Source organism: Ruminiclostridium cellobioparum DSM 1351 = ATCC 15832 (genome assembly GCF_000621505.1).
Lineage (GTDB): Bacteria > Bacillota > Clostridia > Acetivibrionales > DSM-1351 > Ruminiclostridium > Ruminiclostridium cellobioparum.
This window is the reverse complement of sequence record NZ_JHYD01000046.1, coordinates 1-54675: the sequence shown is the minus strand read 5'-3', so window position 1 is coordinate 54675 and position 54675 is coordinate 1. Positions and strand designations below refer to the sequence as shown.

Genomic DNA, 54675 nt, shown 5'->3' with positions numbered 1-54675 from the left:
AGGTTTTTGTTCTGTGCCGCTGCCGATTTATCAGGTGCTCTGGTGTACATCCTGTTCAACTCCTAAAATTTATTCCTATATTGAATAGTAAATTTTGAAGTTGATTTAACACCCGGATTTTTAAATATTTTCCGACTGCCCGTGCCGTGCGCAGAAAAAACCCTGGGAAGATTAGTTTTCCCAGGGTTTCAGCTGGTTAGAGTGAACAGCTGCAGTATAAATCCATTGCATAAACTTATGCATAAACTTATTTTTTAAAGCATTGCCTTATACTTGATTATCCCTTAAAAGCAAATTTTTCAAACCGTTTATAATCACTTACCCTACATTCCACAGTAAGCAATGTTCCGTCCCTCTCATAACTTACCGCCTTAACATCTGCATTTTCATTAAAATACGCCACTATATTTCCCCGGTCATATGGGACCAGCATTTTATACTCCATATACTGTGTAAATATTTCTTTACCAATGAGCCCGACCAATTCTTCCATTCCTGAATTCTTTTTAGCTGAAATATATACTTTTCCATCCTCAATACAGGGGATTGTCACATCGGTCAGATCAGCTTTATTGAATACAAGTATGGTTGGTATCTTATCGGCACCTATCTGCTTTAATGTTTCATTAGTCACATTGATCTGCTGAACAAAATTTGGGTTCGAACTGTCCACCACATGCAGGAGCAGATCTGCAGTCCTTACTTCTTCCAATGTTGAGCGGAAGGCCTTGACCAGTTCATGAGGCAATTTACTGATAAATCCCACGGTGTCGGATAACAGAAAGGCTTTCTTATCCGGCAGAGTAATATTTCTGACTGAAGTTTCCAAGGTAGCAAAGAGCATATCCTTTTCAAATACTTTTTTATCAGCATTCTTTTGATAAACCTCAACCAGCGCATTCATCAGCGTTGATTTGCCTGCATTCGTATAACCTACCAATGCAACCGAAGGCAGTCCGGCTTTGTTTCTTTTGCTGCGCTGGGTATTCCTCTCATTTACAAGCAGCTCCAACTCTTTACTCAGCTCAGCTATTTTAGACTCTATCCTTCTCTTGTCGAGTTCCAGTTTTGTTTCTCCGGAGCCTCTATTTCTGAGACCAGAACCGCCTCCCTGCCTGCTCAGATTATCATTCAGGCCCTCCAGTCTGGGAAGCATAAATTTAAGCCGTGCCACTTCCACCTGAAGTTTTGCTTCCCGCGTTTTCGCTCTTTTTGCGAAGATTTCAATTATGAGCATAGTTCTGTCAATTATCTCCCTCTCAAGCGAATCCTCCAAATTCCGCAGCTGGGACGGGGTGAGTTCATTGCTAAAAACAACAACATCCGCTTTTACTTCATCAATCAGCAGCCTTACCTCTTTCACCTTGCCTGAGCCGATATGGTAAGCGGTATTAACTGCTTTCAAATTCTGCTCGACCACCCCTGCAATTTCCAGCTCACATGCAGCCGCTAAATTCTTAAGTTCTTCCATTGAGTCCTTAAAAAATGTTTGGTTATTTATATTTATACCTACTAAAAGTGCTCTTTGTTTTTGTATCATAATCAATCGCTCCTTCGATATGCTAAAATAAATACTTTATAGCACGGAGTCATGATTTCACTTGTTCCATTGATATTGGAGGCTACGTCACAAACCGTACTTTTCAGCCCTTGAAACATAGTTAACTGTCTGTTGGATTCCTGTATTCGAACAACGGAATAAATATGAAAAGGCCGCAAATGAACAAAATTCACCTGCAGCCCTATTTTTTCATCACCAAAATCGAAAAATGTACCGAAAAAGACATGAATGATGTATTAATTACACTTACATCTGACGAATCTCGGAATGGTAATATTAAAAGCAAGTATGATGTTCTTTACAAGAATCCATAAAATAAGGTACACAAACAGACCTGCTGAAAGGTCGATTACCTTATTTTTATTTAGTTTTGATTAAACTAAATTGCGTATTCTGATAAAGAAAATCCTCACTCTTAACACCTCAATTTCTTTTTATTTTATTTAATTATAACATGAGATTGGCCGGTTATCAATTTATAAAATCCATTAGTAAAAACAATTCTACATGTTGTCTTGGACGATGAAAACTAAAAATCAAATACTCATTTTCATATGTTCATCCAAATATCTGAGTAGCATAATCTATAGACATAGGTATAATCACATTGGACTTGTTCTCCTTCACTGGAATATAATAACCCTCATTTTTCCTTCTTAATTCAGGCAGTTGTAATGACCTCTATAAGATAATACCATATTTTCCTGCAATAGAGTATGAGGAAACGATTAGTCCCGTCCTCTCACAACTAAAAAGCATTATAGCGAAGCTACAATATCGTGTCATTTCCATCTGGATTTTTAATATTGAGAAGTCAATACCTTCAAGGCAAATCTTTCGAAGGTTCTTTAACCTCAATGCCTAATCCCATATCCGTTGTACTCTGCGTCAGCATCCGTAACTCTGAACTCGAAGCCTTGATATGCATTTAATGTCTGCAGCATAAACCCTTCATCGTAACTCCCGACGATACAGTTAGTGGTTTCATCTCTTTTTCCGAACAAGATTTTCAATGCAGTGCGTCTCACTGTGATCCACGTTGACATCTGCGCCAAAAACATCTCAATACAAATCAGCGAGTTGGTTCGGGGTAGACGATACAATGTTGATGCAAACCCATATTCAAGTACTAATTTTTTGGTATTTTAGAGACCTAACTCTTTGATTACCTTCTATTAGAGTAATTTTATGTATGCAACCCTTTCCAAAACCCCGGATGTATTTGGATTTTTAGATCTCTATTAAAAGTTGATCTATCGTTTCTAATGACAGAAAAATATTCCGTATAACCCTTTTTATATCTATTTTTATAATCGTATGTATTATTAGTTGTATAGTTAACATTGTGAATTATAGCCATACTGTAAAGGTATTTTAATAGTTCTTCTGCTTCCATCTCAATTTTATCCTCGAAGTTTTTAAATTGGCTTTTGAAAGCTGTTAATGGGAATGACTGAGACCCCATTAATCTCAAAAACTCATAAAGTGTATCAATTCTTTTAACCTTTACGCCTATTTCATTTTCTACTTCAGAAAGCAGCCATAAGGAATATTCTTTCTCAGCATTATTAACTGTCCTATGGTAGAGGTTACCAGTGCTTTTAACTTCATCTTGAATTTTAATACAGAATTGAACAAGATCCCTAGGTCTATGAAAAGTCCTATGGATTAAATATTTAAAAATATTTATGGGTCTTCCATTATCCTCCATACGTATAACTTTACTGTCAAAAATAGTTGAGAATGCATTCCTTTCATCAATAGAACGAATTGAAGAACTTATTCTCTTATTAATCACTTGTATTAGCCTTGGGTTTTGCCAATCATCTTTATTCACGATAGACCAATTTAGATTTAATTTGTATCTATCCCATCTGGCACTTTCCGAATCAAATGCATTTATTGAATAAAATATATCTGATCTTAAATATGCAATTACTTTCGAATCTTTAATATTTTTAGAACGAAAAGTTTGGTTAATATCATAAATAACTTTAAACAAACTAATAATTGCTTGATGATAATTATTAAAGTCCTGCAATTGGTTGTAATTATCATCCAATTGGTCAAACTGTATGATAAATCTATTGCTACCCGAATACTTAATTAAATAATTAATAATTAAATTTTCCAATCGCCTATTTATTTTAGTTATGTTATCAAGTTCATCATTTAAAGTTTTATTACATGATTTTTCCGTTTGTCCAGTAATATACTTAATCGATATACCTGTTGAGCTTTTATCAGCAATTGTAGTAATTTGTTTATGCAAATCAACTAAATCCTCGCCAAAAACATAATCAACGTATGATTTCATTTCTTTAAACTCGTCATTTATCGTAGCAAGTTCATCTCTAACGATTAAAGATGCAAATTCAGATAATATTATGTTATTCCATATACTCTGGTACTGGTTTGGTTTTGAGAAATTATCATCACTCAGTTTTAAAAGTTTTTCAAATGGAAAAGTTTTAAATGATAAATTTGAAATTAAACATCCATGTATTACCGATTGGGTTTGAATCCATTTATATATTGCTGATTTACCAGTACCTTTTCTGCCAATAATGTAAAATGTATTTTCTTCAATTATCTTCTGCCAATAGTTATCATCAAGAAAGTATTTTTCCAAATTAGCATCATATAAACCATCTATATCGCCAAAATCAACCTTTTGTATATTTTCTACTAGGTATTTTTCTATTCCTCTCATTCATTTTATCCTCCATTAGCATCATAATCTTAATAAAATAATTCTATGTACAATTACAAAATCCTCTATTTTTTACTAGTAAATATGTGATCTAAAGTACGTCTGTTTATAAATAGTTAAAGCTTCATTTCCAGACCCGTAATGGAGACAATACCACTATCTGCCCGATGGTTATCTATTAACAAAAGTATGAATCTATAAAAATGGTAGCACCCGTTACCAAAACCGTTCAGCTTGTAGAAAATATACCGTTCGCTATACTTCAGTAAAAATTTCAAGATCTTTAGCCGACCACCAAGTACGTTCTCTTTTTAAGGTATAACTCATCCTTTCGCTCTTTACAATTTATTCTGTAGCAGTAACACCTTACAATGCCTTAGTCCTGCTAAATAACAGACCAAAAAGAAAGTAATTTTGCATAGCCGCGACAGCATCAGCGTTAATTTGCCTGTATTCGTATAATCTACCAATGCAACAGAAGGCAGTCTGGCTTTGTTTCTTTTGCTGCGCTGGATATTTCTCTCATTTACAAGCAGTTCCAACTCTTTACTCAGCTCAGCTATTTTAGACTCTATCCTCCTCTTGTCGAGTTCCAGCTTTATTTCTCCGGAGCCTTTATTTCTGAGACCAGAACCACCTGTCTGCTTAGATTATCATTCAGGCCTTCCAGTCTGAGAAGCATAAATTTAAGCCGTGCCACTTCCACCTGAAGTTTTGCTTCCCGCGTTTTCGCTCTTTTTGTTAAGATTTCAAGTATGAGCATAGTTTTGTCAATTATCTCCCTCTCAAGCGAATCCTCCAAATTCCGCAGCTGGGACGGGGTAAGTTCATTGCCGAGCCTTAGGTCCTGATTATTATATAAAAAACGGTACTCCAAATTCTCATTTTAAACGCCTTCCTCCACAGAGTTTCCGGATACTTTTCAGCCCTTGAAACATAGTTAACTGTCCGTTGGATTCCTGTATTTAAATAGCGGAAAAAACATGTTGCCATGAACAAGCTACTTTGGGGTACAAAAAACCCTCGACAGAAAACCTGTCAAGGGTTAACCAGAATTAGTAGTAATTTTGAATATTTTGGCTGCCTTCACCTTTATACTCCCGAATTGGAATTCCTTCAATATAGCCACGTGCTCCTATTGGAGCAAGCTGAAATCTCGGACCGTCGTTTGGTGCCCAATCCCATCCGAAATGTTTTGGATTGTAGCGTTTAACAGCATTCCATACAGTGCTTATTACTTCACCGAACTTTTCATCCTCAAACGGTTCACTTTGAAAAACCATATATTTGCAGGCGGGTAAATCTATAATATCAAAACCGTCGGGAATTTCCCCGGAAAAATCAACAGGAACTTCGACCCCCTGGCAATATTCCGATGTGCCCGGCACACGCATATTTTCGGGTAGCCAGACACCAATTGATTCCTGCAAAGCGCCCTTAATGCTTTCAAGAATCCCCCACACATCGCAGCCCACCTCTTCACAATAGGCAAAGTATTCCGCAGCCCTTATTCCCCGTTTTAATATGAGCTTTCGTTTCGGCCTTTCGATAACCTGCGTAAAAACAACCATATCAGACATAACTTCCTTTCCTCCTTCAAATAACTTATAGTAATCACGGATGGGGTAGTAGGAAAATAATCGCAGCGGGGGCGCCCTTTTGCGGTATTCTTGCGGAGTTATGGCGAACTCGCGGGAAAAAGCTTTGGTGAAGCCCTCGTGGGAGCCAAATGCAGATTCCAACGCAATGTCGAGTATGCTTGTACTGGTATTCCGTAATTTTCTGGCTGCCGCTGACAGTCTGACCATTCGGAGATACTCAAAGGGTGTTTTCCCCATCAGCTCTGAAAAAGCACGCAAAGAATGCCAGGGCGAGTACATCGCAGCTTTAGCCAGGTCCTGTAAAGTTATTTCCTCACGGTAATGCGCCATGATATATTCCTGCATTCTCTGTACAGCATTTATTTTTTCCCAATTGCTTAACATTCCTACCACCTGAAGAAAGTCTAACATATCCGGGGCAATCATCTCTTGACCTAAATTGCTTTCTTACCTTGGATGATTATATCACACTTCGTGCCTTCCCAGGTTCAACCAAAATCAAAGGATGAATATGCGATTTCTCGTTAAATTAAACAAAAAATGGGGGTTCTGCATTGTATGGATTCGACAATATGATGTATTGAATTGCTTCTGGCGGGCCTCTATAATTAAATCATAATAAGTGACGACGAATCGTTAACCCGACAATGGGGTGGGAGTTCAACCGTGAAGATATGCTTCACGTGCGGACACCACCCCATTGTTTATTTATATAGGTTAAAAGAAGTTTCGTTCATCATGATAAGGAGGTAAATTTATGAGACAGGTAGCTATTTACGGAAAAGGCGGCATCGGCAAATCCACAACCACTCAGAACCTCACGGCAGGGTTGGGAGAGATGGGCAAGAAAATTATGATTGTAGGTTGTGATCCAAAGGCCGACTCTACCCGTCTGGTGTTGGGCGGTCTGGCGCAAAAGACGGTTTTGGACACCCTCCGCGAGGAAGGCGAAGACATTGAGCTGGATACGGTTCTGAAGGTAGGATACGCCGGAATCAAGGGTGTGGAATCGGGAGGACCGGAGCCGGGCGTCGGCTGCGCGGGACGCGGCATTATCACCTCAATTGGCCTGCTGGAGCGTTTAGGTGCATATGAGGCTGATTTGGATTATGTATTCTACGACGTTCTTGGGGATGTTGTGTGCGGCGGGTTCGCGATGCCCATTCGTGAGGGCAAGGCCCAGGAGATTTATATCGTGTGTTCCGGCGAGATGATGGCGCTGTATGCGGCAAACAATATCGCAAAGGGGATTTCAAAATATGCCAACACCGGCGGCGTGCGTCTGGGAGGACTGATCTGCAACTCCCGTAAGGTAGACGGCGAAGCGGATTTGGTCAGCGCGGTAGCGAAGGAGATCGGAACCCAGATGATTCACTTTGTCCCCCGCGACAATGCGGTGCAGAAGGCGGAAATCAATAAAAAGACAGTTATCGACTTTTCGCCCGATGAGCCGCAGGCCGACGAATACCGGACATTGGCGCGCAAGATTGACGGCAATGACATGTTTGTGGTTCCCAGACCTATGTCCATCGACAGGCTGGAAGCAATTTTGATGGAACACGGAATTTTAGATTAAGAGGAGGAGAAGACTACTATGCTATTAGTAAGAGCGATTGTAAGACCGGAGAAATCGGGAGCGGTTATGAGCGAGCTGGCGGCGGCGGGCTTCCCCGCCATTACCAAAATGGACGTGTTCGGGCGTGGAAAGCAAAAGGGTATTACCGTGGGTGAGGTCACTTATGATGAAATCCCAAAAGATATGCTGCTGGTGGTATGCAACGATGAGGATAAGGACGATTTGGTAAAAATCATTATACGCACCGCCAGAACCGGTCAGGGAACCTTTGGAGACGGGCGTATCTTCGTATCGGCTGTGGAATCCGCTTACACCATCAGCACCGGCGCATCCGGGCTGTAAGGGAGGTGCTTTGTATTGCGAGAAATCATGTGTTTTATTCGTACCAATAAGGTCAACCTCACAAAAAGAGCGTTGGCAGACAACGGGTTCCCCGCCTTTACCTGCCGGAAATGTCTTGGGCGCGGAAAAAAGAGCATTGATCCGGATTTGTTAAGGACTGTCTTGGCGGAGGGAGAACTTCCGCTGAACACAATCGGGGAGAACCTGACTGAGGCCACGAGGTTGATTGCCAAACGTTTCTTCACGCTGATTGTGGATGATAAGGATGTACAAAAAGTGGTTGATACCATTATCGCCGCCAATCAAACCGGTAACCCGGGTGACGGCAGGATTTTTGTATTACCCATTCTGGAAGCCTATACGGTCAGAAGCGGAGAGCCGACCGTGGAGGCATATTAAGGGGGTGGTTGACAATGACCTATAGAGAAAAATTACTGGAAAAATATTCGGCAAAGGTTTATAAAAACCGTAAAGATCATATTTTACAGATGGATGGAGCAGAGGAATCCAATTCCATAACCGCCAACACCCGTGCCCTTCCCGGTGTTATGACGGCCCGGGGCTGCTGTTACGCCGGGTGCAAGGGTGTTGTGGTAGGTCCGCTCAAGGATGTGTGTGTCATTACTCACGGACCTGTCGGATGTGGCTTCTACAGCTGGGCTACCCGGCGCAATAAGGCAAAACCGGACGAACATACCGATAAAAACTTCGTGCCCTACTGTTTTTCCACCGATATGCAGGAGGCAGACATTGTGTTCGGAGGCGAAAAGAAGCTGGAAAAGGCAATTGACGAAGCCATGGAGCTGTTTGATCCTAAGTGTATCATGATATGCTCCACTTGTCCCATCGGTCTTATCGGTGATGATGTGCAGGCGGTTGCCCGCCGTGCCGAAGCGAAGTACGGCATAACGGCAATTGGCTTTTCCTGTGAAGGCTATAAAGGTGTTTCCCAGTCGGGCGGACACCATATCGCCAACAACGGGCTGATGCGGTATGTAATCGGCACCGGCGACAAACCGCCCAGGACGAGTTTTTCAGTCAATATTTTGGGCGAGTACAACATTGGCGGCGATGGCTGGGAGGAAGAGCGCATCCTGAAGCGGTGCGGCATTGAGGTGATAAACATGTTCACCGGCGACGCTTCTTATGAATCCTTAAAAAGCGCCCATCAGGCGCATCTGAATCTGGTTATGTGCCACCGCTCCATCAATTATATCGCAGAAATGATGAAAACCAAATATGGCATGGACTGGCTGAAAGTTAATTTTATCGGCGTAGGCGCTACCTGCAAATCCCTGCGGGAAATCGCGAAATACTTTAACAACCCGGAATTAACGGCGCGTGTTGAGGAGGTCATCGCCGATGAGCTGGCGGCCATCTATGACGACATGGAGTACTATAAATCCCGGCTGACCGGCAAGACGGCAGGCATCTTTTCGGGCGGCTCCCGTTCGCATCACTATCAGGTGCTGCTGGAGGATCTGGGTATAAAGACGGTGATCGCAGGCTATGAGTTTGCCCACCGTGACGATTATGAAGGGCGGGACATTATCCCTCAAATCAAGAATGACGCCGACAACAAAAACATTGAGAGCATAACGGTATCACCGGATGAGAGGTTCTACCGCGAAATCTATACCGAAGACGAAATCGCAGCGCTCAAATCCGGTAAGGACGGCATAGAGCTGGACACCTACGATGGCATGATTCCTTTTATGAAAGCAGGAGACGTGGTGGTGGATGACTATAACCATTTTGAAACCGACGAGTTGATCAAGCGTATGAAGCCGGACATCTTTCTTTCAGGAATCAAGGATAAATACTCCATCCAGAAGGCGGGCGTATCTTCAAGACAGATTCACTCCTATGACTATTCCGGACCGTATTCGGGCTTTAGGGGCTCAGTAAACTTCGGACGGGATATTACAATGGCGCTTTATACCAACGCCTGGAGTCTGGTTACGCCGCCGTGGAAGCATGAGCCCATGCTGGTCGGCACAATAGGAGGTGAAAAATAATGCTGGATTTAACACCAAAAGAAGTAAAGGAACGCAGTGCTCTTCGGATAAACCCTTGTAAAACATGTCAGCCGGTGGGCGCGATGTATGCAGCGCTGGGAGTGAAGCGGTGTATGCCGCACAGTCACGGTTCACAGGGATGCTGTTCCTATCACAGAACTGTTTTGTCCCGCCATTTCAAGGAACCCGCTATCGCGTCGTCTTCCTCATTTACCGAGGGTGCGTCGGTATTCGGCGGCAGGAGTAATATTAATACGTCGGTAAAGAACATATTCGACATATACAACCCGGACATTATTGCCATACACAGCACATGTCTATCGGAAACCATCGGTGACGACCTGGGCTCCTACATCATGGATATGGACGTTCCCGAGGGCAAGACAGTGGTTCATACCAACACTCCCAGCTACGTAGGTTCCCATATCAACGGATATTTTAATATGATGATGGGCTTTATGAATTACCTGACACAAAGTACCGGCTCATCCAACGGCAAAACCGCCGTATTCCCCGGCTGGGTAAACCCCGGCGATATTCGTGAGATGAAACGTATCGCCCGGCTTATGAACGTGCCCGCCACCTTCTTCCCCGACCAAAGCGGTGTGCTGGACGCACCTATGACGGGCAAGTATGAGTATTACCCCGAAGGCGGTACGACGATAGAGGAAATCCGGGGATTGGGTGACAGCAAGGGGCTTATCGCGCTGGGTGAGATTATCGGCGTTGAACCCGCCGAACTGCTCAAAAAGAAGTGGAAGGTACCCTCTACCCTCCTCCCGATGCCTGTAGGCGTATCCTATACCGATGCGTACGTGTCGGCACTGCAAAAGCTGTCCAAAGCGGAGGTGCCCGCTGAATTGGAGGCCGAACGCGGACAGTTGGTGGACCTGATGCTGGATTCACACCAGTATACTTATCAGATGAAGGTTGCGATTTTCGGCGACCCGGACGTGGTAATCGGGCTGACCTCATTGGCACTGGAAATCGGTATGATTCCAAAGTATGTCATCACCGGAACCCCAAAAGAGGAATTTACTCGCAAAATTGATGCGCTGTTCGCCAAATATGGCGTAACCGGCTGCATTGCCAAAGCCAACTCCGACTTATTTGAGCTGCACCAGTGGATTAAAAATGAGCCGGTAGATTTGATGATAGGCTCCACCTACGGCAAGCAGATTGCCCGGGCAGAGGATATTCCCTTTGTCCGCGCGGGCTTCCCGGTGCTTGACCGTTACGGCGGTACACTTCTGCCCATAGTCGGCTATAATGGCGGGATACGTTTGGTGGAAAAAATCACAGGCGCGCTGATGGACAGATTTGACCGTGACTGTGCGGATGAGGATTTTGAGATTGTGATGTAATTATAGAGTTTTTGGTGTCAGGAGGTGCGGTTACTGTGCATATGAGTGTATTGGAAGAACGTAAGGCGTCTATTTCAGATATGAACGAACATGGACGTGGGATATGCTGTGAGCGGGAAAGCGTATCCGGCGCGGTGAGCCAGCGGGCATGTGTGTACTGCGGCGCACGCGTAGTGCTGAATCCCATCACCGACGCATATCATATCGTCCACGGACCCATCGGGTGCGCCAGCTACACCTGGGATATCCGCGGAAGCCTCACTTCCGGAGCGTCAACCTACCGCAACAGTTTTTCCACTGACCTCCGGGAAACCGATATCGTATTCGGCGGGGAAAAAAAGCTGTCGGCAGCCATTGACGAGCTGATGGAAAAGGCGGAACCAGCGCCTAAACTGATATTTGTTTACGCCACCTGCATTGCAGGTGTAATCGGTGACGACATAGAAGCGGTTTGCCGTGCGGCCGCAAAGAAATACGGCATACGGGTAATTCCCGTAAAAGCTCCCGGCTTCTCCGGCACTAAGCCGCAAGGTTATAAGCTGGCATGTGACGCCATTATGGCGCTGATTTTGCCCGGCATAAACCAATCGAAGCGCTTTGGTGTGAATATTTTGGGAGATTACAATCTTGCGGGTGAAACATGGATTATCAGAAGTTATTTGGAGGAAATCGGCATTCCGGTTATATCCACAATAACAGGCGACGCGTCATACGAAAAGCTCATGCGGGCACCCACGGCTGTGCTGAACCTTGTACAATGTGCCGGTTCGTCCACATACCTCGCCGAGCGTATGTACTCCGAAATGGATATTCCTTATATAAAGGTGAGTTTTTTCGGCATTGAGGACACAACAGCTTCGCTGTTTCGCGTCGCGGACGCCCTCGGGAAGCCCGAAATCTCGGCAAAGGCACGTGAGTTAGCAAAGCGCAGGACATCGGAGGTTGTACCCGTTATCGAAAAATACAAGCCATCTTTGGAAGGCAAACGCGCAGCCATCTTTGTGGGCGGCGGATTCAAGGCAATATCTCTGATTCGCCAGTTCAACGAACTGGGTATGAAAACGGTGGTTGCGGGAACCCAGACCGGCAAAAAGGATGAATATGAAATCATCAGCGCCCTGGCAGACGGTGAGGCGGTGATACTGGACGATGCGAATCCTGCCGAACTGGAGCGGTTCATGCTTGAGAAACAGGCCGACATTTTAGTGGGCGGCGTGAAGGAACGTCCGCTGGCTTATAAACTGGGAATTGCCTTCTGCGATCACAACCATGAGCGAAAACATCCGCTGGCGGGCTTTGAGGGAATTGAGAATTTTGTCCGGGAAGTGCATACAACTATTAACAGTCCCGTATGGAAATATGTGAAGGAGGGACCGGCATGGGCGCAAATCTAGTTAATTTAAACGTAAACCCCTGCAAAATGTGCATGCCAATGGGTGCGGTCAGTGCGCTCTGCGGGATAAAGGGCTGCATGTCCATCCTGCATGGCTCGCAGGGGTGCGCGACTTATATCCGGCGGCATATGGCGACACACTATAACGAGCCGGTGGATATCGCATCCTCCTCCCTTACCGAAGAAGGCACTGTGTTCGGCGGGGAAGCAAACCTGCTCAAAGGTTTGCGCAATCTCATTGACTTGTACGCCCCGGAGGCAATCGGGGTGTGCACCACCTGTTTGGCCGAAACCATCGGCGAGGATGTGGGTGCGATTGTAAAAAAATTTTATGAACAAAATCCCGGTACAGGGGTAAAAATCATCCATGTGGCGGCTCCGGGATACGGCGGTACACAAAACGAAGGCTGGTTCGCCGCAATTCGCGCGGTGCTGGAGCAGACCGAACAAAGCACAGCACCCAACGGTAAAATCAATGTCATAACGCCCATGATTTCACCCGCGGATACCCGCTGGCTGAAAGACCTTCTAAACGGGGCGGGTATGGATTTTATCCTGCTGCCCGACCTTTCGGACAATTTGGACGGTGTGACCGAAAAGCGGTACAACCGCCTGAAAACGGGTGGAACCTCCTTATCCGACATTGCAAAAATGGCGGGAGCCCGGCTGACAGTTGAGTTTTCGGAGTTTACAGACGAGAAAGCTTCTCCCGCCGCATATCTTTATGAGACCTACCGGGTACCCTATGTGAAACTGCCGCTTCCCGTGGGCGTACGGGGCATGGATCAGCTGCTGACCACATTGGAAGACGCGGGCGGTGCTGTCACCGTTGATATGATAAAAGCGCGGGGACGGTATCTGGACGCGATGGTAGATTCCCACAAATACTGCGCGAAAGCGCGGGCGGCTGTATTCGGCGAGCCCGACTTTGTAACTGCGGTTATACGGCTGTGCTGTGAAAACGGGATACTGCCGTTACTGGCGGCGACGGGCTCGGTATCTCCCCGATTGAAAGAGCTGCTTGACGCAGAGTTTGAAGATTATAAGGACTTTTATCCGGCAGAGGAAATGGCCATATTGGACGACAGCGACTTTGACGAAATTGAAAGATATTGCCGGCAGCTTGGCGTAAATTTGCTCATCGGCAGTTCCGACGGACGCCGTATCGCCCACAAGCTGGATATTCCCCTGATTCGGTGCGCATTTCCCATCCACGATTACGTGGGCGGGCAGCGAGTGCGTATGCTGGGCTTTGAAGGCTCGCTGAACCTGCTGGATCAGTCGGCCAACTGTATGCTGGAGAAAACGGAAACCGGTTTTCGCGGCGCACTGTACGACAGGTTTTTTAAAACCCGGCCCGCGCCGCCGGCCGACATCCATGCCAAGACCGCGTCCCATCCCTGCTTTGGCGAACACGCCTGTAAAAACGCACGGGTACATCTGCCGGTTGCACCCAAATGCAACATTCAGTGCAACTACTGTCTGCGCAACTTTGACTGTATGAATGAAAGCCGTCCGGGAGTAGCGTCTAAAATTTTAACGCCTGCCGAAGCGCTGGAGCGGTACATGAAGCTGAAGGAATCCATGCCGAACTTAACGGTGGTGGGCATAGCCGGACCCGGTGATGCCCTGGCGAATTTTGAGGAAACCCGCGAGACCCTGCGGCTGATTCGGGAGTATGACGCCGACATTACATTTTGTATTGCCACAAACGGCCTGATGCTGCCGATGTATGTTCCGGAACTTAAAAAACTTGGCGTAAGCCATGTAACCGTGACGGTAAACGCAGTCGATCCATCCGTCGGCGCAAAGATCTATCAACATATCAACTATATGGGAAAGACATATACCGGAACAGAGGGTGCTTCCATACTGCTTGCCAATCAGCTGGCGGGAATTAAAATGCTGGCGGATGCGGATATTATGTGCAAGGTGAACTGCGTCGCGCTGAAAGGGATTAACGACAGTCATATCTTTGAAGTGACAAAACAGGCCGCGGCGCTCGGGGCTTTTATGACCAACATCATGCCGCACATTCCTGTAAGAGGCTCCTCCTTTGAGGCGCTTGACCGCATGACAAATATGGAGATCAAGGCGATCCGGGAGGTGTGCGGAGTAAACATCAAGCAAATGGCACACTGCCGCCAATGCCGCTCCGACGCAGCTGGAACGCTGGACGAAGACATTTCCATTCACCTTCGGGAAAAGCCCGCATCGGAAACAAGGCCTTACAAGCGGTTCGCAGTGGCCACAAAAAGCGGCGCAATTGTGGATATACATTTCGGTCACGCAAAAGAATTTTACATCTTCGAGAGCGACGGAGAGGACACGCGGTTTGTTGAAACCCGCAAGGTGAGCCGGTATTGCAATGGCCTGGAATGCGACGATAAGGAGGATCGATGGGAGTCGGTCATTGGCGCGGTGGCAGACTGTGAAGCTGTACTGGCACTCAGAATCGGGTTGGTTCCCGAAAAACGGTTGAAAGAGAACGGAATTGACGCAATTGCCACCTATGAGAGAGTTGAGACAGCCGTCACGCTGGCGGCCAGGGAAAGGAGCGCTATGAATGGAATCGCCTAAATATCATATTTTTGTTTGCACAAGCTGCCGTATTAACGGTATGCAGAAGGGATTCTGCTTTCAGAAGGGAAGTGTGAATCTGGTTCAAAAATTTATGGAAGAAATTGAGGCCAGGGAGCTTTCTGCCGATTGCCTTGTCACAAACACCGGCTGTTTCGGTATTTGCGACAAGGGGCCGATTGCTGTGGTATATCCCGAAGGGGTATGGTACGGCAATCTGGATGAGGATGCAGTAGAGGAAATCTGCGAAAAGCACATGGAGGGCGGAACGCCTGCGGAGGAATACAGAATCTGATTTGAATTATGGGAAAAGGAGGCGATGTTGATGATCCGGATTACTGACCGTACCCTGTCTTGTCTTGATGATGTACCTCCTGATGTGCCGTCACTGTCCCGGTTTCTGGAGTTCCTCATAGAAATGGATGCCGATGCCATTGAGCTTTCTGAAAAAATGTACAAACTGCTGTCTCCTCTTCCCCCATATTCGTCGTATGTGCTTCAGATAGGGCAGGCTTCAGACATTACAAAATTTCCGGACATCCCGCGTTTTGTCTGCCGGAACGCTCCGGCCGGTTCTAATGATAAAATCCGTACCGAAATTTTACTCAACGATATCCGCGAGTCGTACACCATAGCCAGATATGCGGAATGTGCGAAATTGCGTATATGCGGACTGGATGACATGTTGACAGGCGACTATTTAAGAACATTCGGGCACCTGAAGGAGTGTTTTTTCGGTGATATTGAGTTTTGCCCGGCAAATGGCTTTCATTGTGCCGCTGCTCTGGCGGCCGAGTGGGTGTTGTCCGGTACGGGAACCGATATTGTAACGTCCTTCGGCGGTGTGGGCGGATTTGCGCCTACAGAAGAATTAATTATCATTCTGCGTGTTCAAAGACTCCGCAAGGCAGGTAAAACTTATGAGTTTTTTCCTGAGATGGCAGAGCTTTTGCGTAAAATCACCGGGCAAACCGTTCGCCCCAACAAGCCGGTCATCGGCCAACGGATCTTCCATGTGGAGTCGGGTATTCATGTGGACGGCATAGCCAAACAGCCCAAATGTTACGAGCCTTTCCCTCCCGAAGTGGTTGGTCTGACGCGCAAGGTGGTAATTGGAAAACACAGCGGAGCGCAGTCGGTGCTGATCAAGCTTGAGGAGTTGGGGCTGACATGCGACAAAACGTTCATACCTGTGATACTGGAGCGTGTGAAACAGACAAGTGCCGAAAAAAACGGCGCACTCACAAACCTGGAGTTTATTGAGATCGTAAGGGGGTGCCGGAGTTGAAGCCAAGACGATACATTTTAGACAGCACCCTGCGGGACGGTGAGCAGATGCCCGGCGTTTCCTTCACCAGTCAGCAGAAGCTGAAAATTGCCCGGCTGTTGGACGAATATGGCATACACCAAATAGAAGCAGGTGTGCCTGCGTCGTCAAAGATTGAAAAGGAAAATATCATAAAAATCATGGAAAACCGCAAAAAAGCGGTTATTTCGGTTTGGGCGCGGCTTATGCCCTCGGATATCGAACACTCGATAGACTGCCGCCCCGATCTGATACATGTCAGCGTGCCGGTATCTTATGTACACATCTATGCGAAACTGAGAAAAAACAAAAATTGGGTTATGAATCAACTGTACGCGTGCCTCGGCATGATTGAAAAGAGCGGCATCGGACTTTCGGTGGGCTTTGAAGATGCGTTCCGCTCGGAAGCGGCATTTATGCTGTCTGTGGTGCAGGTGCTGCTGGATTTCGGGATTACCCGGATACGTCTTTCGGATACGGTGGGTGTGGCGACGCCGTCTTTATGCCGCAGGGTGATTAAAGACTTTTCTTCCGCAGTCGAAAACAAGGCAGAGTTGGGATTCCACGCCCACAACGATTTAGGTATGGCGGTTGCCAACACGGTGGAAGCGGCAAAAGCGGGCTGTGTATATGCCGACGTGACCGTAGGAGGCATCGGTGAACGCGCCGGAAATTGCGATTTGGCTCAATTGGTCCATGCAAGCGCGTCGGTTTTTGACTGGGGAATCACAACCACCGGCGCAAGGGAATTGCAGGAGAGATTTTTAGAGATTGTTAATGAAAAACAATAAGAAAATGACTATGAAAAGGGGTGTTGCTATGAAAAAATTGTTTTCAGTTCTATTAACCTTTATTTTCTGTACCGCCTTTCTCACAGGATGCGGCACCGTGAAAACATCCGTGCCGCCTGTGTCCGGCCAACCCGTCACCCTGTCGGTGTTCGCCGCAGCCAGCCTGACCGAGTCGCTGAGCGAGATAGCCTCACTTTACAAAGAGAAAGTACCCGCGGTGACACTCACCTTCAACTTCGACTCCAGCGGCAAGCTGCAAACCCAGATTGAAAACGGAGCCGAAGCAGACCTGTTTGTTTCGGCGGCGCAAAAGCAGATGGACGCGCTTGAGGACGGTTACATAGATGCCGGCACGCGCAGGGATTTACTGATCAACAAGGTTGTTCTCATAGTTCCCCAGGACAGCACAAAGGGAATCACTTCCTTCGAGGACTGCCTGACCGACAAGGTGTCGCTGATGGCATTGGGCAACGCCGACGTGCCTGTCGGACAGTATTCGGAAGAAATTTTCAAATACTTAAACGGATGGGATATGATACAAAAGAAAGCATCGCTTGGTTCTAACGTGAAAGAGGTGCTGTCGCAGGTGGAAAGCGGCAGTGTGGACTGCGGCGTGGTTTACTCCACCGATGCGGCTACAGCCAAAGCGGTGACCATAGCCGCGGAAGCGCCGGAAGGCAGCCATTCGCCGGTGATCTATCCTGCCGCCGTGCTGAAGAGTTCGGTAAATGCGGAAGCGGCCCGGGCATTTCTGGATTATTTGAGCTCGCCGGAGGCAGCAGCAGTGTTTGAACAGACGGGTTTTGAGGTTGTAAAATAATTGAACCCAAAGGAGGTGGACCGCGTGGACTTGTTTCCGCTTTACAATTCACTCAGGATATCAGCAATCGCCACCGTCCTCGCATTCACCCTCGGTATTCTCGCAGCCTATGCCGTTCTAAAAATGCCTCGTATCTTAAAGGGCATTTGCGACACTGTGCTTACAATCCCGATGGTATTGCCGCCGACCGTGGTAGGGTATTTCATATTGGTATACCTATCGCCCAAAAGCGCGGTGGGCGGGTGGCTGTATAAATGGTTTTCGGCAATGATTACCATGAGGTGGCAAGGTTCGGTTATCGCGGTTACCGTAATTGCGTTTCCGTTTGTATACCGCACGGTTCGCGGCGCGTTTGAGGCGTTCGACCAAAATCTGCTGGACGCGGGCCGGACGCTGGGACTTTCGGAATGGTATATATTCGGGCGCATTCTGCTCCCCAACTGCAAACAGGGCATACTGGCAGGAACGGTGCTGGCATTCGCCCGCGGACTTGGCGAATACGGCGCCACAAGCATGGTGTCGGGCTACATTGCCGGGAAAACTGCTACCATTTCTACTTCTGTCGCGTATTTTTGGCAGATCAATCAGGAAGACGCGGCATTTTGGTGGGTTATGGTCAACCTTGCGGTATCGTTTGTGTTTATGATTCTGATCAACATATTCAGCAAGCCCAAGGTCAGGGGGTGATACTATGCTTGCATGCAAGATTAAAAAGAAGCTGGGCGGCTTTTCCCTTGATGTTGATATCACCGCAAGCTCGGACATTACCGCGCTGATGGGCGCGTCGGGCAGCGGCAAGAGCATGACCCTTCGCTGTATTGCGGGTATATCAAAACCCGACGAAGGGAAAATCGTATTGGGCGGCGTGACCCTGTTTGACTCTGAAAAAGGCATCAACCTGCCGCCGCAGAAGCGCAATACGGGATTTTTATTTCAGGATTACGCCCTGTTTCCCAATATGACTGTGTTGAAAAATATTATGGCAGGCACAAAGATCAGCCCGCGCCGCGAGTGCCGGAGGGCAGCCGTCGAATTGGCCGAGACCTTCCATATTGCAAAGCACCTGAACAAATACCCCCACCAGCTCTCGGGAGGGGAAAAGCAACGGTGCGCATTAGCGCGGATTTTAATAGGGTCGCCGGATATTCTCATGCTTGACGAACCTTTCTCTGCGTTGGACAGCCACCTGCGATGGGAACTGGAGCTGGAGCTTGCGTCTGTGATGAAACAGTTCGCGGGACCGGTTTTGTATGTATCCCACAACCGTGATGAGGTGTATCGGTTATGTGACCATATTGCGGTGATGAACAACGGAAAATCAGAGGTAACAGGCCAAAAATGGGAAATTTTTAAAAAGCCGCTCACCGTTGGCGCAGCGCGTCTGACCGGCTGTAAGAATATAACGGAAACAGCGGTACAGCACGGCAGGTTGATTGCCCCCGGCTGGGGGATTGAATTTGACTGTGACGGCGCGGATAGCGGCGTTCAATATATAGGCATCCGGGCGAATTATATCATTCCTGCCTGCCGTGCCCCGGAGGGTGAGATCGCCGCCGCTTTCCCCTTTGAGATTATAAGTGAAATCGAGGATACCTTTTCGAATATTCTGATGGTGCGAAAGAAGGGGTCCGGCCTGTTGCCCCTCCGGTGGGAAATGCCTAAAAAAGACCGGGCCGCCCTGCGGGATATGCCGCAGGAGCTGGCGTTTTTGCGGGAGCATGTATTATTGCTGAGGGAGTGAGCTTATGAGCAAAATAGCGGTATTCACAAACAGATATTCGGCGCTGTGCGACTTTTTTGAAGCCGACAGATTTTTGATATTTGAAAGAGGTGCGGACGGTTGGCAGCTTTTAAACGAAATACCGTTTGACCCCATTTCCCCGCTCTCTGCCGCTTTGACGCGCAAAAACTCCGAGGCTCTGCTTCCGCTTATAAACGGCTGCGAGGTGTTGGCGGGAGGCTCACTGGTCGGAATCCCGTTTTCTGTGTTTGACCGCGCCGGGCTGCATATTTTTGAAATAAGCACCATAACGTATGAAGTTTTTGACGGGATTTTTCAGGAAACGCAGGCTTCTGACGCCGCGATAAAGACCCGGGAGGCGGTTATATCAAACGCACGGCCCAAAGAAACCGGTACGCCGGGAATTTATTTTCTGGACCTGATGGCTTTGCAAAGCCAATGTCCGGAAGTTTCATCCAAAAAGGCAATGGCAGACTTTCTGGAGAACACACCCTTTTTGGAACTCAATCTGATTTGCAGGCATATTCCGCCGTGGATCGAGGGCAGCGGAAAATACCGGATTGATGTAGTGCAGGCCGGAAACGGCATAGTGAAAGCGATTGTCAGCCGGAAATGCTGACTGGGAGGAATGTTATATGGAAAACTTCAACATACTGGAAAACAACGCCATTCAATTGCCCACTGGCGTATTCGCGGGAGTGGAAAGCTATTCCTGCTATGCGGGCGGCGAGTTGGAAGGGATACGGCTGTGTGAAAAAAATATTCTGCTTACGCATGCAGGCGAATTGATTCCGGTGTACGCTGAAACACATCGGCGTAAGAGCAAGTATTCGGTGGAATTTTATAAAAACGGAATGATAAAGGCCGTCGCGCTCAATGATCAGCAGGAAATTCATACGCCAATCGGCGAGTTTCCCGCTGAATTGGTAACATTTTATGAAACCGGGGAGTTAAAGCGGTTCTTTCCATTGGACGGAAAATTCAGCGGCATGTGGACCGAGGAAGAAGAGAAGTCGCTGGCCATTCCGTTTTCATTTGAACTGCCTTTTGCTTCGTTTAAAGCCATAATCAGCGGCACCGGCTTTTATCAGGACGGCAGCATCCGCAGTATAACGCTGTTTCCCGGTGAAAGGATTCACATAGCAACGGCATATGGCGCTATTCCTGTCAGAAATGGTTTTTCTCTTTATGAAACAGGCGAGCTTAAATCACTGGAACCGGCAGAACCGGCGATGATCCAAACCCCGGTTGGCATGCTTGCCGCTTTTGACCCAAACGCTGTCGGAATCAACGCGGATCAAAATTCTCTTGTATTTGACATCTCCGGCAGGGTCACTGCGCTGACGATTGTATACAATCGCCTTGCGGTACAGACCGGGGATGGGCGGATGGTTACGTTCAGTCCGCACGAGACCGTCAATCCGCTGGACGGAGAGACTTTCATTACAGAAGGATTGAGACTGGCGTTTGATTATGACACCGGCACCGTCACAATCATAGACGGCAGGAACGAAACCTTCTTTCGGGTTTCCGACTGCGGTTTTACCGTTTTGGCATATTCCGGCACTGCGCGCACCTGCAATCCCACGGACTGCGCAGCCTGTTCGAACATATGCGGATAATCCGACCTTTTGTCGTGTTTTTCTACCTTGTATATTGTATCACAATTGTGATACAATATTAATGAAAGAAGGTGTGAATATATGAGGAATACTCACGTTAGGGCTACAAGAGAACTGCGTAATAATTTTCCTGAGATTGCGCGGCTGTTAGAGCAGCACGATCAGGTTATCATAACAAAAAACGGAAACGGTGCCGCTGTATTAATTAATTTTGATGAGTACGCTGCTTACGAGGATTATCTGCACAAAAAGTATGTTCTTAGTGAACTCAGGAAGGCACAGACAGAAGCACACGCATCCGATACCCAGTGGCTTGATGATGAAGATTTTTGGGCGGGAATTGAGGATGCATCCGATGGAATATAGAATCAGGTACCTTCCTGTCTCGCGTCAGAATTTGGACGATATTCTGAAATATCTTTCCGGTTTTTATCCGGGTACATCATCGAGATTTGTTATGGATTTGCGGCAATGTATAGATACCCTGCGTACACAGCCGCTGATGTATTCTGTATATGCAGATTTTCCTGTTTACAGACATATTCCGGTGGATGACTATATCGTTTTTTATGTAGTAAATGAATCGAATAAGACGGTGGAAATTCATCGAATACTCCATGGGAAACAAAATGTTCAAAGCATATTAGATAAGGACATACTATAATTCGGTTGTCAAACTCATGGTTCAAACTGTATACAAAAAGAAGGTCGCCCAAAGACCCGGTTTAATAGGGAAACTTATTGAACCATACCCCAAAACCGATACGGGTAATCCGACCAAGTGAGAGGACTTGGCGTCTGAACAACGTGAAAGACGCCTGTATTTTCCGCAGAAAATACAAGCGCCTCTTGGTCGGAGTGGCGATACAGAACTTTTTGAAAATCCCAGTAATATCAATGGTTTCATGGCAGTTGAAAAGAAGTATTTACATAAGAAAAAAGGTGCGCAGGAAATTCTGCGTACCTTTTTTCTTTATCCCCTGCTTTGCAAACCGTCAATGTATGCGTTTATCTTTTCTCTGTCAGTATCGCTTAATTGTCGGTATGTGTGTAAATGCTCAAGCTCACTAGGTGATAAGTCACTTTGTCTAATTTGCTGTTTTAAGTCAGACAAGCCCGCAAGATAGTCAAGTGAAACATTAAAGAAATCTGCAATAGCAATCAGAGTTTCTAAATCCGGTACTCTTTCACCTACTTCATATGCGCTGATAGTAGATTGAGAAACATTAAGTTTCAGGGCTAATCCTTCTTGATTTAGCCGCCGCTGTTCCCTTAATTCTTTTAATCGTAACACATTACCACGCTCCCAAATAAAATCTACCTCAAATCGTTGTAATCGTTACCCGTAAACGGTATAATTTATACCTGTAATACAGATATTCATTATATGCGACGAACGGAGGGTAAACTTTTTATGAAAGACATTCCATATAGTATATTAAAACAGGACGAACGCGCGTATGAGATTATGGTGCTCCGTGACCAGTATGGCAACACATTTACCGATATTGCAAGAGAATGTGAAATATCGGTTTCAAGGGTAGTGCAGATATATAATAAACTAAAGATTAAACAAATACGCTTGTACATCAATCATATTGCGGTAGTCTTTGGATATAAGGGCACTTCACAAGTAAGAAAAGTCTATGATGATGCTTACGAATGCTATCAGGAGTGGTCATATGCCTGTGCGTATCTGGAGAAGAAGTATAAAGATATTTTAACCGAATACAGGGACGGGGAACCGGGTATGCCGACACAATTTGTCAAGAGTATGCCCCCATTCAAGCCGAATTTGAGTAAGAAAACCATTGCCCGTGTTGTGGAAATTCGGGAGGTTGAAAAAGCGTCCTTTTTGGCTATAGCGAAAGAATTGCGTATGACACAAGCAAAGGCAAAACATACATATGAAATGTTTTATCATAAACAGGTGTTGAAGCTCATCAAGGCTTTAGAGGAAAAGGCAGAAAGCAGGAAAGAAAAAAACGCTATATGGGAGTATTATTTCAGGGGAAACAAAACTGCCAAAAAACGCTACGATATGCTAACGAAACAATAAGGCCAAGCGGGGCAAGATTTTTTGATAAAATAAATGTAATGACTTTTACAGAAGTACGCCTTAATTAAAGTATCTTTTAAGCCTTTATCCCCGCCGGGAGGCCAGTGGGGCATACGGGGAGACTGGTCTCGCCCGTAAGGCGCTTCGCGTCTGAACAACGTGAAAGACGCCTGTATTTTCCGCAGAAAATACAAGCGCCTCTTGGTCGGAGTGAGAGGACTTGAACCTCCAGCATCTTGGTCCCAAACCAAGCGCGCTGCCAATTGCGCTACACCCCGTTATATTCTGCTTTTACTTTCGCAAGTGCAAAAGTATTGTACTATAGCCATGATATATAAGCAATATGTGAAATATACACATATTTGAATTTATCACCACGTTTCTTTAGCATACTTATTTTTTCGTCTATTTATTATGTCCGATATAAATAGAGAAAACCAAGCTCTCATATCCCTTATTTGAAGTGTATTTAAGCACATTTTTCATATGTAATACAATTGAAATCTAATAAGACTTGAACCGTCATACGACTTTTTCTATAATAAGGAATAATTAGACAATTTAAATATTGCAAATGATTCTAAAGGAGTGGTGCTTATACAAAAAATTCTTGGGCAGGTCAGAAGAGCTATCCAGGATTATGACATGATTGGTGACGGCGACAAAATTGCTATTGGGGTAAGCGGCGGAAAAGACAGTATGACACTGCTTACTGCCCTGAAACAGTTGCAGCGGTTCTATCCTAAAAAATTTGAAATCGAAGCCATAAGCCTTACCATGGGAATAGGAAATGCCGATTTCACACCGGTTGCCGAGTATTGCCGCCAAATAGGCGTTAACTATACTATTGAAGAAACCCAAATAGGAAAGATTATTTTTGAATACAGGCAGGAGAAGAATCCCTGCTCAATGTGTGCAAATCTCAGGAGAGGAGCTCTGCACAATGTCTCAAAAAAATTGGGCTGTAACAAGGTCGCACTCGGACACCACAGGGATGACGCAATAGAAACCCTTTTGCTCAGTACTTTTTTTGAAGGCAACCTACATACATTTTCTCCGGTTACATATCTGGACAGAAAAGAGCTGTATCTTATCCGGCCACTTATTTATACAGAAGAAAAACAAATAAAGACCGTTGCCAAATCAGGACAATTCCCAATAGTTAAAAGTCCCTGTCATATCGATGGAAAAACCAAGCGTCAGTACGTTAAAGACTTGATTTATCAGCTTCAAAAAGAAAACAGAGATATCAAAAGCAATCTATTTGGAGCAATAAAGCGTGCCGAAATCGACGGCTGGCATGAGTAGCTCTTCAAGTTTATTAATATTCATATATTTATATGGGAGAAACAAGCTAGTGGTTTGTAAAAAGTTATATTGTCCGGGGAAATTTAACCGCCGGCAATATATGGATTTAAGCGCTGCAGGCCGCTAAGGTAAAAGTAATAAAGAAATGGAGATCACAATGCTTAAATACATAAGAAGAAGCCTGGCATTGATATTGATGTCGGCACTATTAATCGTTTCACTCAGTACCGGTGTTATAGCCGCACCTCTGGTAATCAACCAGACAGTGGAAAAACAGAATATAACCTCCGGAGTTGTTCTGGAACAGTACAACCGTTTCACCACCAGCGGCTGGATACGCACAAACGTGCTAAGAGTTGATTTGTCAAATGAAAACGTCAAGGTGGACAGCCTGATAAATCCAGCCGGAATTAAAAAAACCTCCACAGTCAATAATCTTGCAAAAAGCAACGGTGCATTGGCAGCCGTAAATGCATGCTTTTTTGACACCTCGACCGGCACTCCTTTTGGACCGGTTGCCGGAAACGGAGAGTTTGCAATGGCAAACGCCGGAGATAATTCCGATTATATAGCTACATTTGCCATCGATAAGCTGAACAGGACATTTTACCAATACTGGAAAACAGAAATCGAGCTTATAACACCCAACGAATCACGTAAAAATGTGGCTGCTTATAACAATTACAACGGATATTACAATTATAATATGTACATAGTTGATTCCAAGTGGGGCAGTACTACCCCCGGAGTTTCAAAAAAATATCCAGTGTGGACCGAAATGGTTGTTGAGGATGGTGTTGTAAAGGAATTCAGTGAAAACAAACCCGGAATTCCCATTCCCAAAAACGGATATGTTGTAATGGCAACCATGGGAAATGAGAAATTCCTTACAGATAATTTCAAAGTGGGTGATCCGGTCTCTTATGAGATAAAGCTCAATGTGGACAACAGTCAGATGCAGATGGCCCTTACCGGCGGTTCCATGCTGGTTCAGGGCGGCAAGGTCGCACCTTACTTTACCCACTCTGCTGCCGGAGAATCCAGACAGCCAAGAACTGCCGCAGGAACCACAGAGGACGGCAAGACTCTCCTGATCGTAACAGTGGACGGCAGGCAAAAGAATGACAGCATCGGCATGACCCAGGCCGAACTGGCCGAATATATGAAAGAATTGGGCTGCGCCAACGCAATAAATTTTGACGGCGGCAGTTCAACTACCATGGTGGCCAGGCAGGAAGGTGATACCGATATCACAACCGTAAATACCCCTTCGGAAGGTTTGAGAGGTGTGTCGGCATCCCTTGGAGTATTTTCAATAGGACCGCAGGGTCCGGTTGATTCCCTGCTGGTCAGTGCCTATGAGGATTATGCTTTTGTTAACACAGCAAGGGCATTTACTGTCAAGGGTGTTGACAAATACCTTAATCCGGTTGCCATTGACAGCAAGGACATTGAGTGGTCTGTAACAGGAGTCAAGGGTACTTTTGAAGATAATGTCTTTACTCCCACAACGGCCGGTCAGGCTGTAATAACCGCCAAAATAGGAGATTCGGTAATAGGAACCTGCCCTCTGACAGTATTGAGTGCTCCTGTAAAATTGGAATTGAATTTGGACGTATTAAATACCTCTCCCGGAAAAGCTACCACCTTTGCTGTAAAGGGTTGGGATAAAAATGGCTTCAGCGCAAGCATACACCCCTCAAATGTGAAATGGAGCGTTCTTAACAAGGTTGGAACTGTCGAATCCAATGTATTTACTGCGGGTAAGTCTGGAACAGGCTATGTGTCGGCCTCTTTTGCCGGAGTTTCGGTTTTCTGTCCGGTATCCATCAGCCAGCCCGGCATTAAAAAGGTTATAGAAGATTTCAACAGCAGTACCGCTCTAAGCGTTGATCTGTCGGCCAAAACCGTAACAGCAAAGTATGATCCTGCGACAAACGCATACAAGTCGGGTCCCTATTCTGGAAAATTGACCTATGACTTCACAAAGGGTCTTCAGGAGAACCGTGCTGCATACATCAACCTTCCGGGCGGCGGAAAAACTCTGGACAGTACCGCAACCAAGCTGGGAATGTGGGTCTACAGCTCAAATAACAAGCCTTTGTGGATCGGTGCTATTATAAATGATAAAAAAGGTACTCCCCACTATAAGTATTTTACAAAGGACGTAAACTGGACCGGATGGAAATATCTCGAGATGTCGCTTGATGATATCAGCGGTCCGGCAAAAATAACAAAGGTTTATGCAATTCAAACCACCAAGAAAAAGTCCTCAGGTACTTTGTATTTTGATGATCTTACCATGGTATACTCCGGATATCCCGAGGTTGCGCCATCAAAATCGGCTGTAACTACAGTCCCAAAGGATGACACCTATAAGGACCGTACCGTATCAGGCACCGATTCCTTAAGTTTTTCAGTTTTTGGACAGTCGGTTGGTTATGACAAGAATAAAGACAAGACACAGACAAGTATGCTGAATTCCCTGGCTGCTAAAATAAACAAGGAAATGCAGGCCTCTGTGGTTGTTGGCAGCTATGACAATCTATGGCCTTCTCTTAAAGTTCCTTCGCTCTCTACCACGGCAAGTTACAAAGCCATGGACAAGAACGGCAGCAGGCTCATACAGCTCAATACTACAAAAGGCGGCTTACGTGCTACCGACTATAACGAGTGGTTCTGGTTCAAAAACCAGCTCAGCTCCTTTACCGGTAATAATCTGTTTATATTCCTGTCCCAGAATCCTTCCAGTTTTAATGATACCAAGGAAGGCCAGGTTCTAAAGGATATGCTGGCAGATTATAAAAAGCAAAATCCCGGAAAAAATGTCTGGGTATTTTACAAGGGCTCCTCTAACTCCAGTTACATGGACAAGGGAGTAAAGTATATTACTACGGCAGGTTTCGACGCAGCCGACTTCAGTGACAAAAACAAAGCGGCCGCAAAATATGTGTCGGTTAAAGTAAAAGGTGATACTGTTACATATCAATTTAAAGCATTAAATTAATGAGTTACCAGCTGATATAAAAAATTACACAGTAACCCAAATCAAAATAAAGCAGCAAAAAAGCTGTCACGAAAATATGTTAAAACGTAATTTCGCGGCAGCTTTTTAATTCCGGTAAACGGTGTTCAATTTTTATGGCAATCTTTCTACTCTGTCTTTCAGGAAGGCTGTGAAATCCTCACTCAGCTCCTCCCTCTTCAGTGCGAATTCCACTGTGGCCTTAAGAAAGCCTATTCTGTCTCCAACATCAAATCTGTCTCCTTCAAAATCGAAAGCATACATGGCCTCGCTTTCCATGAGCTGCTGAAGCGCATCGGTGAGCCATATCTCTCCGCCCTTGCCGGGAGTGGCCTTTTCGAGGAATTCAAATATCCTGGGAGAAATAATATATCTTCCCAGCATTGCAATATTTGACGGCGACTGATCAACCTCGGGCTTTTCAACCAGTCCCTTGACCTTGTAGACTCTTTCATCAATCTGGCTCCCTGCTATTATTCCATATTTGGACACATCGGGAAGGGGTACTTTCTGGACTCCGAGAATTGTTGTCCTGTACTCGTTGTAAACATTCATCAGCTGCTTTATACATGGCGTTTTGGAATCAACTATATCATCGCCCAGCAGGACTGCAAAGGGCTCATCTCCTATAAAGGATTTGGCGCAGTAAATAGCATGTCCCAGACCTTTGGCCTCCTTCTGCCTGATATAGTGAATATTCGCAATACCCGATATCTCTTCGACGCAGCTTAAAAGCTCATGCTTGCCTTTCCTGCGGAGTTCCTCCTCCAATTCATAGGATTTGTCAAAGTGATCCTCAATGGCTCTCTTATTTCTGCCTGAGATGATAAGTATATCCTCAATGCCTGCTGCAGCGGCTTCTTCAACTATGTATTGTATTGTAGGCTTGTCCACAATAGGAATCATTTCTTTAGGTGTGGCTTTTGTAGCAGGTAAAAACCTTGTTCCAAGACCTGCCGCCGGAATAATCGCTTTTCTTACCTTCATAACTCCTCCAGATTACTTTATTTATATTTGCTTATATATTTCCAATTTTAACACATTTACATTTTATCTAACAGACATATGCAAATTATTACCCTAAAATATAAAAAATTGTGAGTATATAGTTCTTGACGCTTTTTTACTACCAGTGATATAATTTTATCAATAAACAGGAAAAATATTATAGTATGATTAAATTTAATATTGCGTATCTTCAGGGCAGGGTGGAATTCCCTACCGGCGGTAATATGCAGTTGAATGCATTAGCCCGCGAGCGAAAGCAGACATGGTGAGATCCCGTGGCCGACAGTACAGTCTGGATGGAAGAAGAATTGGCGTTTAAAATGCTTTTTGGGCTCTGTGGATTATTTTATTCACAGGGCTTTTATATTATTTATATTATAAGTAAAAAATGAAGTTGGAGGCGTACCTGAATTCTTCCTTTCAATTCTGTAAGAACGCAAATAAACCTGGGGGGGTATTTTTTGTATGAACAGCAGTAAAATTAAACAACTGACAACAATGGGAATTTTAATAGCCATTTCCATAATCCTGATTATCTCACCGCTGAGATTCCCTTTCCCGGCGGCACCGTTTTTGGAGTATGATGCCGGAGATATACCGATTCTTATGGGAGGCTTCATATTCGGACCTCTGGCCGGTATACTTCTGAGCGCCGTTACCTCGATTGTCCAGGCTGTGACCGTAAGCAGCGGCAGTGGCTGGATTGGCTGCGTTATGCACATTTTCGCCGCTTCTGCCCTGGTTGGGATTTCCTCGGCGATTTACTCAAAAAACAGGAACATGAAGGGATTAATAATAGGTTTGTTCTGTGGAACTCTGGCTATGACAGCTGTGATGATTCCGCTGAATCTGATCTTTTATCCGCTTTTTGCAGGCACACCGGTTGATGCGGTCATTTCAATGATTGTCCCGATACTGTTGCCCTTTAACTTAATGAAAGCCGGGATCAACTCTGTCATTTTCCTTCTAATTTTTAAATCGGCAGGCAGCCTTCTGCTCCGAATAGTACAAAAGTAGGGAAATTTTTAAAAACCTCTTGTATTTTATTACTATTATGCATAATATTGTGATAGTTATTTAGTAAAAATAGAAATTATATATTTACATTAAATACTTTAGCACGTATTATAATATATAATATCAATTATTTTTAAGTGACTGGTCGTGCTGGCCTTATCACAAGGGGACTTTTGACCCGATTATCTAATAATATGCTATAGTTAATAATTGCGGGGTGATATTGTTTATGGAATTTTGTAACAAGTGTGGTTCATTAAAGATTAACGGCAGCTGTACAAACAAAAAATGCGATCAGCACATTAAATCCATGGTGGAATTAGCAACCGCTCAGCAGGTCGAATATATAAAAGAACTTGCCGAGCAATTGGGAGAGGATATCAGCGACGTTAACCTGGAAGCTATGAGTAAATCGGAAGCTGTAGACCTTATTGATGATTATCTTGAAAGATTGGACGACTCTGAAAAAAAACTGACCACCAATGATGACGCTCTTGATGATGATGATTTGGATGAGGAAGAAGAATTATAAAAATATCCGGTAGGACGGTTTAATAGAAGGCGGGGATGATTCCCCGCCTTCTATTTCATTGTTGATAACTTTTGGATAACTGTTAATTTCTCATGTGTGGATATGTGAAATATCCGGGCCAAAACCTTGTATAAATATCTGAACATACTGAAAACTCAAGCGTCTAGTTGTTATGTCAATGTTATTTATTTGCTCCGTCTACCCTGTGGATAATGTGTATAAGTCTGTGAATAACGTAAAATTACATGGCTGGGACAACTGTGGAAAACTAGTTCTTCACATTCAGTCCATATCCATATGGGAAAAGAGCATTGTAACCATCCGATTGCTTATAGAGGGTTATAGGCAGCTGCTCCAGATTCCGCGGCCAGGTAACCGGCAGTCTCGCCGTAAATTCAGCATCTCCATAAAATGCCCTTGCAATCACTCCTCCCTCTGTTCCCGGAAGCCATGCCTGTACCAGGCCATCCCACCTGTCTATTTCATCGGTTATTATTCTTGGACGTCCTGAGACCAGTATTACAATTATTGGTTTTTTGGCGGCATACGCAGCTTTGAGAGTTCTTTCATTATCGGCCAATGCAGTTCCGTTGACAAGATCCATGCTGTCGTCATCCCCCTTCCCCTCTGCATAGGGGTATTCTCCAAGTACGGCAACAATAATATCGGCCTCTTCGAGTTTTGCAATATCCGTTATTATTTTATGACCTTTTTTGCCTGCAAGCTCTTTAAAACCGTCTAAGATTGTGGTGCCGCTCATCCATCGTCCATCTTCATTATCCATGCCGCCCTGCCAGGTTTTTGTCCATCCCCCGCACTGAATACCTATATTATCTGCCGCGGGCCCTATAACAGCTATGTTTTGATTATTGCCGAAGGGTATGATGTTATCCTTGTTTTTTAACAGTACCAGCGATTTCAGTACTGCTTCCTCTGCAATCTGCTTGTGAATTATATTACGGAGCGAATATTCATTTGCAGGTATTGAAGAAACGTTTTCAAACTTTCCCATTTCCATCTTCACTCTGAGGACCCTGGCTACAGCATCATTTATACGCTCGGTACGTATGTCGCCATTTCCCACCGCCTCAATCAGCGCTTCATAACATTCCCTCCACTGGGACGCCTCCATGAGTACATCAATACCCGCATCAACAGCCAGGATCACCTTGTCGTACAAGCTTCCACCCTTGAGCTGGTGAATTCCTTCAAAATCACTTATCACAATCCCGTTAAAGCCCATATCGTCCTTGAGCCGGTCCTGTAAAAGGTACTTGTTCCCATGGTTCTTCTCATTGTTAATGCTGCTGTAGGACACCATAATACTTTTAACTCCTGCATTGATGGTTTCCTGGTATACAGACAGGCATGTATCGTTCAGGTCCTTCTGGTTTATATTCACGTTCCCCTGATCCATCAGGTAACCGCTGTCTCCCGTTCCGTAGCTTACCGCACCGTCAGCCACATAGTGTTTTGCACAGGCTACCACACCGTTCTTCTGCATGTTTGTAATATACGGGATGGACATTATGCTCACAAGATCGGGATTCTCACTGAAGCTCTCATAGCTCCTTCCCCACCGTATATCGTTGCTGACGGCAACACAGGGAGAGAAGTTCCAGTCAATGCCGGCTGCATTGAGCTCCAGTGCCGTGGCACCTGCTATCTTGCCCGCCAATTCGCTGTCACTGCCTGCCCCCAGCCCAATATTATGTGGATATATCACGGTATTCTCAAGATTATTGTTACCATGGACGGCGTCTATGGCAAACAGGAGCGGAATGCCCAACCTTGTATGGGCGGCGGCAGATTTATATTCGTCGGTCAATTTGCGCCACTCCACCATGGTATTTTTCTCAGGAACCGACCCTCCCGCCGCCAGAACCGACCCTATAAAAAACTTCTGGATATCTTTTGAGGAAATAGACCTTCTCTCAACCTGAAGCATCTGGCCTACCTTTTCTTCAAGTGTCATTTCATTAAGGAATGTTGAAATATTCTCATCGACAGATTTCTTTTCATCATATAAGGATTCTAATTCATCGTATCCGTTGTCCGGCACCGAAACATTCACTCCTGGTACCACACCGGCTCTTTCACCGGAATCGCTGCAGCTTCCTGTGAATATTGAGATAAGTAGCAGCATAACCAATACAACAGCTTTCTTATTACCCATGATTCAGCCTCCTTACCTGTACACTTCTATATACTATATTATAGAATTTTGAAAAAATTAGCAATATTAGGAATAAAAGATATAGAATAATAGTGCTTAACAACTAATACTCAAGTCTAAAAAGTCTTGTTACAATAAAATGGCAGGGGTATAATTGTATTATTATTCTATTTTGTAAATTAAGGAGACTAATATTATGCTTCAGCCTTATGATCTGCCTCTTGAGCAGTTAAAGAATTTTAAACCTGAGCTGACAAAACAGCCTGACTTTGATGATTTCTGGAGTAATGCTCTCAATGAGCTGTCTAAAATTCCTCTTAAATATACTTTGACACCATTTGATTATCCGGTTAAAGGGGTAAAGGTTTTTACACTAAATTTTTCAGGCTTTAATAATGCCAATATACAGGGTTACTTTGCTATCCCTGACAAAGAGGGCCCCCATCCCGGCCTGATGCTGTACCACGGTTATAACTGGGCCATGGACGGCTGCGTGGGAGATACCGTAAACTGGGCCTTACATGGCTATGCAGCTTTTCAGATGCTTGTCCGCGGACAGCAGGGTTATAGCTGTGACAATGTGACTTCCACCACCGGAGGAGTTTCAGGCTGGATGACAAAGGGTATCCTTGATCCCATGGAATACTACTACAGAGCGGTATATCTGGATGCTGTCCGGGCGCTGGAGGTACTGGCCGCCATTGATAATGTCGACGCCAAAAGGATAGGCGTACACGGAGGGAGCCAGGGCGGAGGACTGACGCTGGCGGCGGCGGCACTGAGCGGTATACCTGTGGTTGCTGTTGCTGACTGTCCCTACCTCTCAAACTTTGAGAGGGCTATAGACATCGCTCCAAACGGCCCCTACAACGAGTTCAACGAGTATTTCAGGAGAAATCCCTCTCCCGAAATTGAAATACGGGCAAAGAAAACTCTTACATATTTTGATGTGATGAATCTTGCACCCAGGATAAAATGCCATACCTGGATAAGTTCCGGTCTGGTGGATGACATAACTCCTCCTTCAACAGTTTTCTCAGCCTACAATCAGCTGACCTGTTCAAAAGAAATAGCCGTTTTCAGATATTTCGGACATGAATACATGCCCGGAGCTACAATACCGAAGCTCCGCACTTTGATGAAGTATCTGCAGAATGAATAAATGGATTGCTCAAAAGTACATACCTGAAATTTGTATAGTTAATCACAAGTGTTTTAGCTACGATTTCAGGTATGTACTTTTAATAGAGTTTCAATTTAAAAAATTTATATTAAAAATGTTTGGAGATTTATTCAAGTTATGGTATCATTTCCTCATAGCTTTGAGTTTATTATTTTTTTAATAACTGTGAACACGGTTTTACTGATTGGAGGTATTAATTCCGATGCAATTTGGTCAATTTGATGAATTTAACAGGGAATACGTCATTACCCGCCCGGATACGCCTGCACCCTGGTGCAACTATTTAGGTTCGGTGGATTACGGTGCAATAATATCCAATAACGCAACAGGCTACAGTTTTGTGAAGTCAGGAGCCTCCGGGAGAATTACCCGCTTCAGGCTAAACTCCAGGTCCAACGATCAGCCCGGGAGGTATATCTACATACGCGACAATTCCGACGGGGATTACTGGTCTGGGTCATGGCAGCCTGTGTGCAAGCCTCGGGACTCGTATAAGAGCGAATGCCGGCATGGGACGGCCTATACAACAATAAAGTCCCAATACAGGGATATTGAAACCAATACCTCATATTTTGTTCCCCTGAATAAATTCCATGAAGTATGGGGCCTAAGGATAAAAAACAGCGGAGCATCTGCAAGAACGCTGTCTGTCTTTGGAATGGTCGAGTTTACAAATCATGACCACTATGAAAATGATACTGTAAATCTGCAGTATTCCCAGTTCATCAGCAAAACTTATTTTAAAGGGAATCACATTCTCCAGGTAATAAACGAAAATGGCAGTGAAGCAGCCGCTGATGTTGACGGAGGCTGTGATGCAATGGGTGATCCCTCCTTCAGGTTTTTCGGAGTGGCCGGGGCTGAGGTGGCGGCATTTGACGGTGAAAGAGACGTGTTCATAGGCAGCTATAGAAATTATGGAAATCCTGCGGCTGTGGAAGCCGGAAGATGCTCAAACACACCCGCTTATAACGGTAATTCCTGCGGTGCCCTCCAAATCGATATAACCTTGAATCCCGGCGAGGAAAAAGAAATGATTTTCCTGCTGGGTGCCGGAGACGGGGAAATTGCCAGGGAAATCATCAACACCTATGATACCGCCCTCTCAAACAATACCGATCTGGCGGGGCAGCAGCTGGGGGAGTTAAAGCATCTCTGGCACTCAAGGCTGGAAAAGCTGCAGATAGATACTCCCGATGATAAATTTGACAACATGGTCAACGTCTGGAATGCGTACCAGTGCTTTATAACCTTCCTGTGGTCGAGGGCGGCCTCCTTCCAGTACTGCGGTCTGAGAAACGGCCTGGGTTACCGCGATACCGTTCAGGATATCCAGGGTATAATTCACCTGGATCACAGGCTGGCAAAGGAACGTCTCTGCCTCATGCTGTCGGCCCAGATTTCAAACGGGGGAGGTCTTCCTCTTGTAAAGTTCGACCATGTCCCGGGAAAAGTTGAAACCCCCGATGAATCGGAATATGCCAGAAAGACCGGACAGTCCTTTTACAGGGCGGATGATGCTCTGTGGCTTTTCCCCACGGTTATGACCTATATCAAGGAAAGCGGGGATTGGAACTTTATAGATGAGGTTATCCCCTATGCCGACAGAGAACAGGCATCAGTCTATAACCACCTTAAGCAGGCAATACAGTTCAATCTGGACAGACAGGGCCCCCACGGCTTTCCTGCCGGCCTCTTTGCCGACTGGAATGACTGCCTGAGATTGGGAACCAAAGGCGAATCCATGTTTGTTGCATTCCAGTTATACTACGCCCTGTCCATATTCAAGGATTTTGCTTCAAGAAAAGGGTATGGTTCTGATGTGGAATGGGCTGATAAGCATATGGAGAGATTAAGCGAGGCCTTCGACGATTTTGCCTGGGAAGGGACCCGGTATGTCCGAGGCTTTACCGAGGCCGGTTACACCATAGGCTCAAAAGACAACGAAGAGGCCAGTCTCTGGCTGAATCCGCAAACCTGGGCCGTCATCAGCGGCGCAGCCGGCGGGGAAAGAGCCGGACTTGCACTTGAGCAGGTGTACAGGAAGCTCAATACCAAATATGGTGCCATGCTTTTCTACCCTGCATTCAAGAAGTTTGGGCTGCCTGTTGCCAGGATGGTACTCTTTAATGAGGGAACAAAGGAGAATGCGGGTATATTCTCCCAGCCCCAGGGTTGGCTTATTCTGGCCGAAACTATTGTGGGCAACGGCAACAGAGCTTATGAATATTTTAATGAAATTAATCCTGCCGCCATGAATGAGCAGGCCGAAATCAGGGTGCTGGAGCCCTATGTTCACGGTCAGGCAACCGAAGGCATCGACACCTTGAATCACGGCCGCTCGCATGTGCACTGGCTCACCGGTACGGCCTCAACAGTGATGGTTGCCGCTGTCAACGGAATTCTGGGACTCCAGCCGGACTATGACGGAATAAATATAAATCCCTGCATTCCTGCTGCATGGAAATCCTTCAGTATGACAAAGATTTTCCGCGGAAAGCTTCTTAATATAGAGGTGGATAATTCGGCAGGCGTTGAAAAAGGAGTAAAGCACCTGATTATTAACGGGAAAAAGCTTGAGGGCTGCTATGCCGCATTCGAGGGGCTTTCTGATAAAAATGATATTTTGGTGGTTATGGGATAAAGCAATGAATTTATGTCAATTGGATAAAAAAATACCGGTGCTGAACTATCACAGTACCGGTATTTTTATGCTCTTATTTTTATTATACTCAAGATACTCAGGCAAACCTCTTCCGCAGACCCAGTGTTATAAAATATATTATTGCAGAAACGATTACAATTGTTGCACCTGTGGCAGTATCCATGTAGTAGGACAATATCAGTCCGATCAGCCCTGAGACAATTGAGATCAGTATAGTCAGGACGTTATACTGCCGTGCATTTGCAGAAACATTCCTGGCGGCGGCGGCCGGCAGCACCAGCAGTGAGTTTATTATCAGCAAGCCTATCCACTGTATGACCAGGGTGACCGTAACAGCTATTATTGCAGTAAAGGCCAGCTCCACAGCCATGGTATTTATGCCGCGGCTTCTGGCCAGAGATATATTGACACTGACCAGTAAAACCTTATTGTAAAATAAAATCCATAAAATAACTATAACTACAGCGAGTATGAGCAGGATTCCTACCTCAAGGGGACTTATGCTGAGCAAGTCTCCCACCAGATAAGAGTTGTAGCTGATACTGCCCGAAGTCACCAGCACTACACCCAGAGCGATGGCGGCTGACGAAAACACACCTATTACCGTATCTGTTGAAGTTTTGGTTTTATTTTTTATAAGTGTAATAAGTACCGAAAAAGCGACTGAAAACACCACTGCCGACCATATCGGCTGAATTATCCCTATTACACTTCCTATGGCTATTCCTGTAAAAGCTCCATGGCCAAGGGCATCTGAGAAAAAGGCCATGCGGTTGTTGACAATAATGGTTCCCAAAATACCGAATATGGGTGTTATCAGCAATACAGCCAGAAAGGCATTCTTCATAAAATCATATCCCAGCCATTCAAACGGCAGGATGGTATTCAACAAACTATATATCTGGCTCAAGCTCATTCCCCCTCTTCACTGCTGCCGATTAATCCAGTCAGGCCAAAAGTCTCGGATAACTTTTTATCGCTGTATACCTTATCCGGAGGCCCGTTCAGAATTACTGTCCTATTCAGCAGCACAACCCTGTCGGCGTGTTTTTTTACCAGATCAAGGTCGTGGGATACCAGTATGATTGTCAGGTCATATTTTTCTCTTATATGCGAGACTATTTCATAAAATACTTCAAGCCCCTTCCGGTCAACCCCCGATACCGGCTCGTCCATCAGAAGCAGCTGGGGAACAGGTTCCAGGGCCAGGGCCAGCAGTACCCTTTGAAGTTCGCCTCCCGACAGAGCCCCCAGCCTTTTGTCAATTAAGCCTTCACCCTGCACCCGCGCCAGGCAGTCCGATATCCTTTTGGTCAATTCTTTGGAAGTGCTATGAAAGGCAGGCTTTCTGCCCATGCATGCTGTAAAGAGGTTTTTCACACTCACCGGTGCCGCAGTATCAAATTCCAACTGCTGCGGCACATAGCCCACCATGGGTTTGGCACTATTCTGCCCGTTGGAGCCTGCAAAAACAATTGATCCCTCATGCTTTATCTCTCCAAGGATTGCCTTCAGCAGCGTGCTCTTCCCTGCCCCGTTGGGACCTATCAAAGCAGTCAGTTCTCCGCAGTGCAGATGCAGGTTCACATCGTGCAAAATCTCTGTTTTCCCTATCCTAACCGAAAAGTCTTTTATTTGAGTACAGCAGTACCCGCTGCAGGTTTTATTGACATCACATTTTTCCCTGTGCCTTGCATTTATTTCCGACATTGCAGATATCCTTTCAAGTACAAACTGCTTCGTTTATCCCAGCCGGTAAAACACCCGCTGAGTATTTAAAATACCTATTTAAATAGTATACCAAAATAAACTTGATATTTACAATATTGCACAGAAAACGCAAGCCCTGTATTAACAAGAAAAAAGAGCCGCCCTCAAACAATCATGATTAATAATTGTCAAAGACAGCTGTTTAGGATGTATTATAATTTTCCGGGTGGCAGTCTTTTACTCCTGCACCGCCACCTTTACAATTATTTTTTTAACTTTTGACGGGCTATCCGCCATACACATAGGCTTATGCATATCGTGGGGATAAAATACGGCAAAACTGCCCGTATCCAGCTTCAGCTGCATCCCCCCGTTGAAACTGCACAGCAGGCAGTCCCTCTCCTCATTGTAAACTGTATCCGGCGGCATTTCGCGGATATTTGCACAATGGATGAGCTCACTTCCCCGGTAAATATACTGTATATCAATATATTTTCTATGCGCTTCCCACAGGATTTCATTTCCCGGGACGGTTTCATATTCCTGGACCATGGCATATACCTTTTCAGCATTTATCTCATATTTGCCCGGCAGGGGATTTCCGCTTATACAGGCTTCAATAAACTCAAAGGCGGGCTTGAAGCCGCTGTGCATATTAAAATATAATTCCCTGTTCTCAAATAAGTCCAAAACCATATAACATTCTCCCAGCAATTTTAGTTTCCATCAACACTTATTCCCTGAGGATTACTTAAGTATTGCGTCGATCCGTGCCAGTTCCTCATCTGTAAATTCCGCCCGGTTCAGAGCGTCAATATTTTCCTTGATCTGTTCAAGACGGCTTGCCCCCAGGATAACACTTGTCACCCTGTCTCTTCTTAATACCCAGGCAAGAGCCATCTGTGTGAGGCTCTGTCCCCTTTCGGCAGCCAGCTGACTCAACCGGTTGGCTTTCTCTATTTTCTCCGGTGTAATACTGTCCTTTGTCAAAAACACGCTGTGCCCTGCCGCTCTGGAATCAGACGGTATCCCATTTGCATATTTGCCGGTCAGCAGCCCCTGTGCCAGAGGCGAAAAGGCTATACTTCCAATGCCCTGCTCGTCAAGCACATCCAGAACCTTCTCCGTTTGCCGGTTGAACATTGAATAGTTCATTTGATGAATGAGACAGTGAACTCCCATATCCTTTAAAATAACAGCAGCTTTCCCGGTATCCTCGGGATTATAATTGCTGATACCCGCATATAAAGCCTTTCCGCTGCGGACTATTCCAGCCAGCGCATCCATGGTTTCCTCCAGAGGGGTATTGGGATCGGGTCTGTGATGATAAAAAATATCCACATAGTCCAGCTTCATTCTTTTAAGGCTCTGGTCCAGACTTGCCACCAGGTTCTTCTTGCTGCCCCATTCGCCGTAAGGTCCCGGCCACATGTAATAGCCGGCTTTTGTTGAAATTATTAACTCGTCGCGGTATGGTCTGAGTTCCTCACTTATAACCTTTCCAAAGGTTTCCTCGGCGCTGCCGGCACTTGGTCCATAGTTGTTTGCCAGATCGAAATGCGTAATGCCTAGATCAAATGCGCCCAGCAGCATGTTTTTGCTGTTTGAATAAAGCGCGCAGTCACCGAAGTTGTGCCAGAGTCCAAGACTCATTGCAGGCAGCAGCAAACCGCTTCTTCCGCAGCGGTTGTACTTCATTTTCTCATATCTTGCCGTGTTTGCCGTATACTCCATATTGACCTCCCAAGCCATGTTATGGCTTTGAGCCGCAATAGCGGCCACAAATTGTAATAAATAATGTTAAAAATCCTTCAGTGCATCCAGGTTGGCTTTTAAGCCCGACGCAAGCACTCTGGCGTCCTGACCGAACACAACGTACTGAACACCCTTAGCCGTAACTCTGGCGGCATCTTCAGCAGTTGCTCCGATGGCCGCGCCAAGCACCATGTTGTTTTTGCGCACCCGGCTGCATATATCATTATATACCGTATTCAGGTCCAGGTCATTACCCCTGCCTGCTATGCTTCTGGACAGATCCGCAGCACCGATGAAGATTGAATCAATACCTTTTACCTGCATGATCTCATCCAGATTTTCATAGCCCTCCAGGGATTCTATCTGAACTATCTTAAAGACTTTTTCATATGCGGTTTTCAAATAGGCTCCTTCATCTTCAAGTCCGTACTTTATGGCACGGATAGGGCCCTGACCGCGTACTCCATGAATTTCACCGTCAGGATAGGCACAGGCTTGCACCGCCCTTTGAGCAATTTCCTTATTGTCTACAAACGGGAAAATTATGCCGTCAGGCCCCATATCCAGAATGGCTTTCATTGCAGCCGGATCGGCAGCAGGTACACGTACAAAAGCACAGCAGCCAGATCCCTGAGCTGCCACAATGTGGTGGAATATCTCCTGACGGTCCAGCGGCCCGTGCTCTGCGTCTATCCAGACATAGTCATACCCCGCATAGCCGGCAATTTCACTTACCATGGGATCCGCCATGGTGAGAAAGAATCCCTTTACAAGTTTACCTTCGGCAATTTTTTGCCTTATATTATCAATACGATTCATATAGTTCGTCTCCTTTTGAATATATTATCCTTTTACAGCGCCCAATGTAACACTGGAAAGGAATTTATCCTGAAAAATTAAAAATACGATTATGATAGGGACCGTAACAAGAGTACAACCGGTCAAAACCAGTTCCCATGGAACGCTGCGGGCCGAATCCAACTCATTCAGAGTGGGAAGTATTATCATAATAGGCATTATTTCTTTCTTTGTAAGCATTATTTTAGGGTAAAGTATTTCATTCCACTTGCTTAAAAACTGCAGTATTGCCAATGCACTGATGGATGGCATTGATATGGGCATAATAATCCTGTAGAAAATTTTAAAGTCCCTTGCGCCGTCTATACGGGCAGCTTCTATAAGTGAATCGGGAATTGTGACCATATACTGCCTCATTAAAAACAGTGCAAATACATTTGCTATTCCCGGAAATATCTGTACCTTGTAGGTGTTCAGCCAGTGTAGCTTGGAAAACATCAGATACAGCGGAGTCATGTTGAGCTCTGCCGGTATCATCATCGTTATCAGCAGCATAACGAATAATATATCTCTTCCGAAAAATTTATATTTGGCAAATGCAAAACCTGCAAGACTGGCTATAATTACAGTTAAACCAGAATATGCGGCCGCAACAAAAATACTGTTTGAAAATGTTCTCACTATCAGTCCGGAATCAAAGTTGAACAGACGTACATAGTTTTCCAGTGTCGGAGCCATGGGAAATCCGGATGCATTTGCCGAAAGCTCGGTTGCAGTCTTAAGTGAACCGGACACCATTATAAAAACCGGATAAATTGCCAGAAGGCTGAAAAGGATTAAAACGATATGAATTAATATTGAACTTATTCTGTCATTTATTTTCATCATTCTTCTCCTTTAAAAAATTTAAGTTGTATCAATGTCAGTATAAAAATAACCATGACCAGTATCCAGCCGGCGGCACTTGCCATACCAAACTGGCTGCCATTCAGGTTGTTTAAAATTATATTGATAAATGGTGCAGCCTTCATGGGAGGATCATAGTTTATACCCAGAACAAGGTTTGGCTCGGTGAAAATTTTAAGAGATCCAATTGCATTTGTGATAAACGCCAGCATGAATATGGGTTTCATCAAAGGTATTGTAATGAAAAAAGTGCTCTGAACATTATTTGCCCCATCTATGGTCGCCGCTTCCATAATTTCGTCACTGATGGTTGTCAGCCCCGAAAGATATATGATAAAATACCAGCCGATGGCGCGCCAGGTTATTAAAATTACTACGGTCCACTTCATATACCGGTCATCGGTCAGGAATGGTATTTGAGTGTTTAAAAGCTGGCTGAATACGCCGACACGCTCACCGAATATGATTTTAAAGCATAATGCACTTGCTACGACAGCACAAATCTGCGGTAAAAACAAAATAGGCTTATAAAAGGATTGGAACCGTTGTATTAATTTTGACCGTACCAGCATGGCCAATAGAAATGCAAAAATCATGGTTGGAATAAAGCTTGCAATAAAATAGAAAAAAGTGTTCCCCAGGCACTTCCACAAGGTTTCATATTGAAAGAGGCTTGCATAATTTGATATACCAATGAATTTTGCCTCCCCATAACCCTTGTATTTATAAAAACTTAATACAAAGGAATAAATGGCAGGATATAGGAAGAAAAGTATATAGGAAATCAAAAAAGGCAGAATGAACAGGTAGGGTACCATTTTTTGTTGAGTTCTACCGGCTTTTTTTTGTATTTGCAATGTAGTATCCTCCTTACAAATTTAACCTTTAAATTTTATGGGCGGTTGAAACAAACGGTTTCTTGGCCCATAAAATTTGCCGGTTAAACGTAATTATTTCTTGTATGGGTTTCCGATCTGACTTATCATATCAGCCTGCGCAGCCTTTAATGCCTCATTCACCGTCATCTTTCCTCTGATATATTCATCCAGGTATTGTGTTGCAATGGTTATTTCCTGTGATGAAGCAGGAGTATACGGATAAACCTTGAGATAGCTCATTGCTTCAAAGTTGACAGGACCAAGACTGGATGCATAGTATGCATGCGGTGCGTTAAAATATGGATCTTCCTGGGCTGATTTTAATGCCGGTATTATTCCTGTTACATCATAAATAATTTTTGCAGCATCGTTATCAAAACACAGCTTTGATATATATGAGCCCGAAACCTCTTTGTTTTTGCTTTCAGCCGGTATTACCCAAATAGCTCCGCCTGCATCCGAACCCTGACGGATTTCTTCAGGCCATGGTGCAATAGCCCATTTACCCTTCTGGTCCTCCAGTTTGAAGTTCATAAAGTCGGTTTTAAACCATCCGCCCATCAATTGGCTTACGATTTCTCCGCTGCTGAACGCAGGCGCCCAATCGGCACTCCATTCAGTTACACTGCTGTTCACACCCGAATCCTTGATTTTCTTTATACGCTCAAAGGTGAGTTTTACATCCGCATTATCTGCAAAATTGTAATTGCCGTCTTTGTCACAGAAACGGCCGTTTTCTGTGCCCGACATCATCATCATCAGGTCATAAGCCTGGCTGGGTGCATTATAATTTTCCATACATGCCTTGGGATATTTCTCCTGAATCTTCTTACCTGCTGCTATATAATCATCAATTGTTTTAACCTGGTATGGGTCTATTCCGCATTCCTTGAAAATATCCGCACGGTAGAACCATACTTTGGGTTTGATCTCACGAGGAAAAGCATAATATTCATCGTTATATTTCATTACACTTTTTGCAGCGTCAATAATGTTGTTTTCATAAGGTTCAATATAATCCTTAACCGGTTCAAGTACTCCTGCCTCGGCAAACTCAGGCAGCTGTGTATAATTTAAACGGATGAGGTTTGGCAGCTCCTGTCTTGATGCAAGTAACAGACGCAGTTTTGTCGCAACATCACCATCACCGCTGCCGCCTAATTCCACATTAATATCCACTTTTTTATCTATCTCGGGATTAGCCGCCAGGAATTGTTCATTTATTTTCTGATAGTTTTCGGTTGCCGGAAATACCATCATCTTTAATGATACCGGGTCACCGCTCCATACCTGATCAGAACCTGATGTACTCACAGCGGCTGCATCTGTGGCACCGGCTGTGCCGGCAGAAGATGCTGTACCGGCTGAATTTTCTTCTGAACTGCCGCAGCCGGCAAAAAGGCTCATGCATATAACGATCACTAAAAAAAATGATAATGCTTTTCTCATCTTTTTATCTCCTTAATTGATAATATTTTTGATTTTAAAACGGGTCATGACCTTTATCGTTCTAAGCCATAGTATATAGATTTTCCTTGACAAAGTTAATATAACAATATTACTATAATCTTAGAAATTCTCCGATTTTGTCACTCTTCTTTACATTGCATATACCCTGGAGGCTTTATGTTCAATTTACTAATAGTTGATGATGAAAAACTTACTCGTGAAGGTCTGTTTGAAAATATTAACTGGCCGGATATGAACATCGGTGAAGTTTACACAGCCCCCGACGGGAAAGAAGCCCTTGCATTGATGCTGAACAAGCATATTGACATATTGCTGTGTGACGTAAAGATGCCTCACATGGACGGTATTGAACTGGCAACCAATGTCCGCGCCGGTTATCCCGATTGTAAAATAATTTTTTTGAGCGGATATTCCGACAAGGAATATTTGAAATCCGCCATTTCCTTAAAGGCGGAAAGCTACATAGAGAAACCTATTGACATCAGCGAAATCACTAATGTAATATCGGAGACCGTCACCCAGCTGCAAAATGACAATCTCAAGAAACAAAGTAATGATTTACTGCTGTCAGGCCTGGTGGAATCTTTTCCGCTGGTGAAGCAGGAAATTGCCCTGGCATTGATATTACCGGATCTTGACTATGATTCCTTCAGGGCCAAATATTCTCCGCTTTATTTCACCTGGGACAATAATTCACTTTATGCCGTTCTATGTATACATACAGATAAAAAATCCTTATACAATAAAAACTCCAGGGATTTGATAAATTCAATCTATACTTTTTTAGAAAGCAGCTCAAACCCTTTACCTCTTGACTTTTTTGCAGGGCAGACCGCAGGCGGTGATATTGCGCTGCTTTTAAACGGTACAACCGGCAATGCCCTTGAGTCGGCAGCAGCACTCCTGAGGGAGGCCATTGCCGAAAAGCTGCAGCTATCTGTAACCATAGGCATCAGTCCTGTCTGCAATACTCTCAGGGAGCTGCCCCGCGCTTACCGGCAGTCCTGCAAGGCTGCAATGCAAAGCTTTTATCTCGGAACCGGCCAAATTATTGCCTTCAAAAATGGGCACAGGGAAAAAATGCTGCCGGAGCAATACTTTGAGACCTTGAGCATCAATCTGGACAGTACCCTGCAGGTGTTCTCCTTCCTTGAAAAAGAACAGTTCAGTGATATTGAAAATGTCAGGAAACATCTGTACTCACTCTATAAAAATATGATGGAACTCACCTTAAATAATAACTTAATGTCATTTGAAGACTTTGAACAATACAACCTGGGTGAAATCCGGGAACTCATACTGGAGGGCATGCGTGCATTTCAAACCCTGGGAAATGACCTCTATGACTTGAAGATCAAGGAAGCAATACATTTTATACTGTGGAACTATAACAATTGTGATTTGTCGGTAAAGACAATTGCAGACCATGTAGGTTTGTCGCAAAATTACCTGTGTTCACTTTTTAAGCAAAATACCAATGTTACGGTTAATGATTTTATTATTCAGGTCAGGATGGAAAAAGTAAAAAAACTGCTGAAGGGCACCGACCTTCGTCTTTATGAAATTACAGAAAAGGTGGGTATCACAGACCCCAACTATATGAGTGCACTGTTCAAACGCTGCTGCGGTCAAACTCCCAGCCAATACCGCCACAGCCACCCCCGGTAAAGTTCCCTTGAACCCCGGCGGACAAAGACTTTGTGCTTATTATTTGCAGCACAGCAGAGGAATGGAGAGAACATGACCTTCCCTAAAAAACTCACCTTCAAAATCCCGCGTAACAGCTTCGTTACCAAATTATTTGCCACTTATCTCGTATTAATGATGCTCCCCCTGTCATTAATCCTTATAATAAACTATTACCGCTCGGCACAGATAAGTGAGGAACAGGCTATTTATTCAAATGAAAAGGTTATAAGCCAGACCTCGGACTTTTTAAGTTACAAGGTTTTTTCACTGAAAAATATTATTGATATAATAAGCTTTGACGAAAATGTTCAGACCGTATTGAAAACCAGCGACTCCTTCTATCGTAACAACAAGGGCTATTGGACCATTCAGACAGAAGATATTAAGAATATTATATACAATTCATATACCACCAGCGACATTACCACCGTACGGCTGTATATGAGAAAAGGTCCGGCAAGCTTTGAAGAGACGGATAATTTCAAAAGGTTGTCCAATGCCGAGCAGAGCGATTGGTACACCCGCATTGAGAACAGTCCGCTGCTGGATACGGTGTGGATTCCCTCCTATTTCTTTGATCCCGGGTGTCCAAGTCCCTATATTTCCATTGTAAAAAGAATTCCCGACCTCAACAGTATCAATAAATATATAGGAGTCATTACAGGAACCGTCCCTCAAAGCGTTTTTGAGGAAATAATCGCTAAAATGACCACAACAAAAAATACCACCGTTGCCTTATACAATTCACACAATGAAATGATCACTGCCACAGGAGATTCTGCGCTTACCGAGGTTAACTTCCTGAATGGCATCATAGCTGAAAATAAGCTGCCGGCCGACGGCACCATGCATAAAGTAAACATCAGCAAAAATGATTACCTGGTAGGGGTCCATAACATTGATCACGCAGACTGGAAACTGGTAATGCTTGTGCCAAACGGTGATATTCTCACCTCGGCCTATCTGTACCGAAACCAATTGTTCTGGATCGTCCTCATTTTATTTTTATTTTCAATTCCTATAATTTATATTACCTCCTACAGCATTACCAGCCGTTTGCGCAGGCTCAAGCACCACATGAAGGAGGCCGGCTCCAAAAACTTTATTATAGAGCCTCTTAAAAACGGTGAAGATGAGATCGGAGAGCTGACCGACAGCTTTAACAACATGGCCGGCAAAATCAGCGGTCTGCTGGATGAACAGTACAGGCTGGGTTACGAAATTAAAAATCTTGAACTGAAAGTCCTGCAATCTTTAATCAATCCGCATTTTTTATACAACACTCTTGATATGATCTATTGGCTGGCTGTAAAAAATAAAGTGCCGGCAATTGAAAATGCCGCTAAAAGTCTGGGGCGTTTTTACAAGCTGAGTCTCGGGCACGGTGAAGATATTGTAACACTGGAAAAGGAACTGACACATGTAAGGACTTATGTAAGTATCCAGAATATGCGATTTGAAGATAAAATAAATTTGGTGGTTGATGTCCCCGATGAGCTGTCCTCCTGCCGTATCATTAAAATAGTATTGCAGCCGCTTATTGAAAATGCAATTCTCCACGGTATTTACGAAAAAGCCGACAGCCGCGGAACAATAACCATTAAAGGCCAGGCCTCCGGCGGTGCTTTGCAGATAACTATAGAAGATGACGGTGTCGGAATGAGTTCCGAACAGCTTTCGGCATTGCTGGCCACTCCCGGAGAAAACAAGGGCTACGGGGTTTGGAATATAAACGAGCGTATCCGCCTTACATACGGTGAACCGTACGGCTTGCGCTTCACCAGTACTCCTGATGAAGGCACCTGTGTATTTGTCACATTTCCTCTTGAGAAATAGTGTTAAAACAGAATATTTTATTTGCTTTGTTGGGAAAAATATTCTTATTACACAGAAACTGTTTGTGTAATGACTGCCTGACATACAGTTTTATACATTTTCCCTCAATATATAGACATTTTTTTAACAAGTAACGATTTTATATTTATTTTTTGCTTGTTTATGTGTTAATATATTAGTGATTTGAGTTTTAATAAAACCTTTTTTAAAACTTTAATATTAACAGTTATAACACACATCGGGAAATTAAGCAGTTAACCGGTGTATCCCTATTTTAAGTTCGGGATGGTTATGGTATTGTTATAACGAGGCGTTTCATTGGAAGCGGCGCTTAAGTAAGAAATTTTTCTGCAGACGAAAAATTTTTAAAGAACGTACCACGTTCTTTTGAACCTATGCATTATAAAATAGATATTGGGGAGGACTTAGCAATGAGTAAGTTAGACACAGCATGCATAAATACCATCAGGATTTTAGCAGCAGAAGCAGTTCAAAAGGCAAATTCCGGACATCCCGGTCTTCCGCTCGGTGCAGCGCCTATTGCGTATTCCGTTTGGGCCAGGCATATGAAACATAATCCCAAAAATCCTAAATGGGCAGGAAGAGACAGATTCGTTCTGTCGGCAGGACATGGTTCAGCAATGTTATATTCACTGCTGCATGTTTTCGGCTATGACGTATCACTTGAAGACCTTAGGAATTTCAGACAGTTTGGCAGCAAAACTCCGGGGCATCCCGAGTACGGCCACACTTCGGGCGTTGAAATAACTACCGGACCTCTGGGTCAGGGTATTGCCAACGGTGTAGGCTTCGCAATGGCAGAACGCCATATGGCCGCTAAATTCAACAAGGAAGGCTACAATGTAGTTGACAACTATACCTATGTATTATCAGGCGACGGCTGCCTCATGGAAGGTGTTGCATCAGAAGCGGCTTCTTTGGCAGGAACCTTGAAACTCGGAAAACTAATCCTTCTGTACGACAGCAACAAGATTACCATAGAAGGCGATACCAGCATTGCATTCACAGAGGATGTGGCAAAGCGTTTTGATGCATACGGCTGGCAGGTTCTCAAAGTTGAGGACGGCAACAGTGTTGATGATATCAGCACTGCCATAGAAAAAGCTAAAGCTGAAACCGGTATGCCATCCATTATAATAGTTAATACTCAAATCGGTTACGGTTCACCAAAGGCCGGTACCGCCGGAGTTCACGGAGAACCTCTCGGTGAAGAAGGGCTCTCAAAGACCAAGGAATTCTACGGAATGTGCAAGGATGATTGTTTCAATATAACTGATGAGGTTGCAGGCTTTACTAAGGAGTTTATACAGTCAGGCTTGAAAGCCGAGGAAGCCTGGAACGGTATGTTCAAGAAATACGCTGCCGAATACCCCGGCCTTGCAAAGGAATGGGAATTGTGGCAGACCGGTAATTATGAAGAACTTCTGCTGAATGATGAGAACTACTGGAAGTTTGACAGCAAGCCAAACGCTACCAGAGCTATCTCAGGAAATATTATAAATTACCTGGCAAAGAAACTTCCAAACCTCGTCGGAGGCTCTGCCGACCTTGCTCCTTCAAACAAAACCTACATGAAGGATATGGGCGATTTTTCTGCTGCCGATTACAGCGGAAGGAACCTCCACTTTGGGGTAAGAGAGCATGGAATGGCAGCAATAGCAAACGCTATGGCTGTTTATGGCGGTTTGAAAGCATACTGCTCGACCTTCTTCGTTTTCACAGATTACATGAAGGGCGCTATGAGATTGTCCGCTCTTATGAATGTACCCGTAACCTATGTTATGACACATGACAGCATAGGTGTAGGAGAAGACGGACCTACTCACCAGCCTGTTGAGCAGCTTGCTGCAATCAGAAGCATACCCAACTTCATAGATTTCAGACCTGCCGATGCAAACGAAACAGCTGCCGGCTGGTTTACTGCAGTTACAAATCCATCCTCACCGACCTGTTTGGTATTGACAAGACAAAACCTGCCTGTGCTTGACATTGACGGTAAGGTGGCATTAAAGGGCGCTTATACACTGTTGGATTCAAAGAATTCTACTCCGCAGGTTATCCTCATTGCTTCGGGTTCTGAGGTCCACGCTGCTCTGGAAGCAGGAAAACAGCTTCAGACCGAAGGAATAGATGCCAGAGTGGTAAGCATGCCTTCAATGGAACTGTTCGAAAGACAGACGGCTGAGTACAAGGAAAGTGTATTGCCTTCCTCCGTTTGCAGCAGAGTTGCAGTAGAAGCGGCTACCTCCTTCGGCTGGCACAAATATGTAGGTCTGAAGGGCGAAGTCGTTTCCATAGACACCTTCGGAGCTTCAGGTCCTGCCGATCTTCTGTTCAAGCACTATGGTTTCACGGCTGAAAACATTGCTGCTAAAGCTAAAGCAGTTTTAGCCAAATAAGAATTTAAAAAGTTGATTAACAGCACCAAAAAATCCATCCGGGAACTCCGGATGGATTTTTTTATTTATAAATTATTTAGCGTTTTTTACATCTGCTATGACAGCAGCGCACGGTCATTTGCGAATTCCTCGCCGCTTGCCCTGCCGAAGCGCTGCAGCAGATCCTCCACAGTGAGCTTCTTTTTGTCCTCTCCCTTGATGTCCAGAATTATGCGTCCTTCATGCATCATTATCAGGCGGTTGCCATGTTTGATGGCGTCGCGCATATTGTGGGTGACCATTAGGGCTGTGAGTTTATCATCCTCAATAAATTTGTCACTGAGCTGGAGCACCTTTTCAGCGGTTTTGGGGTCAAGGGCCGCCGTATGCTCATCCAGCAGCAGCAATCTGGGCTTTTTCAGCGTGGCCATTAAAAGAGTCAGCGCTTGCCGCTGTCCTCCCGATAGCAGCCCCACTTTTGCATCCAGCCGGTTTTCCAGCCCCAGCTCCAAATGGCTGAGCAGCTCCTTATACAGTGTTCTTTCCTTGTTTTTGATCCCCCATCTCAGACCCCGGGGCTGTCCCCTGCGGTATGCAAGGGCAAGATTCTCCTCAATACCCATGTTGGCGGCAGTACCCCTCATGGGGTCCTGGAATACTCTTCCCAGCATTATTGCACGCCTGTGTTCGGAGTATTTTGTCACATCGGTATTATCTATCACTATTGAGCCCATTTCTATTGGATATACACCTGCCACGCAATTGAGCAAAGTTGACTTGCCTGCCCCGTTGCCCCCTATCAAAGTGACAAAATCACCTTCATCAAGCTGCAGGCTGACGTTGCGCAGCGCAACCTTTTCATTTACCGTTCCGGGATTAAAAACCTTATATATTCCATTAACCTGAAGCATTAGTCACCCTCCTTGATAGATATTTTAATTGGGTGAAGATATGTTTTGAATACCGGCAAAGCCAGAGCTATGGCCACCGTTATTGCCGTAAACAGCTTCAGATCATTTGCGGGCATACCCAATTTAAGTACGAATGCAATGATGATACGGTAGGTCATGGCACCCAGGGCCAGTGATAGAAGCCGGCTGAAGAAACTCTTCCTCCCGAAAAGCACTTCACCTATAATAACCGATGCCAAACCTATAACTATTGATCCCGTACCCATTTGGACATCTGCAAAGCCCTGGCTTTGTGCAATCAGCGCACCGCTGATTGCAACCAGACCGTTACTTATTACCAGCCCTATGATCTTCATCATATTGGTATTTATACCCTGTGCCCGGACCATGTGCGGGTTGTCACCGGTAGCACGTATGGCAGAGCCTATTTCGGTTCCGAAGAACCAATATAAAATTCCCACCACTGCCGAAACGCAGATAAAGCCTAAAACTATAACGGCATCTCTCGTACTCATGCCCAATTTTGTAAACGGCGTATAGACCGTATCCATACGCAGCAGAGCCACATTGGCCTTTCCCATGATATGGAGGTTGACCGAGTAAAGGGCAATCATGGTCAGGATTCCGGACAACAGCGCCGGTATCTTAAGCTTTGTGTGCAGCAGTCCCGTTATCAGGCCGGCAGTCAAGCCTCCCAACAGCGCAAGAGCAGTTGCCGCAAAGGGATTGACTCCGAGACTTATAGCCTTGGCTGCTATGGCAGCACCCATTGCAATACTTCCCTCCACAGTCAGATCCGCAATATCCAGAATACGGTAGGTTATATACACCCCTATTGTCATAACGGCCCATAACAGCCCAAGGGATATAGCCCCAAGAAATATATCCAACATTACATTCACCCATTTTCCATTCTATCTTCAAAGTTTGTGATTATATTATATGATAGCTTTTTGATTATTTACCCTTGATTACGTACTGTTCCAGATCCGCCGGTATCTTAAGCCCTATTTCATCGGCTACGGCTCCGTTTATTGCAAAATCAAAATTCTTGGAGCCTTCAATTGGCATTGTGGCAGGTGTTGCTTCACCCTTTAATATTTTAACCGCCATCAGTCCTGTCTGGTAGCCCAGATCCCTGTAATTTATACCCAGAGTGGCAAGCCCGCCCTTGTCAACCATGCCGGATTCCCCGCATATGACAGGTATTTTGGCTTTGGTGGTTACACCGCTTACAACAGGCATGGCTGAAGCAAAGGTGTTGTCGGTCGGTACATAGATTGCATCACACTGTGTGACTATTGACTGTGCCGCCTGTTGAACATCGTTTGAGTTGGTTACGGTAGCCTCGACATATGTCAGTCCCAGCTTCTCAATAGCTTCTTTGGCAAGCTTTGCCTGCAAAATGGAGTTATCTTCGCTGGAAGTATACATCACTCCCACCTTTTTTGCACCCGGCACCAATTTGACCAGCAAATCCATTTGTTCCTTAATTGGATTCATATCTGTGGTACCGCTGACATTTCCGCCGGGAGCAGTATTGGAATTTACAAGCTTGGCGGATTCGAAATCAGTTACTGCTGTTGCCAGTATTGGTATCTCCGTTGTCTTTCCTGCAATGGACTGGGCTGCCGGAGTTGCTATTGCCAGCACCAGGTCTGCTTTATTGCTTACAAAACGATCACTGATGGTAGAAAGATTGCTCTGATCACCCTGAGCATTCTGCAAATCAATGGTTATTTTTTCTCCATCCACATATCCATTGTCTTTCAAGGCTTCTATAAAGCCCTCCCGTGCGCTATCTAGCGCACTGTGCTCCATGTACTGAACGATACCGATGTTCAGCTTTTTTGTGTCAGCCCCATCCGTACCATTTGAGCTGCTGTTTGAACTGTTGTTTGCGCCGCAGCCTGCTACACCTGCCATCATGGCAACTACCGTTAATAACGCCAAACCCCTATTAATTTTTTTCATAACCGTACCTCCGTCCTACATTTAATTAATTTATTATTCAACCAGCTCATTTTGAGCTGCTTTGAACCACCGCTCCAGACAATAAAAAATCGCCTCCAGTAATAAACTTACAGGGGCGAATTAATATCGCGGTACCACCTTGCTTCATTGTTTGCACAATCTCACACGAACATTAGTAGTCTGTAACACCTAAATTCATACATTGCCAACGGTTAAATTTCCCCAGAACTGCGTTGTCGTCAGTTGGAATAAAGCGATTATTCCGCCTTCCTCCGCCTTGTCCTGAGAAAATTTTCCTCACAGGACAATATACGTTTTAGATGTTACAGACTACCAATATTGTTCTTCCACTATAACGGGCGGAACCCGAAGCCACCTACAGGGCATTTGCCTTTGAGCGCACAGCTCCCAAGATGAATTCACAATACCGTATCCTGCCTTCTTTCACCGGCCGAAGACTCTCTGAAGGATTTGGTAAAACTGTTACTGGTTCTTGATCATCGCTTTTTATATTCTATTGCATTTTTTAAATTGTATTTTTATAAATACTTTGTATGCGTTATTTTACTATACACATAAATTTATGTCAACCTGTAAATATATCTATTCCATCACAAAAGTATTTGTATCAATTATACTATTTTATCCCAATTAATCAAATGATTTTTTTCAAGAATGGGTCAAGAATGGGTGCTCAATTGTAAAATGAATTTCCATACCAGTTAATTCATTTTACTCTTTAGTTTTATTTTTATTGCCTTAACAGGGAATATGGATTCTTCCCTTACAAAATATACAAGCTGACCTTAAATGGTTGGCCTTCTTTTATATTTTGAGGGTCTAGCCGCGCGGCAATGAGCGCTGGGTTTGGGGCAGAGCCCCCGTTCCTTAAAGCCAGACTCCTTTTATATTTCATTGGTTTAAAATATTCTAACTGGTGGCTATGCTCCTAATACTGGTGGCAGATTGGGAGGAACCATGTCTAAATATTTAACCTATGAAGAACGCCTTGAAATTGAAGGCGGATTAAAGAACCACCTCTCCTTTGGAGCTATTGCAAACCTTATTGGTAAAGATCGTACTACAATAGCAAAGGAAATAAAAAAACACTCTTTTGAGAGAAAGTCCGGCTACAGTGGATGGGCATATAATGCCTGTAAACAACGTAGCAATTGCAAGGTCAAGTATATTTGTGGTAAAACCAATTGTAGAAGACCTTCTACTGTATACTGCAAGTTGTGTAACTACTGTAATGACTTCTGTCCTGAATATGAGGAAGAAGTATGCTCATGCCGTTTCAAACCTCCATACGTTTGTAATGGTTGTATGCAACTCCATAAATGCACACTCAAAAAATCAGTATATGATGCTGAAGATGCACACCTGGCTTTTTCACAAAATATTTCTGAATCCAGAAGCGGTATTCTTTCAAACGAAGCAGAGTTAGCACGCTTAAATTCTATTATTTCTCCACTTGTTAGAAAGGGACAATCCATCCATCAGATATATGCAACTTATGTGGATGAGCTTATGTGTAGTGAAAAAACAATTTACAACTATATTGATGCCTGCCTTTTTGATGTAAGGAACATTGATCTCCCTCGTAAAGTGAAGTACCGTCCTCGCTATAAAAAGCCCGAATTCAAAGTAGATAAAGGTTGCCGGATTGGACGTAACTATGAGGATTTTCAGACATTCATTGAGAAACATCCAGATATCTCTGCCGTACAGATGGATTCAGTTATTGGAAGCAGGGGTGGTAAAGTTTTATTAACTATACATTTTGTTGAAACCTCCTTTATGCTGGCTTTTTTACGGGATGCAAATACTTCTCAATCCGTTATTGATATTTTCAGTAATATCAGAAAAATCATCGGAAAGGAAAATTTCCAAAAGCTGTTTCCGGTAATTCTGACGGATAACGGGAGCGAATTTTCCAATCCAAAAG

At 44.7% G+C, this 54675-nt stretch carries 45 protein-coding genes, 1 tRNA gene, 1 pseudogene and 1 riboswitch; of the genes and pseudogenes, 28 read left to right on the top strand and 19 right to left on the bottom strand.

Translation table 11 applies throughout. The features are described 5' to 3' along the window. Positions 1-277 precede the first annotated feature (277 nt). The 4 genes and pseudogenes from hflX to T344_RS0116535 all read right to left on the bottom strand — a co-directional run bounded on the left by hflX (position 278) and on the right by T344_RS0116535 (position 6259). Positions 278-1540 carry a GTPase HflX gene (gene hflX, locus T344_RS0116560; protein WP_027629633.1) on the bottom strand — a complete coding sequence of 421 codons (1263 nt, stop codon included), beginning with the start codon at positions 1538-1540 and terminating at the stop codon, positions 278-280. 1207 nt (positions 1541-2747) lie between these two features. Continuing rightward, on the bottom strand, positions 2748-4274 hold the full coding sequence (locus T344_RS28490; protein WP_034861896.1) for a P-loop ATPase, Sll1717 family: 1527 nt from the start codon (positions 4272-4274) through the stop codon (positions 2748-2750). A 338-nt stretch (positions 4275-4612) separates the two neighbouring features. Then, positions 4613-5076: pseudogene (locus T344_RS30445) on the bottom strand (hypothetical protein). Between the two features lie 253 nt (positions 5077-5329). Further along, on the bottom strand, positions 5330-6259 hold the full coding sequence (locus T344_RS0116535; RefSeq protein ID WP_051571965.1) for an AraC family transcriptional regulator: 930 nt from the start codon (positions 6257-6259) through the stop codon (positions 5330-5332). Positions 6260-6632: 373 nt separating this feature from the next. Between T344_RS0116535 and nifH the strand changes: the two genes are divergently transcribed. The 17 genes from nifH to T344_RS0116450 all read left to right on the top strand — a co-directional run bounded on the left by nifH (position 6633) and on the right by T344_RS0116450 (position 22092). Continuing rightward, complete coding sequence (gene nifH, locus T344_RS0116530) at positions 6633-7451, top strand: nitrogenase iron protein (RefSeq protein ID WP_004626521.1); 819 nt, start codon at positions 6633-6635, stop codon at positions 7449-7451. A gap of 18 nt (positions 7452-7469) precedes the next feature. Beyond that, complete coding sequence (locus T344_RS0116525; protein ID WP_027629629.1) at positions 7470-7793, top strand: P-II family nitrogen regulator; 324 nt, start codon at positions 7470-7472, stop codon at positions 7791-7793. A gap of 15 nt (positions 7794-7808) precedes the next feature. Then, positions 7809-8192 carry a P-II family nitrogen regulator gene (locus tag T344_RS0116520; RefSeq protein ID WP_004626481.1) on the top strand — a complete coding sequence of 128 codons (384 nt, stop codon included), beginning with the start codon at positions 7809-7811 and terminating at the stop codon, positions 8190-8192. A 14-nt stretch (positions 8193-8206) separates the two neighbouring features. After that, complete coding sequence (locus T344_RS0116515; protein ID WP_027629628.1) at positions 8207-9811, top strand: nitrogenase component I subunit alpha; 1605 nt, start codon at positions 8207-8209, stop codon at positions 9809-9811. Then, entirely contained in the window at positions 9811-11175 is a 1365-nt protein-coding gene (locus T344_RS0116510) for a nitrogenase component 1 (protein WP_027629627.1), read from the top strand. The genes T344_RS0116515 and T344_RS0116510 overlap by 1 nt, the downstream gene beginning before the upstream one ends. Before the next feature lie 41 nt (positions 11176-11216). Further along, positions 11217-12569 (top strand): nitrogenase iron-molybdenum cofactor biosynthesis protein NifE, encoded by a 1353-nt coding sequence (gene nifE / locus T344_RS0116505; protein ID WP_034861894.1) that lies wholly within the window; start codon positions 11217-11219, stop codon positions 12567-12569. Then, positions 12554-15148 carry a nitrogenase component 1 gene (locus T344_RS0116500; RefSeq protein ID WP_027629625.1) on the top strand — a complete coding sequence of 865 codons (2595 nt, stop codon included), beginning with the start codon at positions 12554-12556 and terminating at the stop codon, positions 15146-15148. Before nifE ends, T344_RS0116500 begins: the two co-directional genes overlap by 16 nt. Beyond that, positions 15135-15443, top strand: coding sequence for a 2Fe-2S ferredoxin (locus tag T344_RS0116495; protein WP_027629624.1), 309 nt, complete (start codon positions 15135-15137; stop codon positions 15441-15443). Before T344_RS0116500 ends, T344_RS0116495 begins: the two co-directional genes overlap by 14 nt. Positions 15444-15473: 30 nt before the next feature. Then, positions 15474-16436, top strand: a complete 963-nt coding sequence (locus T344_RS0116490; protein ID WP_027629623.1) for a homocitrate synthase/isopropylmalate synthase family protein — start codon at positions 15474-15476, stop codon at positions 16434-16436. Further along, positions 16433-17245, top strand: a complete 813-nt coding sequence (locus T344_RS0116485) for a beta/alpha barrel domain-containing protein (RefSeq protein WP_027629622.1) — start codon at positions 16433-16435, stop codon at positions 17243-17245. Before T344_RS0116490 ends, T344_RS0116485 begins: the two co-directional genes overlap by 4 nt. Continuing rightward, entirely contained in the window at positions 17232-18065 is an 834-nt protein-coding gene (gene modA / locus T344_RS0116480; RefSeq protein WP_340140762.1) for a molybdate ABC transporter substrate-binding protein, read from the top strand. Before T344_RS0116485 ends, modA begins: the two co-directional genes overlap by 14 nt. A gap of 15 nt (positions 18066-18080) precedes the next feature. Beyond that, positions 18081-18752 (top strand): molybdate ABC transporter permease subunit, encoded by a 672-nt coding sequence (gene modB / locus T344_RS0116475; protein WP_340140763.1) that lies wholly within the window; start codon positions 18081-18083, stop codon positions 18750-18752. A 4-nt stretch (positions 18753-18756) separates the two neighbouring features. Then, positions 18757-19806, top strand: a complete 1050-nt coding sequence (locus T344_RS0116470) for a sulfate/molybdate ABC transporter ATP-binding protein (RefSeq protein ID WP_027629619.1) — start codon at positions 18757-18759, stop codon at positions 19804-19806. A gap of 4 nt (positions 19807-19810) precedes the next feature. Continuing rightward, positions 19811-20425, top strand: a complete 615-nt coding sequence (locus tag T344_RS29880) for a Fe-only nitrogenase accessory AnfO family protein (RefSeq protein WP_027629618.1) — start codon at positions 19811-19813, stop codon at positions 20423-20425. Positions 20426-20441: 16 nt separating this feature from the next. Then, positions 20442-21428 (top strand): hypothetical protein, encoded by a 987-nt coding sequence (locus tag T344_RS0116460; RefSeq protein ID WP_051571963.1) that lies wholly within the window; start codon positions 20442-20444, stop codon positions 21426-21428. A gap of 81 nt (positions 21429-21509) precedes the next feature. After that, positions 21510-21794 carry a type II toxin-antitoxin system Phd/YefM family antitoxin gene (locus T344_RS0116455; protein WP_027629616.1) on the top strand — a complete coding sequence of 95 codons (285 nt, stop codon included), beginning with the start codon at positions 21510-21512 and terminating at the stop codon, positions 21792-21794. Then, complete coding sequence (locus T344_RS0116450) at positions 21784-22092, top strand: type II toxin-antitoxin system RelE/ParE family toxin (RefSeq protein WP_027629615.1); 309 nt, start codon at positions 21784-21786, stop codon at positions 22090-22092. Before T344_RS0116455 ends, T344_RS0116450 begins: the two co-directional genes overlap by 11 nt. A 309-nt stretch (positions 22093-22401) precedes the next feature. Here T344_RS0116450 and T344_RS0116445 read toward each other — a convergent pair whose 3' ends face one another. Continuing rightward, positions 22402-22722, bottom strand: a complete 321-nt coding sequence (locus tag T344_RS0116445; protein ID WP_027629614.1) for a helix-turn-helix transcriptional regulator — start codon at positions 22720-22722, stop codon at positions 22402-22404. Between the two features lie 120 nt (positions 22723-22842). Here T344_RS0116445 and T344_RS0116440 point away from each other — a divergent pair, with 120 nt between their 5' ends. Beyond that, the gene (locus T344_RS0116440) at positions 22843-23487 is read left to right on the top strand and encodes a hypothetical protein (RefSeq protein WP_027629613.1); all 645 of its coding nucleotides are present in this window, start codon (positions 22843-22845) and stop codon (positions 23485-23487) included. Between the two features lie 202 nt (positions 23488-23689). On the opposite strand, the gene T344_RS0116435 is transcribed toward T344_RS0116440, so the two are convergent. After that, a tRNA-Pro gene (locus T344_RS0116435) sits at positions 23690-23765 on the bottom strand. A gap of 310 nt (positions 23766-24075) precedes the next feature. Between T344_RS0116435 and T344_RS0116430 the strand changes: the two genes are divergently transcribed. Continuing rightward, entirely contained in the window at positions 24076-24795 is a 720-nt protein-coding gene (locus T344_RS0116430) for a tRNA 2-thiocytidine biosynthesis TtcA family protein (RefSeq protein ID WP_034861891.1), read from the top strand. A 157-nt stretch (positions 24796-24952) separates the two neighbouring features. Next, a complete protein-coding gene (locus T344_RS0116425) occupies positions 24953-27802 on the top strand; it encodes a phosphodiester glycosidase family protein (RefSeq protein ID WP_027629611.1) in 2850 nt (949 codons plus the stop codon). Positions 27803-27934: 132 nt separating this feature from the next. On the opposite strand, the gene galU is transcribed toward T344_RS0116425, so the two are convergent. After that, a complete protein-coding gene (galU, locus tag T344_RS0116420) occupies positions 27935-28807 on the bottom strand; it encodes a UTP--glucose-1-phosphate uridylyltransferase GalU (RefSeq protein ID WP_004626484.1) in 873 nt (290 codons plus the stop codon). Positions 28808-29010: 203 nt separating this feature from the next. Beyond that, positions 29011-29140, top strand: a riboswitch (FMN riboswitch). Between the two features lie 153 nt (positions 29141-29293). On the opposite strand from galU, the gene T344_RS0116410 reads away from it, so the two are divergent. Both T344_RS0116410 and T344_RS0116405 read left to right on the top strand, forming a co-directional pair. Continuing rightward, positions 29294-29845: an ECF transporter S component gene (locus T344_RS0116410; protein ID WP_027629610.1), complete on the top strand. Its 552-nt coding sequence runs from the start codon at positions 29294-29296 to the stop codon at positions 29843-29845. 229 nt (positions 29846-30074) lie between these two features. Further along, complete coding sequence (locus tag T344_RS0116405; RefSeq protein WP_027629609.1) at positions 30075-30377, top strand: hypothetical protein; 303 nt, start codon at positions 30075-30077, stop codon at positions 30375-30377. Between the two features lie 268 nt (positions 30378-30645). Here the strand turns inward: T344_RS0116405 and T344_RS0116400 are convergent, their stop codons facing one another. Beyond that, on the bottom strand, positions 30646-32553 hold the full coding sequence (locus tag T344_RS0116400; RefSeq protein WP_027629608.1) for a glycoside hydrolase family 3 protein: 1908 nt from the start codon (positions 32551-32553) through the stop codon (positions 30646-30648). 196 nt (positions 32554-32749) lie between these two features. On the opposite strand from T344_RS0116400, the gene T344_RS0116395 reads away from it, so the two are divergent. Both T344_RS0116395 and T344_RS0116385 read left to right on the top strand, forming a co-directional pair. Then, the gene (locus tag T344_RS0116395; RefSeq protein WP_027629607.1) at positions 32750-33715 is read left to right on the top strand and encodes an acetylxylan esterase; all 966 of its coding nucleotides are present in this window, start codon (positions 32750-32752) and stop codon (positions 33713-33715) included. A 223-nt stretch (positions 33716-33938) separates the two neighbouring features. After that, on the top strand, positions 33939-36380 hold the full coding sequence (locus T344_RS0116385; protein ID WP_027629605.1) for a glycoside hydrolase family 94 protein: 2442 nt from the start codon (positions 33939-33941) through the stop codon (positions 36378-36380). Positions 36381-36477: 97 nt separating this feature from the next. On the opposite strand, the gene T344_RS0116380 is transcribed toward T344_RS0116385, so the two are convergent. The 8 genes from T344_RS0116380 to T344_RS0116345 form a co-directional block, all read right to left on the bottom strand. Then, the gene (locus T344_RS0116380; RefSeq protein ID WP_034861887.1) at positions 36478-37317 is read right to left on the bottom strand and encodes a metal ABC transporter permease; all 840 of its coding nucleotides are present in this window, start codon (positions 37315-37317) and stop codon (positions 36478-36480) included. Then, positions 37314-38111, bottom strand: coding sequence for a metal ABC transporter ATP-binding protein (locus T344_RS0116375; protein WP_027629603.1), 798 nt, complete (start codon positions 38109-38111; stop codon positions 37314-37316). Before T344_RS0116375 ends, T344_RS0116380 begins: the two co-directional genes overlap by 4 nt. Positions 38112-38348: 237 nt before the next feature. Then, a complete protein-coding gene (locus T344_RS0116370; protein ID WP_027629602.1) occupies positions 38349-38807 on the bottom strand; it encodes a NanQ anomerase/TabA/YiaL family protein in 459 nt (152 codons plus the stop codon). Positions 38808-38858: 51 nt separating this feature from the next. After that, a complete protein-coding gene (locus T344_RS0116365) occupies positions 38859-39845 on the bottom strand; it encodes an aldo/keto reductase (RefSeq protein ID WP_027629601.1) in 987 nt (328 codons plus the stop codon). A gap of 66 nt (positions 39846-39911) precedes the next feature. Then, the gene (locus T344_RS0116360; protein WP_027629600.1) at positions 39912-40685 is read right to left on the bottom strand and encodes an HpcH/HpaI aldolase family protein; all 774 of its coding nucleotides are present in this window, start codon (positions 40683-40685) and stop codon (positions 39912-39914) included. Positions 40686-40709: 24 nt separating this feature from the next. After that, positions 40710-41552: a carbohydrate ABC transporter permease gene (locus T344_RS0116355; RefSeq protein WP_027629599.1), complete on the bottom strand. Its 843-nt coding sequence runs from the start codon at positions 41550-41552 to the stop codon at positions 40710-40712. Beyond that, complete coding sequence (locus T344_RS0116350; protein WP_027629598.1) at positions 41549-42427, bottom strand: carbohydrate ABC transporter permease; 879 nt, start codon at positions 42425-42427, stop codon at positions 41549-41551. Before T344_RS0116350 ends, T344_RS0116355 begins: the two co-directional genes overlap by 4 nt. Positions 42428-42520: 93 nt before the next feature. Beyond that, complete coding sequence (locus tag T344_RS0116345; RefSeq protein WP_027629597.1) at positions 42521-43897, bottom strand: ABC transporter substrate-binding protein; 1377 nt, start codon at positions 43895-43897, stop codon at positions 42521-42523. 177 nt (positions 43898-44074) lie between these two features. On the opposite strand from T344_RS0116345, the gene T344_RS0116340 reads away from it, so the two are divergent. The 3 genes from T344_RS0116340 to tkt all read left to right on the top strand — a co-directional run bounded on the left by T344_RS0116340 (position 44075) and on the right by tkt (position 49863). Next, entirely contained in the window at positions 44075-45586 is a 1512-nt protein-coding gene (locus tag T344_RS0116340; protein ID WP_034861884.1) for a response regulator, read from the top strand. Positions 45587-45616: 30 nt separating this feature from the next. Continuing rightward, positions 45617-47443, top strand: a complete 1827-nt coding sequence (locus tag T344_RS0116335; RefSeq protein ID WP_154669450.1) for a sensor histidine kinase — start codon at positions 45617-45619, stop codon at positions 47441-47443. A gap of 431 nt (positions 47444-47874) precedes the next feature. After that, positions 47875-49863, top strand: coding sequence for a transketolase (tkt, locus tag T344_RS0116330; protein WP_027629594.1), 1989 nt, complete (start codon positions 47875-47877; stop codon positions 49861-49863). Positions 49864-49958: 95 nt separating this feature from the next. Here tkt and T344_RS0116325 read toward each other — a convergent pair whose 3' ends face one another. From T344_RS0116325 to T344_RS0116315, 3 genes are all read right to left on the bottom strand, one after another. Further along, positions 49959-50753 (bottom strand): ABC transporter ATP-binding protein, encoded by a 795-nt coding sequence (locus T344_RS0116325; RefSeq protein ID WP_027629593.1) that lies wholly within the window; start codon positions 50751-50753, stop codon positions 49959-49961. Continuing rightward, positions 50753-51646 carry an ABC transporter permease gene (locus T344_RS0116320; RefSeq protein ID WP_004626436.1) on the bottom strand — a complete coding sequence of 298 codons (894 nt, stop codon included), beginning with the start codon at positions 51644-51646 and terminating at the stop codon, positions 50753-50755. Before T344_RS0116320 ends, T344_RS0116325 begins: the two co-directional genes overlap by 1 nt. Positions 51647-51710: 64 nt before the next feature. Then, positions 51711-52727 carry an ABC transporter substrate-binding protein gene (locus tag T344_RS0116315; RefSeq protein ID WP_027629592.1) on the bottom strand — a complete coding sequence of 339 codons (1017 nt, stop codon included), beginning with the start codon at positions 52725-52727 and terminating at the stop codon, positions 51711-51713. A 978-nt stretch (positions 52728-53705) separates the two neighbouring features. Here T344_RS0116315 and T344_RS0116310 point away from each other — a divergent pair. Next, positions 53706-54675 (top strand): helix-turn-helix domain-containing protein (locus T344_RS0116310; protein ID WP_027629238.1); only part of this gene is annotated, 970 nt, incomplete at its 3' end.

Excerpts from the sequence above, each read along its gene's own strand:
- hflX (WP_027629633.1), bottom strand. The coding sequence starts at position 1,540 with ATGATACAAAAACAAAGAGCACTTTTAGTAGGTATAAATATAAATAAC.
- T344_RS28490 (WP_034861896.1), bottom strand. The coding sequence starts at position 4,274 with ATGAGAGGAATAGAAAAATACCTAGTAGAAAATATACAAAAGGTTGAT.
- T344_RS0116535 (WP_051571965.1), bottom strand. The coding sequence starts at position 6,259 with ATGTTAAGCAATTGGGAAAAAATAAATGCTGTACAGAGAATGCAGGAA.
- nifH (WP_004626521.1), top strand. The coding sequence starts at position 6,633 with ATGAGACAGGTAGCTATTTACGGAAAAGGCGGCATCGGCAAATCCACA.
- T344_RS0116525 (WP_027629629.1), top strand. The coding sequence starts at position 7,470 with ATGCTATTAGTAAGAGCGATTGTAAGACCGGAGAAATCGGGAGCGGTT.
- T344_RS0116515 (WP_027629628.1), top strand. The coding sequence starts at position 8,207 with ATGACCTATAGAGAAAAATTACTGGAAAAATATTCGGCAAAGGTTTAT.
- T344_RS0116510 (WP_027629627.1), top strand. The coding sequence starts at position 9,811 with ATGCTGGATTTAACACCAAAAGAAGTAAAGGAACGCAGTGCTCTTCGG.
- nifE (WP_034861894.1), top strand. The coding sequence starts at position 11,217 with ATGAGTGTATTGGAAGAACGTAAGGCGTCTATTTCAGATATGAACGAA.
- T344_RS0116500 (WP_027629625.1), top strand. The coding sequence starts at position 12,554 with ATGGGCGCAAATCTAGTTAATTTAAACGTAAACCCCTGCAAAATGTGC.
- T344_RS0116495 (WP_027629624.1), top strand. The coding sequence starts at position 15,135 with ATGGAATCGCCTAAATATCATATTTTTGTTTGCACAAGCTGCCGTATT.
- T344_RS0116490 (WP_027629623.1), top strand. The coding sequence starts at position 15,474 with ATGATCCGGATTACTGACCGTACCCTGTCTTGTCTTGATGATGTACCT.
- modA (WP_340140762.1), top strand. The coding sequence starts at position 17,232 with ATGAAAAACAATAAGAAAATGACTATGAAAAGGGGTGTTGCTATGAAA.
- T344_RS0116470 (WP_027629619.1), top strand. The coding sequence starts at position 18,757 with ATGCTTGCATGCAAGATTAAAAAGAAGCTGGGCGGCTTTTCCCTTGAT.
- T344_RS29880 (WP_027629618.1), top strand. The coding sequence starts at position 19,811 with ATGAGCAAAATAGCGGTATTCACAAACAGATATTCGGCGCTGTGCGAC.
- T344_RS0116460 (WP_051571963.1), top strand. The coding sequence starts at position 20,442 with ATGGAAAACTTCAACATACTGGAAAACAACGCCATTCAATTGCCCACT.
- T344_RS0116455 (WP_027629616.1), top strand. The coding sequence starts at position 21,510 with ATGAGGAATACTCACGTTAGGGCTACAAGAGAACTGCGTAATAATTTT.
- T344_RS0116450 (WP_027629615.1), top strand. The coding sequence starts at position 21,784 with ATGGAATATAGAATCAGGTACCTTCCTGTCTCGCGTCAGAATTTGGAC.
- T344_RS0116440 (WP_027629613.1), top strand. The coding sequence starts at position 22,843 with ATGAAAGACATTCCATATAGTATATTAAAACAGGACGAACGCGCGTAT.
- T344_RS0116425 (WP_027629611.1), top strand. The coding sequence starts at position 24,953 with ATGCTTAAATACATAAGAAGAAGCCTGGCATTGATATTGATGTCGGCA.
- galU (WP_004626484.1), bottom strand. The coding sequence starts at position 28,807 with ATGAAGGTAAGAAAAGCGATTATTCCGGCGGCAGGTCTTGGAACAAGG.
- T344_RS0116410 (WP_027629610.1), top strand. The coding sequence starts at position 29,294 with ATGAACAGCAGTAAAATTAAACAACTGACAACAATGGGAATTTTAATA.
- T344_RS0116405 (WP_027629609.1), top strand. The coding sequence starts at position 30,075 with ATGGAATTTTGTAACAAGTGTGGTTCATTAAAGATTAACGGCAGCTGT.
- T344_RS0116400 (WP_027629608.1), bottom strand. The coding sequence starts at position 32,553 with ATGGGTAATAAGAAAGCTGTTGTATTGGTTATGCTGCTACTTATCTCA.
- T344_RS0116395 (WP_027629607.1), top strand. The coding sequence starts at position 32,750 with ATGCTTCAGCCTTATGATCTGCCTCTTGAGCAGTTAAAGAATTTTAAA.
- T344_RS0116385 (WP_027629605.1), top strand. The coding sequence starts at position 33,939 with ATGCAATTTGGTCAATTTGATGAATTTAACAGGGAATACGTCATTACC.
- T344_RS0116380 (WP_034861887.1), bottom strand. The coding sequence starts at position 37,317 with ATGAGCTTGAGCCAGATATATAGTTTGTTGAATACCATCCTGCCGTTT.
- T344_RS0116375 (WP_027629603.1), bottom strand. The coding sequence starts at position 38,111 with ATGTCGGAAATAAATGCAAGGCACAGGGAAAAATGTGATGTCAATAAA.
- T344_RS0116370 (WP_027629602.1), bottom strand. The coding sequence starts at position 38,807 with ATGGTTTTGGACTTATTTGAGAACAGGGAATTATATTTTAATATGCAC.
- T344_RS0116365 (WP_027629601.1), bottom strand. The coding sequence starts at position 39,845 with ATGGAGTATACGGCAAACACGGCAAGATATGAGAAAATGAAGTACAAC.
- T344_RS0116360 (WP_027629600.1), bottom strand. The coding sequence starts at position 40,685 with ATGAATCGTATTGATAATATAAGGCAAAAAATTGCCGAAGGTAAACTT.
- T344_RS0116355 (WP_027629599.1), bottom strand. The coding sequence starts at position 41,552 with ATGATGAAAATAAATGACAGAATAAGTTCAATATTAATTCATATCGTT.
- T344_RS0116345 (WP_027629597.1), bottom strand. The coding sequence starts at position 43,897 with ATGAGAAAAGCATTATCATTTTTTTTAGTGATCGTTATATGCATGAGC.
- T344_RS0116340 (WP_034861884.1), top strand. The coding sequence starts at position 44,075 with ATGTTCAATTTACTAATAGTTGATGATGAAAAACTTACTCGTGAAGGT.
- tkt (WP_027629594.1), top strand. The coding sequence starts at position 47,875 with ATGAGTAAGTTAGACACAGCATGCATAAATACCATCAGGATTTTAGCA.
- T344_RS0116325 (WP_027629593.1), bottom strand. The coding sequence starts at position 50,753 with ATGCTTCAGGTTAATGGAATATATAAGGTTTTTAATCCCGGAACGGTA.
- T344_RS0116320 (WP_004626436.1), bottom strand. The coding sequence starts at position 51,646 with ATGTTGGATATATTTCTTGGGGCTATATCCCTTGGGCTGTTATGGGCC.
- T344_RS0116315 (WP_027629592.1), bottom strand. The coding sequence starts at position 52,727 with ATGAAAAAAATTAATAGGGGTTTGGCGTTATTAACGGTAGTTGCCATG.